The 53,172-nt window shown below is 27.8% G+C and carries 55 protein-coding genes, 5 tRNA genes, 1 other RNA gene, 1 pseudogene, 1 CRISPR repeat array and 1 riboswitch; of the genes and pseudogenes, 34 read left to right on the forward strand and 28 right to left on the reverse strand.

Annotated elements, in window-relative coordinates:
• Positions 1-124 precede the first annotated feature (124 nt).
• The gene (gene rpmB, locus ACTQYZ_RS07845) at positions 125-313 is read left to right on the forward strand and encodes a 50S ribosomal protein L28 (protein ID WP_138268876.1); all 189 of its coding nucleotides are present in this window, start codon (positions 125-127) and stop codon (positions 311-313) included.
• A gap of 51 nt (positions 314-364) precedes the next feature.
• Here the strand turns inward: rpmB and ACTQYZ_RS07850 are convergent, their stop codons facing one another.
• The gene (locus ACTQYZ_RS07850; protein ID WP_441022363.1) at positions 365-535 is read right to left on the reverse strand and encodes a hypothetical protein; all 171 of its coding nucleotides are present in this window, start codon (positions 533-535) and stop codon (positions 365-367) included.
• A gap of 97 nt (positions 536-632) precedes the next feature.
• The gene (locus ACTQYZ_RS07855; RefSeq protein WP_441416350.1) at positions 633-1,544 is read right to left on the reverse strand and encodes a ketopantoate reductase family protein; all 912 of its coding nucleotides are present in this window, start codon (positions 1,542-1,544) and stop codon (positions 633-635) included.
• A gap of 122 nt (positions 1,545-1,666) precedes the next feature.
• Between ACTQYZ_RS07855 and ACTQYZ_RS07860 the strand changes: the two genes are divergently transcribed.
• From ACTQYZ_RS07860 to mgtE (ACTQYZ_RS07895), 8 genes are all read left to right on the forward strand, one after another.
• Positions 1,667-2,704 (forward strand): DUF4430 domain-containing protein, encoded by a 1,038-nt coding sequence (locus tag ACTQYZ_RS07860; protein ID WP_441416351.1) that lies wholly within the window; start codon positions 1,667-1,669, stop codon positions 2,702-2,704.
• A 3-nt stretch (positions 2,705-2,707) separates the two neighbouring features.
• Positions 2,708-3,592, forward strand: coding sequence for an energy-coupling factor transporter transmembrane component T (locus ACTQYZ_RS07865; protein ID WP_441022357.1), 885 nt, complete (start codon positions 2,708-2,710; stop codon positions 3,590-3,592).
• Positions 3,574-5,151: an ABC transporter ATP-binding protein gene (locus ACTQYZ_RS07870; RefSeq protein WP_441416352.1), complete on the forward strand. Its 1,578-nt coding sequence runs from the start codon at positions 3,574-3,576 to the stop codon at positions 5,149-5,151. Before ACTQYZ_RS07865 ends, ACTQYZ_RS07870 begins: the two co-directional genes overlap by 19 nt.
• The gene (locus tag ACTQYZ_RS07875) at positions 5,132-5,839 is read left to right on the forward strand and encodes an ECF transporter S component (protein WP_441022353.1); all 708 of its coding nucleotides are present in this window, start codon (positions 5,132-5,134) and stop codon (positions 5,837-5,839) included. The genes ACTQYZ_RS07870 and ACTQYZ_RS07875 overlap by 20 nt, the downstream gene beginning before the upstream one ends.
• A gap of 12 nt (positions 5,840-5,851) precedes the next feature.
• A riboswitch (cobalamin riboswitch) is annotated at positions 5,852-6,010 on the forward strand.
• Between the two features lie 102 nt (positions 6,011-6,112).
• Positions 6,113-7,204: a hypothetical protein gene (locus ACTQYZ_RS07880; protein ID WP_441416353.1), complete on the forward strand. Its 1,092-nt coding sequence runs from the start codon at positions 6,113-6,115 to the stop codon at positions 7,202-7,204.
• 255 nt (positions 7,205-7,459) lie between these two features.
• Complete coding sequence (gene gdhA / locus ACTQYZ_RS07885; protein ID WP_441022349.1) at positions 7,460-8,803, forward strand: NADP-specific glutamate dehydrogenase; 1,344 nt, start codon at positions 7,460-7,462, stop codon at positions 8,801-8,803.
• A 366-nt stretch (positions 8,804-9,169) separates the two neighbouring features.
• A complete protein-coding gene (mgtE, locus tag ACTQYZ_RS07890; RefSeq protein ID WP_138268884.1) occupies positions 9,170-10,507 on the forward strand; it encodes a magnesium transporter in 1,338 nt (445 codons plus the stop codon).
• Between the two features lie 11 nt (positions 10,508-10,518).
• Positions 10,519-11,850, forward strand: a complete 1,332-nt coding sequence (gene mgtE, locus ACTQYZ_RS07895) for a magnesium transporter (RefSeq protein WP_441022346.1) — start codon at positions 10,519-10,521, stop codon at positions 11,848-11,850.
• An 18-nt stretch (positions 11,851-11,868) separates the two neighbouring features.
• On the opposite strand, the gene ACTQYZ_RS07900 is transcribed toward mgtE (ACTQYZ_RS07895), so the two are convergent.
• Positions 11,869-12,255, reverse strand: a complete 387-nt coding sequence (locus ACTQYZ_RS07900; protein ID WP_441022345.1) for a hypothetical protein — start codon at positions 12,253-12,255, stop codon at positions 11,869-11,871.
• Positions 12,256-12,417: 162 nt separating this feature from the next.
• Here ACTQYZ_RS07900 and ACTQYZ_RS07905 point away from each other — a divergent pair, with 162 nt between their 5' ends.
• Complete coding sequence (locus tag ACTQYZ_RS07905) at positions 12,418-13,698, forward strand: patatin-like phospholipase family protein (protein WP_441416354.1); 1,281 nt, start codon at positions 12,418-12,420, stop codon at positions 13,696-13,698.
• Positions 13,699-13,980: 282 nt separating this feature from the next.
• The gene (locus ACTQYZ_RS07910) at positions 13,981-15,639 is read left to right on the forward strand and encodes a glutamine--tRNA ligase/YqeY domain fusion protein (RefSeq protein ID WP_441416355.1); all 1,659 of its coding nucleotides are present in this window, start codon (positions 13,981-13,983) and stop codon (positions 15,637-15,639) included.
• 22 nt (positions 15,640-15,661) lie between these two features.
• Here the strand turns inward: ACTQYZ_RS07910 and ACTQYZ_RS07915 are convergent, their stop codons facing one another.
• Complete coding sequence (locus ACTQYZ_RS07915; protein ID WP_441022340.1) at positions 15,662-15,958, reverse strand: sigma factor-like helix-turn-helix DNA-binding protein; 297 nt, start codon at positions 15,956-15,958, stop codon at positions 15,662-15,664.
• A 224-nt stretch (positions 15,959-16,182) separates the two neighbouring features.
• Between ACTQYZ_RS07915 and ACTQYZ_RS07920 the strand changes: the two genes are divergently transcribed.
• The 3 genes from ACTQYZ_RS07920 (at position 16,183) to ACTQYZ_RS07930 (ending at position 18,089) form a co-directional block, all read left to right on the forward strand.
• A complete protein-coding gene (locus ACTQYZ_RS07920) occupies positions 16,183-16,776 on the forward strand; it encodes a LexA family protein (RefSeq protein WP_441022338.1) in 594 nt (197 codons plus the stop codon).
• A 101-nt stretch (positions 16,777-16,877) separates the two neighbouring features.
• The gene (locus ACTQYZ_RS07925) at positions 16,878-17,927 is read left to right on the forward strand and encodes a helix-turn-helix domain-containing protein (protein ID WP_441416356.1); all 1,050 of its coding nucleotides are present in this window, start codon (positions 16,878-16,880) and stop codon (positions 17,925-17,927) included.
• A gap of 15 nt (positions 17,928-17,942) precedes the next feature.
• Complete coding sequence (locus ACTQYZ_RS07930) at positions 17,943-18,089, forward strand: hypothetical protein (protein ID WP_441022332.1); 147 nt, start codon at positions 17,943-17,945, stop codon at positions 18,087-18,089.
• A 15-nt stretch (positions 18,090-18,104) separates the two neighbouring features.
• Positions 18,105-19,526: a CRISPR direct-repeat array (repeat unit 36 nt; unit sequence GTTTTACAATAACTCAATTTGTTCAGGTACTAAAAT).
• A 101-nt stretch (positions 19,527-19,627) separates the two neighbouring features.
• Here ACTQYZ_RS07930 and csn2-St read toward each other — a convergent pair.
• The 5 genes from csn2-St to ACTQYZ_RS07955 all read right to left on the reverse strand — a co-directional run bounded on the left by csn2-St (position 19,628) and on the right by ACTQYZ_RS07955 (position 25,989).
• The gene (gene csn2-St / locus ACTQYZ_RS07935; RefSeq protein WP_441416357.1) at positions 19,628-20,605 is read right to left on the reverse strand and encodes a CRISPR-associated protein Csn2-St; all 978 of its coding nucleotides are present in this window, start codon (positions 20,603-20,605) and stop codon (positions 19,628-19,630) included.
• Positions 20,602-20,910, reverse strand: a complete 309-nt coding sequence (gene cas2, locus ACTQYZ_RS07940; protein ID WP_441022328.1) for a CRISPR-associated endonuclease Cas2 — start codon at positions 20,908-20,910, stop codon at positions 20,602-20,604. Before cas2 ends, csn2-St begins: the two co-directional genes overlap by 4 nt.
• Positions 20,911-20,914: 4 nt before the next feature.
• Positions 20,915-21,826 carry a type II CRISPR-associated endonuclease Cas1 gene (gene cas1 / locus ACTQYZ_RS07945; protein WP_441416358.1) on the reverse strand — a complete coding sequence of 304 codons (912 nt, stop codon included), beginning with the start codon at positions 21,824-21,826 and terminating at the stop codon, positions 20,915-20,917.
• Between the two features lie 132 nt (positions 21,827-21,958).
• Complete coding sequence (gene cas9, locus ACTQYZ_RS07950; RefSeq protein WP_441416359.1) at positions 21,959-25,261, reverse strand: type II CRISPR RNA-guided endonuclease Cas9; 3,303 nt, start codon at positions 25,259-25,261, stop codon at positions 21,959-21,961.
• 158 nt (positions 25,262-25,419) lie between these two features.
• The gene (locus ACTQYZ_RS07955) at positions 25,420-25,989 is read right to left on the reverse strand and encodes a xanthine phosphoribosyltransferase (RefSeq protein WP_441022322.1); all 570 of its coding nucleotides are present in this window, start codon (positions 25,987-25,989) and stop codon (positions 25,420-25,422) included.
• 166 nt (positions 25,990-26,155) lie between these two features.
• Between ACTQYZ_RS07955 and ACTQYZ_RS07960 the strand changes: the two genes are divergently transcribed.
• The 4 genes from ACTQYZ_RS07960 to ACTQYZ_RS07975 all read left to right on the forward strand — a co-directional run bounded on the left by ACTQYZ_RS07960 (position 26,156) and on the right by ACTQYZ_RS07975 (position 29,492).
• Positions 26,156-26,530, forward strand: coding sequence for a GntR family transcriptional regulator (locus ACTQYZ_RS07960; protein WP_441022320.1), 375 nt, complete (start codon positions 26,156-26,158; stop codon positions 26,528-26,530).
• Positions 26,531-26,533: 3 nt separating this feature from the next.
• Entirely contained in the window at positions 26,534-27,397 is an 864-nt protein-coding gene (locus tag ACTQYZ_RS07965; protein WP_441416360.1) for an ABC transporter ATP-binding protein, read from the forward strand.
• Entirely contained in the window at positions 27,394-28,041 is a 648-nt protein-coding gene (locus ACTQYZ_RS07970) for an ABC-2 transporter permease (RefSeq protein ID WP_441416361.1), read from the forward strand. The genes ACTQYZ_RS07965 and ACTQYZ_RS07970 overlap by 4 nt, the downstream gene beginning before the upstream one ends.
• Before the next feature lie 296 nt (positions 28,042-28,337).
• The gene (locus ACTQYZ_RS07975) at positions 28,338-29,492 is read left to right on the forward strand and encodes a DUF3048 domain-containing protein (RefSeq protein WP_441416362.1); all 1,155 of its coding nucleotides are present in this window, start codon (positions 28,338-28,340) and stop codon (positions 29,490-29,492) included.
• A 56-nt stretch (positions 29,493-29,548) separates the two neighbouring features.
• On the opposite strand, the pseudogene catA reads toward ACTQYZ_RS07975, so the two are convergent.
• Both catA and mscL read right to left on the reverse strand, forming a co-directional pair.
• Positions 29,549-30,171 (reverse strand): annotated as a pseudogene (gene catA / locus ACTQYZ_RS07980) (type A chloramphenicol O-acetyltransferase).
• Between the two features lie 53 nt (positions 30,172-30,224).
• On the reverse strand, positions 30,225-30,635 hold the full coding sequence (mscL, locus tag ACTQYZ_RS07985) for a large conductance mechanosensitive channel protein MscL (protein WP_441022312.1): 411 nt from the start codon (positions 30,633-30,635) through the stop codon (positions 30,225-30,227).
• A gap of 355 nt (positions 30,636-30,990) precedes the next feature.
• Between mscL and rny the strand changes: the two genes are divergently transcribed.
• On the forward strand, positions 30,991-32,538 hold the full coding sequence (gene rny / locus ACTQYZ_RS07990) for a ribonuclease Y (RefSeq protein WP_138269335.1): 1,548 nt from the start codon (positions 30,991-30,993) through the stop codon (positions 32,536-32,538).
• Between the two features lie 15 nt (positions 32,539-32,553).
• The gene (locus tag ACTQYZ_RS07995; RefSeq protein ID WP_441022311.1) at positions 32,554-33,336 is read left to right on the forward strand and encodes a TIGR00282 family metallophosphoesterase; all 783 of its coding nucleotides are present in this window, start codon (positions 32,554-32,556) and stop codon (positions 33,334-33,336) included.
• A gap of 76 nt (positions 33,337-33,412) precedes the next feature.
• Here ACTQYZ_RS07995 and ACTQYZ_RS08000 read toward each other — a convergent pair whose 3' ends face one another.
• The 4 genes from ACTQYZ_RS08000 to ACTQYZ_RS08015 are packed head-to-tail and all read right to left on the reverse strand — an operon-like array spanning position 33,413 to position 36,413.
• A complete protein-coding gene (locus ACTQYZ_RS08000) occupies positions 33,413-34,348 on the reverse strand; it encodes a thiamine pyrophosphate-dependent enzyme (protein ID WP_441022309.1) in 936 nt (311 codons plus the stop codon).
• 10 nt (positions 34,349-34,358) lie between these two features.
• Positions 34,359-35,540: a pyruvate ferredoxin oxidoreductase gene (porA, locus tag ACTQYZ_RS08005; protein ID WP_441416363.1), complete on the reverse strand. Its 1,182-nt coding sequence runs from the start codon at positions 35,538-35,540 to the stop codon at positions 34,359-34,361.
• A complete protein-coding gene (locus tag ACTQYZ_RS08010; RefSeq protein ID WP_441416364.1) occupies positions 35,540-35,839 on the reverse strand; it encodes a 4Fe-4S binding protein in 300 nt (99 codons plus the stop codon). Before ACTQYZ_RS08010 ends, porA begins: the two co-directional genes overlap by 1 nt.
• Position 35,840: 1 nt before the next feature.
• A complete protein-coding gene (locus tag ACTQYZ_RS08015) occupies positions 35,841-36,413 on the reverse strand; it encodes a 2-oxoacid:acceptor oxidoreductase family protein (protein ID WP_441022303.1) in 573 nt (190 codons plus the stop codon).
• A gap of 324 nt (positions 36,414-36,737) precedes the next feature.
• Between ACTQYZ_RS08015 and ACTQYZ_RS08020 the strand changes: the two genes are divergently transcribed.
• On the forward strand, positions 36,738-36,998 hold the full coding sequence (locus tag ACTQYZ_RS08020; RefSeq protein ID WP_007049799.1) for a stage V sporulation protein S: 261 nt from the start codon (positions 36,738-36,740) through the stop codon (positions 36,996-36,998).
• Between the two features lie 69 nt (positions 36,999-37,067).
• Entirely contained in the window at positions 37,068-37,796 is a 729-nt protein-coding gene (locus ACTQYZ_RS08025) for a TraX family protein (protein ID WP_441022301.1), read from the forward strand.
• Between the two features lie 27 nt (positions 37,797-37,823).
• On the opposite strand, the gene ACTQYZ_RS08030 is transcribed toward ACTQYZ_RS08025, so the two are convergent.
• The 5 genes from ACTQYZ_RS08030 to ACTQYZ_RS08050 form a co-directional block, all read right to left on the reverse strand.
• Positions 37,824-38,297 (reverse strand): hypothetical protein, encoded by a 474-nt coding sequence (locus tag ACTQYZ_RS08030; protein ID WP_441022299.1) that lies wholly within the window; start codon positions 38,295-38,297, stop codon positions 37,824-37,826.
• 21 nt (positions 38,298-38,318) lie between these two features.
• Entirely contained in the window at positions 38,319-39,587 is a 1,269-nt protein-coding gene (locus ACTQYZ_RS08035; RefSeq protein WP_441416365.1) for an SLC13 family permease, read from the reverse strand.
• A 202-nt stretch (positions 39,588-39,789) separates the two neighbouring features.
• A tRNA-Tyr gene (locus tag ACTQYZ_RS08040) sits at positions 39,790-39,874 on the reverse strand.
• An 8-nt stretch (positions 39,875-39,882) separates the two neighbouring features.
• Positions 39,883-39,959: transfer RNA gene (locus ACTQYZ_RS08045), tRNA-Asp, on the reverse strand.
• 18 nt (positions 39,960-39,977) lie between these two features.
• Positions 39,978-40,052, reverse strand: a tRNA-Glu gene (locus ACTQYZ_RS08050).
• Between the two features lie 189 nt (positions 40,053-40,241).
• On the opposite strand from ACTQYZ_RS08050, the gene ACTQYZ_RS08055 reads away from it, so the two are divergent.
• The gene (locus ACTQYZ_RS08055; protein WP_441022295.1) at positions 40,242-40,652 is read left to right on the forward strand and encodes an acyl-CoA thioesterase; all 411 of its coding nucleotides are present in this window, start codon (positions 40,242-40,244) and stop codon (positions 40,650-40,652) included.
• A gap of 44 nt (positions 40,653-40,696) precedes the next feature.
• Here ACTQYZ_RS08055 and ACTQYZ_RS08060 read toward each other — a convergent pair whose 3' ends face one another.
• Positions 40,697-41,485 carry an HAD-IIA family hydrolase gene (locus tag ACTQYZ_RS08060; protein ID WP_441022293.1) on the reverse strand — a complete coding sequence of 263 codons (789 nt, stop codon included), beginning with the start codon at positions 41,483-41,485 and terminating at the stop codon, positions 40,697-40,699.
• A gap of 143 nt (positions 41,486-41,628) precedes the next feature.
• Between ACTQYZ_RS08060 and ACTQYZ_RS08065 the strand changes: the two genes are divergently transcribed.
• Positions 41,629-42,507, forward strand: a complete 879-nt coding sequence (locus tag ACTQYZ_RS08065; protein ID WP_441022291.1) for a metallophosphoesterase — start codon at positions 41,629-41,631, stop codon at positions 42,505-42,507.
• 26 nt (positions 42,508-42,533) lie between these two features.
• Here the strand turns inward: ACTQYZ_RS08065 and ACTQYZ_RS08070 are convergent, their stop codons facing one another.
• Positions 42,534-42,884 (reverse strand): helix-turn-helix domain-containing protein, encoded by a 351-nt coding sequence (locus ACTQYZ_RS08070; protein ID WP_441022289.1) that lies wholly within the window; start codon positions 42,882-42,884, stop codon positions 42,534-42,536.
• A 243-nt stretch (positions 42,885-43,127) separates the two neighbouring features.
• Between ACTQYZ_RS08070 and ACTQYZ_RS08075 the strand changes: the two genes are divergently transcribed.
• Entirely contained in the window at positions 43,128-43,343 is a 216-nt protein-coding gene (locus ACTQYZ_RS08075; protein ID WP_441416366.1) for a hypothetical protein, read from the forward strand.
• Positions 43,344-43,379: 36 nt separating this feature from the next.
• Here the strand turns inward: ACTQYZ_RS08075 and ACTQYZ_RS08080 are convergent, their stop codons facing one another.
• The 3 genes from ACTQYZ_RS08080 to ssrS all read right to left on the reverse strand — a co-directional run bounded on the left by ACTQYZ_RS08080 (position 43,380) and on the right by ssrS (position 44,736).
• Positions 43,380-43,892 (reverse strand): ferritin, encoded by a 513-nt coding sequence (locus tag ACTQYZ_RS08080; protein WP_138269321.1) that lies wholly within the window; start codon positions 43,890-43,892, stop codon positions 43,380-43,382.
• A gap of 69 nt (positions 43,893-43,961) precedes the next feature.
• Positions 43,962-44,549: a sugar O-acetyltransferase gene (locus tag ACTQYZ_RS08085; protein WP_441416367.1), complete on the reverse strand. Its 588-nt coding sequence runs from the start codon at positions 44,547-44,549 to the stop codon at positions 43,962-43,964.
• Positions 44,550-44,570: 21 nt separating this feature from the next.
• Positions 44,571-44,736, reverse strand: a non-coding RNA gene (ssrS, locus tag ACTQYZ_RS08090) — 6S RNA.
• Positions 44,737-44,956: 220 nt separating this feature from the next.
• On the opposite strand from ssrS, the gene ACTQYZ_RS08095 reads away from it, so the two are divergent.
• The 5 genes from ACTQYZ_RS08095 (at position 44,957) to ACTQYZ_RS08115 (ending at position 50,026) form a co-directional block, all read left to right on the forward strand.
• Positions 44,957-46,174 carry an argininosuccinate synthase gene (locus ACTQYZ_RS08095; protein WP_253229489.1) on the forward strand — a complete coding sequence of 406 codons (1,218 nt, stop codon included), beginning with the start codon at positions 44,957-44,959 and terminating at the stop codon, positions 46,172-46,174.
• A gap of 151 nt (positions 46,175-46,325) precedes the next feature.
• Positions 46,326-46,937 carry a hypothetical protein gene (locus ACTQYZ_RS08100; protein WP_441022283.1) on the forward strand — a complete coding sequence of 204 codons (612 nt, stop codon included), beginning with the start codon at positions 46,326-46,328 and terminating at the stop codon, positions 46,935-46,937.
• A gap of 94 nt (positions 46,938-47,031) precedes the next feature.
• Positions 47,032-48,402, forward strand: a complete 1,371-nt coding sequence (argH, locus tag ACTQYZ_RS08105; RefSeq protein WP_441416368.1) for an argininosuccinate lyase — start codon at positions 47,032-47,034, stop codon at positions 48,400-48,402.
• A 106-nt stretch (positions 48,403-48,508) separates the two neighbouring features.
• Complete coding sequence (locus tag ACTQYZ_RS08110; protein WP_441022279.1) at positions 48,509-48,862, forward strand: hypothetical protein; 354 nt, start codon at positions 48,509-48,511, stop codon at positions 48,860-48,862.
• Positions 48,863-48,904: 42 nt separating this feature from the next.
• The gene (locus ACTQYZ_RS08115; protein ID WP_441022277.1) at positions 48,905-50,026 is read left to right on the forward strand and encodes a glycerate kinase family protein; all 1,122 of its coding nucleotides are present in this window, start codon (positions 48,905-48,907) and stop codon (positions 50,024-50,026) included.
• Between the two features lie 72 nt (positions 50,027-50,098).
• On the opposite strand, the gene ACTQYZ_RS08120 is transcribed toward ACTQYZ_RS08115, so the two are convergent.
• Positions 50,099-50,174 (reverse strand) — tRNA-Thr (locus ACTQYZ_RS08120).
• 265 nt (positions 50,175-50,439) lie between these two features.
• Positions 50,440-50,515 (reverse strand) — tRNA-Thr (locus tag ACTQYZ_RS08125).
• A 245-nt stretch (positions 50,516-50,760) separates the two neighbouring features.
• On the opposite strand from ACTQYZ_RS08125, the gene ACTQYZ_RS08130 reads away from it, so the two are divergent.
• From ACTQYZ_RS08130 to ACTQYZ_RS08145, 4 genes are all read left to right on the forward strand, one after another.
• Positions 50,761-51,177, forward strand: a complete 417-nt coding sequence (locus tag ACTQYZ_RS08130) for a sigma factor-like helix-turn-helix DNA-binding protein (RefSeq protein WP_253229484.1) — start codon at positions 50,761-50,763, stop codon at positions 51,175-51,177.
• A 133-nt stretch (positions 51,178-51,310) separates the two neighbouring features.
• The gene (locus tag ACTQYZ_RS08135; protein WP_441022275.1) at positions 51,311-51,478 is read left to right on the forward strand and encodes a hypothetical protein; all 168 of its coding nucleotides are present in this window, start codon (positions 51,311-51,313) and stop codon (positions 51,476-51,478) included.
• A gap of 111 nt (positions 51,479-51,589) precedes the next feature.
• On the forward strand, positions 51,590-51,928 hold the full coding sequence (locus ACTQYZ_RS08140) for a hypothetical protein (protein ID WP_441416369.1): 339 nt from the start codon (positions 51,590-51,592) through the stop codon (positions 51,926-51,928).
• Between the two features lie 52 nt (positions 51,929-51,980).
• Positions 51,981-52,202 (forward strand): hypothetical protein, encoded by a 222-nt coding sequence (locus ACTQYZ_RS08145; RefSeq protein WP_441022271.1) that lies wholly within the window; start codon positions 51,981-51,983, stop codon positions 52,200-52,202.
• Between the two features lie 279 nt (positions 52,203-52,481).
• Here ACTQYZ_RS08145 and ACTQYZ_RS08150 read toward each other — a convergent pair whose 3' ends face one another.
• Entirely contained in the window at positions 52,482-52,940 is a 459-nt protein-coding gene (locus ACTQYZ_RS08150; RefSeq protein WP_441022270.1) for a hypothetical protein, read from the reverse strand.
• Positions 52,941-53,172: the final 232 nt, after the last annotated feature.

Genomic DNA, 53,172 nt, shown 5'->3' on the forward strand with positions numbered 1-53,172 from the left:
AAAAAATATATAAAAATGTATAAAAAATATACAAATAAGTTTGCATTTAGTTAAAATCTTTGATATAATACTATGTACTGTGAATAAGTAAGAAATTATGTTTTAGATATAGGAGGAAGAAGTTATGCCTAAAGAATGTTATGTATGCGGTAAAAAGATTACAAGCGGTAACCAAGTAAGTCACTCAAACATTCATACAAAAAGAACTTGGAAACCTAACTTAAAAAAAGTAAGAATCGTAGAAGATAATACAACAAAAAATGTACAAGTTTGTACAAGATGTTTACGTTCAGGTAAAGTAGAAAGAGCGTAAGTTTAATTTAATATACGATAAATAAAGATAGTTTTTAACTATCTTTTTTTATTACCTTCCTATATTATGAAAATTATCTTTGAACATATTGAAAAAACAATAAATTACACCTGCAATTATTAATGCATACCAAATCCATTTAGGGAAAACTAAAATAAGTAAAATAAATATGATACAGGCAAGAAGACAATCGATAACTAATCTGTCGTTGTGGCAATTCATTTTTACTCCTCCTTTGTTTATACTATATAGTATTAAAGGATTTAAAAATATGTGAATAATTAAATAAAAAAAGCCCTGGTGTAAGGGCTTATAATTTTTAATAGTTGTTTTCTATTTCTTTTATTTTGTCATATAGATAGTCGTTAAGAGGTGTTTCTATATTATGTTTTTTACCTAATTTTTTTATAGTTCCAGCAAAAAGCTCGACTTCTGTTTTTCTTTTTGCTTTTGTATCTTGACGAAGGGATGGTGCATTGTCTGGGCTTAATGTATCCATTAAAGCCATCCAATCATTTATTTCTTTATCTGTAAGTTCTATTCCTTCCGCTTTTGCGACTTTTTGAACTTCTTTCATAACATTTATAACCATTTTTCTTGGTTTGCCTTGTTTTTGAATTCCTCCGTATGTTGTTTCATATACTGCAACTACTTGGTTTACCGCATCGTTTAACATAAGTTTGCTCCAAAGGTTATGTAAAATGTTATCAGGTATTTTGTATGGAAGATTTGAATTTATAAACAGTTCCTTTACTTTTTTTACATCTTCTGTTATTATATTGTCCTTGTTTCCATAGCATATTGTTCCAACTTTTGAAAAAGAAACATTGTTATTTTCTTTTTGAGCGTCCATTCCGTGTACTTCGCAGTATAAAAGATGTTTTTCTCCGTAATGTTCTTTTATAATATTTTCACTTTCTATTCCATTCATTACAGATAAGAAAATGGTATCATCTTTAACAAAATTTTTAACGGATTTTATGGATTCATCCATTCCGGTAAATTTAACTGCGAATATTATAAGATCCGCTTTTTGCTCATTTTCTTTATCACATACAAAGTTAAAATTATATTTTTCTCCATTAATAATATAATCCATATTCTTATATTTTTTTACCCTGTCTTCATCAGCGATAAAATATACTTCATCTTTAAGATAATCTTGTAAATATGATGCATACATTAACCCTAAAGCACCTGCACCTATTATAAATACATTTTTTATTTGCATATAATTCACTCCTTATCTTTTATATTTTATCATAAAAGATGGATTTGTCTAAGATATATTAAAACTTTACAAGGTATAAAAACACAGGTATAATTAAATTAATTTAAAGTGACGGAGAAAATATGAAAAAAAGAAATTTTAAAAAGAATTTACCATACATTATACCCATATGTATTTTAGTATTATTTGTTGTATTTAAGCTTTTTACAATGGATATTTCCTTTGGAGAAATAAAATGTAATTTAAGTGATAATCCGAATATTGTAAGTTTATTAAAGGAAGCAAAAAGCAAAGAAAAAACGCTTCAAATAAATGGAGCAATAGGGGATACTTCTTACTGTTATGAATATGAAAGCAGTGATATTACAGGGTATGAAAACAGCGACTTAAATTTAAAAAGTTTTGATGAATACAATAATAATTTAAAAGAAACTTTGGGATGTGAAAATATTGTATCATTTGAATACAGTGAAAATATAAAATTAAACGGAACTCCTAAGTTAGTATTTTATAATTTAAAAGAAGGCAATTATTATTTATTTGAAATAAGAGAAGGTAATATTTATTATCTGAGCGATACATTTACAAATAAAAATGAAGTTTCTTTTGATGTGTCTAATACTTCTTACGTTTATGTTTTGGCAAGTGGAGTAGATGATGATATTATTTCAAAATCAAAAAATGATAAACTTGAAGTGAAAACTTCTTCAGACGAAGAAAAGACAAAACTTATTGCTGCAACACAGAAAAAAGGCGAAGAAGAAAAGAATCAAAATAAGAAAGCATATTACTTTAATTTGACCATTGAATGTAAGGAAGCAGTAGAAAATATTGATTCAATAAAAGAAGAAAAAAGAAAGTATATTCCATCAAACGGATATATATTTGGACCTAAAAAGGTTGTTTTTTATGAAGGAGAAAATCTCTATGAAGTTCTTTTTAGAGAGTTAAAAAAAGCAGGAATTCCTTTTGATGCAAGCGGGTATAGTGAGTATTCTACGGCATATGTAAAGGGAATAAATAATCTATATGAATTTGACCTTGGGGCATCTTCAGGTTGGGTTTATTATGTAAATGGTAAGCAGCCTAATTATGGTTGTTCTGATTATATTCTAAAAAGCGGTGATGAGGTCGTTTGGAAATATATTAAAGGAAGGTAAAATATGAATAACAGGGGGATGTTTGTAAGTTATAGCTCATATGTAAATATTCTATATTTTATAGGTGTAATGGTTATAAATATGTTTTTTATGCACCCTGTTATTTTAATTATTTCTTTTGTTTCTTCATTAACATATAGTCTTTATTTAAACGGAATGAAAAGTTTAAAATTTGATTTGTTTGTTTTATTTCCTCTTTTATTATTTATCATTCTTGTAAATCCTTTGATTAATCATCAAGGCACTACGATACTTTTTTATATAAATAATCAAATGATAACAAAAGAATCAATTTTATATGGAATATTTGCCGGAATGATGATAATAAATATGTTTTTGTATTTTTCATCTTTTAACGAAATTATGACAGGGGATAAAATAATGTCTGTCTTAAAGTTTGTTTCAAGAAAGTTATCTTTAATTTTTGTAATGACTTTAAGATTTGTTCCAAGATACAAAAACGAATTTAATAAAATTAAGGTGTCTCAACAGTGTTTAAATGAAGGACTTAATGATGGTAATTTCTTTGACAGAATAAGACATGGTTCAAATATGATGTCTTCTCTTGTTACCTTTGCCCTTGAGGATGGAATTGATACTGCGAATACGATGATTGCAAGGGGATATGGACTAAAAAATAAGAGTAATTATAAAAGGGAAAAAATTACAAATGATGATAAAGTATTTTTTATATTGATGATGATGCTTCTTCTAATCGTAATAATTGGAATTATTAGAGGACAGTTTTATATTAATTTTTTTCCTGATTTTATTTTTACGGAATTATCTATACATAATGCTTTATATTTTGTAAGTTATTTTATTTTTGCAATGATTCCTATAATAATTGAAATAAAGGAGGCTTTGGTTTGGAATTTATCAAAATAGATAATCTTAGTTTTTCTTATCCACATAAAAAGAATGTTTTAAAAAATATCTCTTTTAACATTGATAAGGGAGATTTTGTTTTGCTGTTTGGTAAATCAGGAAGTGGAAAGTCTACTTTATTAAAACATTTAAGCATAAGTCTTGCTCCTTACGGAGAGAAAAAAGGAAAAATATATTATAAGGGAATTGAAAGTGAGAATATTTCTTTAAAGGAAAGATGTGAAAAAATAGGGTATGTAATGCAGAATATTGATGCACAAATTATAACCGATAAAGTATGGCATGAACTGGCTTTTACACTTGAAAACTTAGGATATGATAATGCAAAAATGCACAGCAGAATGGCAGAGATAACAAGTTTCTTTTCTATGTCATCTTGGCTTGATAAAGATACATCGTCTCTTTCCGGAGGAGAAAAACAAAAACTAAATTTAGCTGTCAGTATGCTTACTTTTCCCGATGTTCTTCTTTTAGATGAACCTACTTCTCAACTTGATCCTGTAATGAGAGATGAGTTTATAAGGCTTTTGAAGAGAATAAATGAAGACTACGGTACGACAATTATTATAACGGAACACTCTTTTGAAGGTATTATTGAAAATGTTGATAAATGTGTACTTATTGATAATGGAAGAGTTGTATTTAACTCAGATAAGCTATCCTTAATTGATAAAATAATAGAAAGTAAAAAGCAATATTATGAATTTCTTCCGGCTGTTACAAAATTTGGACATGAGATTTTAAATAAAAATAATATTTTAACGGTAAATGAAGCAAAGAAGAATTTAATAAAATCAAATATTAATTTAAAAGAAAAGATTGGAAAAATAAAACATAGAAGCAAAGAAATCATAATTGAAGTTAAAAACGTTTCTTTTAAATATAGTAAACTTGAAAGAAATATTTTAAAAGATGTGTCTTTAAAAATATATAAAGGGGATTTTTTATCTATTATAGGTCCAAATGGTGTTGGTAAAAGTACATTTTTAAATTTGCTTATTGGTTCTTTGAAGCCAAATAAAGGGAAAATTATCAAAAATGGAAAAATAGCAATGCTTCCGCAAAATCCCGTAAGTCTTTTTATTAAATCAAAAGTAAAAGATGATTTATATGATATTGATGAAAATTATATGGAGCTTGTAGATGAGTTTGATGTTTCTTCATTAATCGAATCTCATCCTTATGACTTATCCGGAGGAGAAATTGAACTAATGGCTCTTATTAAGGTGCTTTTGGTTAATCCGGATATAATCATTTTAGATGAACCAACAAAGGGAATGGATATAATATATAAACAAAAGCTTGGTGAGTTTCTTAATAAGCTTAATGAAAAAGGTATTACGATAGTTATAATAAGCCATGATTTAGAGTTTATTGGAAAATATATTCCGTACTGCTCTATTATGTTTGATATGGATATTATGCCTTTTAAAGAAACCAGAGAGGTTTTTGGAGAAAGTTATTTTTATACTACAGATATAAATAGAATTACAAAGGATAATTTAAATAATATAATAAATTTACATGAGGTTTTTATAGATGAAAACAAAACAGTATAAATCTTTTATAATTTCTTTTGTTGTACTTTTTATATTGGTTCCTATAATTATTTTTATATCTCAAAGTAACAATTCAAATTACCTTTTATCAAGTTTTATGATAATTTTTGTTTCCTTTTTACCTTTTGTGTATATTTTTGAAAAAAAAAAGATAAGGGTGAGGGAAATTGTATTAATATCAAGCATGTCTGCAATTGCAGTACTTGGGAGGATTGTATTTTTCTTTGTTCCTCAAATAAAAGCCACTTCAGCAATTATAATTGTTTCAGCAGCTACTCTTGGAAGTGAAGCAGGATTTTTTATTGGCGTTGTTTCTGCCTTTGTTTCAAATTTCTTTTTTGGACAAGGAAGCTATACAATATGGCAGATGTTTGCTTTTGGTATGGTTGGTTTTTTAAGCGGAATAATTTTTAAGTCTGAAAGGATAAAAAACAATAGAATTTTAGTTTGTATAATAGGTTTTATTTTAATATTATTAGTTTATGGAGGTATTGTGAATTTTCATTCACTTGTTTTATATACTTCTAAAATTAACTTTGAAAGTTTTAAGGCGGTATACCTATTATCACTTCCTTTTGACTTTATTCATGCTTTATCAACAAGTGTGTTTTTATGGTTTATACAAAGACCTTTTTTTGAAAAAATTGACAGAATAAAAGAAAAATATGGTATCATATATCATAGATAGAATAAAGTTTTTTGTTTATATAACTTATTAAATGTTAAGGGAAGCAGGTTGGAATCCTGCACAGTCTGTGCTGCTGTATTAGTGTAGTAAATATCAATATGCCACTTAAAGGGAAGGCGGTATTTACGTTGAAACTTAAGTCAGAAGACCTATTTAATAAGACCTATAAACTCTACACAGGAAATAGAGTATGGTAAAAAATTATATGGTATTTTTTACTGCTCTAAGCCTGAAAAAAGGCTTATTTTTATTTAAAATTAGAGGAGGAAAAATATGAAACAATTAAGAAAAAGAATTATTTTTGCACTACTTTCTTTATTGATGGTTCTATCTTTTAGTATGCCTGCTTTTGCATCTAATGCACAAGAAACTTTAACAACTTCACAAAAAGCATTAAATGCCATAAATTCTGCAGCAACTTTTAGACTTTCAACTCTTGAAAATCCATCAACAGGAAACAATAACGAAGGAGATTGGTTTATCTTTGTACTTCAAAGAGGTGATGTAGAAATTGCAAACAAAGAAGAATATACAAATAAGTATATTTCTAATGTAAAAAGCAATATTTCATCTCTTCAATATCCGTCAGATTACGCAAGAGTGATAATAACTCTTACATCTCTTGGTGTTGATTGCAGCAAAGAATTTTCAGGGGTAAATTTAATTGAAAAAATGCTTGCAGATAAAGCAAGTTTTGAAGGTACATTTGCTTCAAATGCAATATATGCTCTTATTGCATTAAATTGTAATGATTATGATATTCCAAGCACATGCGATATTACACAAGATGATTTGGTATCTGCTTTACTTTCTTATAAAGATGAAAAAACAAATCTTTTCTATTTCAGTACAGATAAAACATATGGAACTGATTTAGATACAACATTTATGGCAAATCAAGCTTTAAGTTTATGTAATGTAAGTGATGATAATTTAAAAACACAAATTCAAAATGCAAAAACAGCTTGTATTGAAACAATAAAATCTTCACAAAGCGCAAGCGGAGCAATTAGCTCTTATGGAATGGATAATGCTTGTACAACAGCTCAAGCAATTGTTGCATTAACACAAATGGGAGAAGATGTTAACATTTATCAAAAAGACGGTAAAACATTAGTAGACGGCCTTCTTTCTATGCAAGATAGTAATACAAATGGTTTTATAGGATATACAGGTAAGGCTGATATTCAAACAACTGATCAAAGTTTATATGCTTTAGTTGCTTATTCAAGAAGTGAACAAGGCTTAAATACTTTATTTGATATGAACAGTACAGATACATTATCTTTCGATCCTGATTCATTCTCTGCTAAAGTAGATAAATTCTTTGATAATATAAAAGGATTTTTCCAAAGATTATTTTAATATTTAAATAAGAAAACAGAAGTTTAAAAGCTTCTGTTTTTCTTTGAAAATTCTAAAAAAAATAATTGAAAAAATTTTAATATAGATAAAATAATACTTGTATATATAAAAAAATTGTATTATAATATGTGAAAGTTTTGAAATTTCAGACATTTTAAAGCTAAAGGTGTTAAAACATAAAATATCTAATAATAATTAAATATTTTATGTCTTAATTTGCCTTAATATATAAAATATTTAATTTGGAGGAACAAAATGGATTATATTAATAAAGTTTTAGAACAAGTAAAATCTAAAAATCCAAACGAACCGGAATTTAATCAAGCTGTTATGGAGGTACTTGAAAGTTTAAGACCTGTTATTGAAGCTCATCCTGAATATGAAGATATGGGTATTCTTGAAAGAATGACAGAACCTGAAAGAGCAATAATGTTTAAAGTTCCTTGGGTTGATGATAATGGTAAAGTACAAGTAAATAGAGGTTTTAGAGTTCAATTTAATGGTGCTATCGGACCTTACAAAGGTGGTTTAAGATTCCATCCAAGTGTTAACTTAAGTGTAATTAAATTCTTAGGTTTTGAACAAGTATTCAAAAACTCACTTACAACACTTCCTATCGGTGGTGGTAAAGGTGGTTCTGATTTTGATCCTCAAGGAAAATCAGATGCTGAAATTATGAGATTTTGTCAAAGTTTCATGAGTGAATTATATCGTCATATCGGACCAGATGTTGACGTTCCTGCAGGGGATATTGGTGTAGGCGGAAGAGAAATTGGATACTTATACGGACAATATAGAAGAATCAGAGGCGCATTTGAAAACGGAGTACTTACAGGTAAAGGTATTCCTTACGGCGGAAGTTTAATCAGACCTGAAGCAACAGGTTATGGTGTAATGTACTATGCTGAAGAAGTATTAAAAGTTTTAAAAGATACATTTGAAGGAAAAACTTTAATCGTAAGTGGTTATGGTAATGTTGCTTGGGGTGTATGTAAAAAAGCTAAAGAATTAGGTGCAAAAGTTATTTCTATCTCAGGTAGAGATGGTTATATATATGATAAAGACGGAATCAACACAGATGAAAAAATTGATTTCTTACTTCAAATCAGAGAACGTAACGATGTTAAATTAAAAGATTACGCTGAAAAATTCGGTGCTGAATTTCATGCAAAAGAAAAACCATGGGGACTTAAAGGTGATATAGCTATCCCATGTGCAACTCAAAATGAAATCGGTATTGAAGAAGCTAAACAATTAAAAGCAAACGGAGTAAAACTTGTTGTTGAAGGTGCAAACATGCCAACTACTCCAGAAGCAATGGAATATTTTAAAGAAAATGACGTAATTTTAGGACCTGCAAAAGCAGCAAATGCCGGCGGTGTTGCAGTATCAGCTTTAGAAATGGCTCAAAACTCAATGAGATATTCATGGAGTGCAGAAAAAGTAGATGCAAAATTAAAATCTATTATGCAAAGCATTCATGAAAACAGTAAAAATGCAAGTGAAAAATATGGACTTGGCTATGATTTAGTAGCAGGTGCAAACATTGCAGGATTTGAAAAAGTTGTAGAAGCTATGATTGCTCAAGGTATCTATTAATTAAATTATTTAATTATAAATGATATATCATCTATTTAAACTTTAAAGGACCTTTAAAGGTCCTTTTTAATTATAAAATTATTTTATTATGTAATTTTAGTATAAATTTTTAATAAATTTTATATTAAATTATGTTTATATAAAGATATGTAAGGTAATATTTATTGACAAAAAATTTTTTAAATAATATAATGAAATAATTAAGAAAACGAAAAGGTGGTGAAGAAAATGGATGCAGGAAGTAGTATTGGCATTGAACCCGGGGGGTGTATAAAATCGGTATTAAATGTACTGCTTTTTTTGTGCGTTCATTTTCTACCAACATTATAAGCTCTCGTTTGATGTTTTGTATCCAATTTTTACAAAATGAACAAAGGAGAATTAATTTTAGCGTATTTAGAAAATCGTGATTTTAGAAGTATAAAAAATACGATAAAAGACATGAATTTTGCGGATATTGCTCTTCTTTTTGATGAAATATCTTTAGAGGATATACCGCTTATTTTTCGTGTTTTACCAAAAGATACGGCAAGTGATGTTTTTGTTGAACTTGATAATGAAAAAAAAGAATATTTAATAAGAAGTTTTACGGATGAAGAATTAAAAGAAGTTTTAGATTTAATGTTTGTTGACGATACTGTAGATATTATAGAAGAAATGCCGGCAAATGTTGCAAAAAGAATTTTAAAACATACTAAATCCGATACAAGAAAATTAGTTAATGAGATTTTAAAATATCCTGAAGATAGTGCCGGAAGCATTATGACAACTGAGTTTGTTTCTCTTAGAAAAGATATGGATGTTTATGAAGCTTTTTTAAAGATTAAGGCGACCGGTGTTGATAAGGAAACTATATATACTTGTTATGTAACAGATAATACAAAAAAGCTTATAGGTATTGTTTCCACTAAAGATTTACTTCTATCCGACATGGAAGAAAAAATAGAAGATATAATGGAAACAAATATAATATATGTAAATACCGTGGATGATAGAGAAGAAGTTGTAAAAGTATTCGATAAATATGACTTTTTGGCAGTTCCGGTAGTTGATAATGAAAGAAGACTTATAGGTATTGTAACAGTTGATGATGCTATTGATGTAATCGTACAGGAAGATACAGAAGACTTTCAAAAAATGGCTGCTATGGCTCCAAATGAAGATACTTATTTTAAAACTTCTGTCTTTACACATGCAAAAAAAAGATTTGGTTGGTTATTATTTTTGATGCTATCTGCAACTTTTACTCAAACTATAATAACCCATTATGAAGCCGCTTTTGCAACTATACCTCTTCTTGCTGCGTTTATTCCTATGATAAGTGATACAGGCGGAAATTGTGGTTCTCAAAGCGCTACAATGATAATAAGAGGTATGTCTTTAGATGAAATAAGACCAAGAGATATTTTAAAAGTAATATTAAAGGAAAGTGAAATATCTTTAATGGTCGGTATTGTCTTAAGTGTTGTAAACGGAATAAGAATAATTATTACATATCATAGTTTTGTTTTGGCATTGGTTCTTGGACTAACTTTAATGTGTACTGTATTTATGTCGAAACTTTTAGGCGGAATTCTGCCAATGATAGCAAAACAGGTGCATTTAGACCCTGCTGTTATGGCATCTCCGCTTATTACAACCATAGTTGATGCATGTTCTTTGATAATATATTTTAATATAGCAATGCATATACTAAAAATTTAAAGGAGAGTTATATGGAAGAGAAAATATTAGAATTACTTAAACAAAGAAATTTTTTTGAGTTAAAAAAATTATTAGAAACATTGAATCCAGCCGATATAGCTTCTCTTTTTGATGAAATATCAATGGAAGATGTATTGCTTGTTTTTAGATTATTACCAAAAGAAACAGCTGCGGATACTTTTGTTGAATTGGATAATGATAATCAAGAATATCTTATAAAAGCATTTAGTGATGAAGAACTTAAAGAAGTATTAAACTTATTATTTGTAGATGATACTGCGGATTTGGTTGAAGAAATGCCTGCAAATGTAGCAAAGAGAGTACTTAAACATACCGATATTGCTACAAGAAAAATGATTAATGAAATACTTAAATATCCCGAGGATAGTGCGGGAAGCATTATGACAACTGAGTTTGTATCTTTAAAAAAAGATATGACTGTTTTAGATGCTTTAAATAAAATAAAAGCAACAGGGGTAGATAAGGAAACGATATATACTTGTTATGTAACAGATAATACAAAAAAACTAATTGGTTTGGTTTCCACAAAAGATATTTTATTATCCGATATGGATAAATATATTGAAGATATAATGGAAACGAACATAATCTATACTCATACTCTTGCAGACCAAGAAGATGTAGTTAAAATGTTTGATAAGTATGACTTACTTGCAATTCCTGTTGTTGATAAAGAAGACAGGCTTATCGGTATTATCACGGTTGATGATGCTATCGACGTAATCAGAGAAGAAAATACCGAAGACTTTGAAAAAATGGCAGCTATGATGCCAAGTGAAGAAAGTTATTTTAAGACTTCTGCATTTAAACATGCAAAAAACAGGATAATGTGGCTTTTATTTTTGATGTTATCAGCAACAATGACTCAAGCTGTTATAACTCACTATGAGGCTGCTTTTGCAACTGTTCCTTTACTTGTAGCTTTTATTCCAATGATTACAGGAACAGGGGGAAACTGCGGTTCTCAAAGTTCTACAATGATAATCCGTGGGCTTGCTTTGGATGAAATAGAGCCTAAAGATATATTTAAAGCGATGTTAAAAGAAGGAGAAATAGGTCTTTTGGTAGGTGTTGCTCTTGCTGTAGTAAACGGAATAAGAATAATGATTTTTTATCATGATTCCGTATTGGCTTTAGTGCTTGGAATAACACTTGTTGCAACCATTATTATGGCAAAATTAATGGGGTGTGTTCTTCCTATATGTGCAAAGAAATTAAAACTTGACCCTGCAATTATGGCTTCACCATTAATTACGACTCTTGTTGATACTTGTTCTATTTTAATTTATTTTAATGTTGCACTTCAAATTATGAATTTATAAAATAACCGGATAATCCGGTTATTTTTTTAATGCCTTTTTATACATATATTTTAATTCTTTTGTGATATTATCTTTTTTCCCATAATATTTTTCTCTTTCTTTTAAAGCTATATATATGCTTAAGCTTTCGTGATATTTTTCGTTTAATTTTAATACTTGGTGCATAGATGTTATGTTTTCATTAAAATGACAATGATGGTTTTTTCTTTGTAAATCATAATAATTTCTTATATGGTTTGTAATGTTATATTTAAAGTGTTTAAAAATGTTTGTATTATATTTGTCTAGATTTTTTTTATTTGTTATTTCCCTTATTCCATTGTTTAGATAATTAAAAAAAATTTCTTTTTCTATTGATTTATTACAAAGAAGTTGTGCGTTTATCTTTATTTCTTTTATGTTCATTTTCTATCTCCTTTGAAATAAATATACCATGTTTTAAAGAAGAAAAATTAACGACTAATTGTAAGTTTTTTATTATTAAATTAAGATTAAATTAAAGTATATTTGTTAAAAATAAAAAATAATGTGATAAAATATAAAATAAAACTTTTATGGAGTGTAGACATGAAATTTGATAAAGATAAAGAATATGCTCTTGCTCTAAGCGGGGGAGGAGTTCGTGGCGCATACCAAATAGGAGTATGGCGTGCTTTGATTGAAGAAGGAATAAAAATAAAAGCTGTTTGCGGAACTAGTATTGGTGCTATAAACGGAGCGTTGATTGCTCAAGGTGATTTTGACATGGCTTTGAAACTATGGAGTGAACTTACTCCTGATATTGTTTATAATAAAGACAGCAATGTTATAGACAGAATAAGAGATATTTCAAAGCTTGAAACTCTTTTAAAGGATAATCTTGATGAAGAAAAGATAAGAAACAGTGATATAGATTTCGGTATTGTAACTTTTAATATAACAACAAAAGAACCTGTTATAATTTTCAAAGATGAAATGCCAAAAGAAAAAATGATAGATTATATTTTAGCAAGTGCAAATTATCCTGTTTTTTACCGTAAAGAAATTGATGAAGAAATTTATGTTGATGGAGGAATATATGATAATCTTCCTAGAAAACCTCTTGCGGATAAAGGATATAAAGATATTATAGAAGTTGATATAAATCCTCCTTTAAGCGGTATAACAAAGAAAAGCGTATGTGATGATGTAAATATTTATAATATTACCAGTAAGCATAGTCTTCATGGACAATTTATATTTAATCAAAAACAATTAAATGATAATTTAAGTAAAGGCTATCTTGATGTAAAACTATATAACGATGAGTTTTTATCTTCTCATTTTTATGTTAAGAAACCAACAAATAATTATGATATATCTTTAAAACCAAAGGATATCGCAAGACTTATTTTAGATGAAAGATTTATCGGCATATTTTTAGATAATAAAATATTAAGAAACTGTATAATATACATTAATGATTATTATAAGTCAAAGAACGGTTATGATGGAGGAGATTTATCTATTAGAGATGAAAGGTTCTTTATGTCTGCAATGGAAATAACAGCAGAGGTTTTAGACGTTGAATCAATAATGCTCTATTCATATGAAGAGTTTAGAGTCCATGTTGTAAGAGAAATATATAAATTGATTTCTAAAGAAGAAATAATAACTGATTTAATTAAAAATAGACCTTTTAATTCTAAAAATGATTTAAAAGATTATTTTGATAAAAAAACAATGTTAGCATTACTTATCTTTTTAAGCTATAAAAATCAAACTTTGGAAAAAATTATATATAAAATTTCTCCTAAAATATTGATATCATTTATTACATCTTTTATTGTTATGAATAGATTAAATTTTGATTTAGTTATAGAATATTAGTCAATTATCAACAAATAAACACTGCATAATTAAGGGAAAAACGTGAATTTTACCAAAAGTTATCCACATACAAACAAGTTATCCACAGTTTTCCACAATAAAACATATAATTTTAAAAGAAAATGTTTTAATAAGATTTTTATTACATTTTAAAAAATATGTGAAATATTTGTGTAATATGGCTTTATATTTGTCATTTTGTTTAAAGAAATAAAAAAAACTTCAAATTTTTGTTAAATTGTATTATAATTATTAAGATATTTTGTTTAAGGAGTAAGTAACGTGGGGGATGTAAAAACAAATTTTATAACCAATGAAATAGATAAAGATATAGAAAACGGAGTTTATGCAAAAGACGAAATTTATACGCGTTTTCCGCCTGAGCCTAATGGGTTTTTGCATATTGGTCATGCAAAAGCAATATGTATAAATTTCCTAACTGCAAAGAAATATAACGGTAAGACAAATCTTCGTTTTGATGATACAAATCCTGCAAAGGAAGATACTTTATATGTTAATGCAATAAAGGAAGATATAAGCTGGCTTGGTTTTGAGTGGGCAAAAGAACTTCATGCATCTAATTATTTTGATAAGATGTATGATTATGCCGTTGAACTTATTAAAAAAGGTCTTGCTTATGTTGATGATCAAAGTTATGAAGAAATGAAGAAGAACAGGGGAAACTTAAATACTCCCGGAGTTGATTCACCATATAGAAACAGAAGTATCGATGAAAACTTAAAACTTTTTGAGGAAATGAAAGAAGGAAAATATGAAACAGGTTCAAAAGTTTTAAGAGCAAAAATAGATATGGCAAGTCCAAATATGAACATGAGGGATCCTGCCTTATACAGAGTTGTTCATGAAGAACATCATAATACTAAAGGTAAGTGGTGTGTTTATCCTATGTATGACTTTGCCCATCCTATTGAAGATGCAATTGAAGGAATAACACATTCTTTATGTTCTCTTGAATTTGAAGACCATAGGCCGCTATATGACTGGGTACTTGATAATCTTGATGATTACAAAGAAAAAAGACCAAGACAGATTGAATTTGCAAGACTTAATTTAACAAATCAAGTTATGAGTAAAAGATATCTTAGACAGCTTGTTGATGAAGGATATGTTGATGGATGGGATGATCCAAGAATGCCTACGATTTCAGGTTTTAGAAGAAGAGGGGTAACACCTGAAGCTATAGTTAATTTCTGTGAGGAAATTGGTGTCAGCAAGTCTAATTCAACTGTAGACAGCGGAATGTTAGAGCATTTTATAAGAGATGATTTAAAACTTAAAGCTGACAGAGTAAATGCTGTTTTAAATCCTTTAAGACTTACAATTACAAATTATCCTGAAGGCGAAATTGAAATGCTTGAAATGGAAAATAATCAAGATATAGAAAATGGAGAAAAAAGAGAAGTTCCTTTTGGCAGAGAGCTTTATATTGAAAGAGAAGACTTTATGGAAAATCCTCCTAAAAAATATTTTAGATTATTCCCAGGTAATGAAGTAAGACTTAGAGGAGCATATTTTGTAAAATGCAATGAAGTTGTTAAAGACGAAAATGGAGAAGTTGTTGAAATAAAATGTACTTATGACCCTGAAACAAAATCAGGAAGTGGATTTACAGGAAGGAAAGTAAAAGGTACGATTCACTGGGTAGAAAGAAGTACAGCAATTAAAGCAAAAGCAAGATTATTAGAACCTTTATTCAATACTGAAGTTTCAAGTGATAATTTCCTTGATATGGTAAATAAAGATTCGCTAAATGAAAAAGAAATTTACGTGGAACCATTCCTTAAAAATGCGAAAGCAGGGGATAGATTCCAGTTTGTAAGAAACGGATATTTTAGTGTAGATCCTAAATTATCTAAAGATGAATTAGTATTTAATAGAATAGTATCTCTAAAATCAAGTTGGAGACCACCTAAAAAATAAAAAGAGCCTTTAGGCTCTTTTTTTATGCTGCACCGCTTCCGAAAAGTACCTGCTCCATTTTTCTTATTGCTGCGGTTTTTATTCTTGAAGTATATTCTCTGGTAAGTTGTATTTCCCTTGATATTTGAAGCATATTTTTATTATTTATAAAAAATTCGGTTATAATTTTTCTTTCAAGATTTGTTAAGCAGTCCATTGCTTTATTAATTTTTTCTACCTTATCTTCAACTTCTTTTTCTTCTCGAAGTTCTAAAATTTTATTGTAGATAATATATTCTTTTAAAAGATGTTCTGTTTTTTTATAATTTTCGCTCTTCATTGTTTATTACTCCTTAATTATAAATTCTTCTTTATTTTCAGTTTTTATTTTGTTTAATATGAATTATATTCATATTTTAATATTTGTAATGTTAAATGTCAATAGTTTTATGAATATTATTCAATATTAGTCAAAAATATCTTTACAATATGAATAAAATTCAATATAATATAAATATAATTTAAATATTAATAACAAAAATGACAATAAATGGAGAAATAAAAATGTTTGGTGAAAAACTTAGAGTATTAAGAAAAGAAAATAATATGACACAGGTTGATTTGGCAAAGGCACTTGATCTTGATAAATCTTCCATTGCAAAATATGAGAGTGCGGGGATAATACCTTCAGTTGATACTTTACAAAAAATCGCTTCTTTGTTTAAAGTTTCCATAGATTATCTATTAAATACACAGATATATGATATAAACAATATAGTGAATGTTGAGATAATAGGAACTGTTGTTGCAGGAAGAGATGGTATAGCAACGTATGAATTCCTTGGTGTTTCTCAGGCTATAAATATAAATGACAAAGAAGAATATAAATACTTAAAGGTAAGGGGGGATAGTATGTCTCCTCAAATAATGGAAGGCGATTTGGCACTTGTAAGGCTTCAATCAGATGTGGACAGCGGAGATCTTGCTGTTGTGATAATTGACGGTGAAGAAGGCGTAATAAAAAAGATACAAAAGACTGAAAATTCTATTTCTCTTATTTCTTTTAATCCAATGTATGAAACAAGAGTCTTTGTAGGAAAAGATATGGAAAAAATTATGATATTCGGTAAAGTCGTTAAAGTTGAGAGATGTTATTAACGTATGGTTAATAAAAATAAGATTTGATTAAAATTCATTCAATAGTATTTCTTTAATGTTTTATGTAAAATATGATTAAGAAAATATTTTAGAGGTATAAAATGAAAATAGGGAATATTATTAAAGAAAAAAGAATTGAGAAAGGGCTTACCCAGGAAAAAGTTGCAAAGTATTTAAATGTTAGTGCTCCTGCCGTAAACAAATGGGAGAAAGGATACACTTACCCTGATATACCCCTTATTCCATCTCTTGCCAGACTTTTACGTACAGATGCAAATACTCTGCTTTCTTTTAAGGACGATTTAAGTAAAAATGAAATAGCTTTAATCTTAAATGACATAACATCAAAAATGGAGAACGAGTCTTTTGTTGATGCTTATAATACTGCAATGGAAAGAATAAAAGAATATCCAAACAGTGAAGAGTTGATTTTTTATTCTGCTATGGTCTTATCAGGTGGTATAGAGCTTTATTATGCTTCAAATAAGGATTATTATAAAGAAGAGCTTGATAATCTTTTTAAAAGGGTAATATATGGGGATAATGATGAAATAAGAGAACAAGCCTTAAAAATAGTTTGTCCAAAATATATACAAAATAATGAGTTTAACAAAGCTGAAGAAATTATTTTGAAGTTAGATGATAAAAGTTTTGATAATAAAATGCTAAAAAATTCTTTTTACCTTAAAAAAGGAGAGTTTGATAAATCTTTAAAACTGCTTCAAGAAGAACTGTTTATAAAAATTACCGAAATACAATATTTATTACTTTATATGATAAATAATATGCTTGAAACAGATAATGTTGAAGATAGTGAATACGTAGTAGGGAAGATGGAAGAAGTTGCAGATGTTTTTAGTATGTGGGAATATAATAAATACATAGGTAAACGGCAGATTTTTGTACATGAACAAAATGTAGATAAAACTATTGAATTTATGGAAAAGCTTATATCTGCTACTAAATTTGAATTAAAACATGACAGTATTTTATTTTCAAAAATTAACTATAAAAATAATATGGATATATCCAAACAATTATTAAGAGGTCTTATTCAAGAAGTTAAAACCTCTGAAGAATTAAGTTATCTAAATAAAAGTGAAAAGTTTTGGAATTTTATAGAAAAGTATTATAATGATATAAAGAAATAAAAGGAGATAAATATCATGAAAGATGAAAGGCCTTGCAGCAACCAATATAAGGACGAATGCCCTTGTACATACCCTTGTGAGAACCACGGAAGATGTTGCGATTGTGTTGCTCATCACAGAGAATGCGGAGGAATTGTAGCTTGTTTAAAACAAAATAAATAACACACTTTGGGGTGTGTTATTTTTTTACTCAATTTGTTCAGGTACTAAAATTCCCAATCTATTACATGACGTACTCTTAAAGTTTTACAATAACTCAATTTGTTCAGGTACTAAAATTTAGTTTTCAATTTAATAGAAAAATCTTCGGTTTTACAATAACTCAATTTGTTCAGGTACTAAAATAACGAGGACATGGCAAGTATTAATTCCAAAGTTTTACAATAACTCAATTTGTTCAGGTACTAAAATATACTTTGTAAACTCATTGTGTACCTCCTTGTTTTACAATAACTCAATTTGTTCAGGTACTAAAATACTAACTTGTATTCCTGACCTTTTCTTCCGGTTTTACAATAACTCAATTTGTTCAGGTACTAAAATAAGGAAATGGTAAATGTAGATAGTATTAAAGTTTTACAATAACTCAATTTGTTCAGGTACTAAAATTCTCTTGGAATGGCTCATGTTTTTAAATTTGTTTTACAATAACTCAATTTGTTCAGGTACTAAAATTTTCCTGTTCCAAGTTTAGTTCTATGTCCAGTTTTACAATAACTCAATTTGTTCAGGTACTAAAATCTAAAACGGATTTAATACATTTGTATTTATGTTTTACAATAACTCAATTTGTTCAGGTACTAAAATGGTGTAGAAGCGGTAATGCCTGACTTAATTGTTTTACAATAACTCAATTTGTTCAGGTACTAAAATTCGTTATTAATTGCAACAACAACAGGTTTAGTTTTACAATAACTCAATTTGTTCAGGTACTAAAATAATAAAGTAGCTGAATTTAATCCAACTTCTGTTTTACAATAACTCAATTTGTTCAGGTACTAAAATTCGCACCTTGCAGGCAGACATACACCGAAAGTTTTACAATAACTCAATTTGTTCAGGTACTAAAATGATATATCTTTTTAGCAGATGGAGAATATTGTTTTACAATAACTCAATTTGTTCAGGTACTAAAATAAAGATAGTCTATTTTTTTGTTTTTTTTTAGTTTTACAATAACTCAATTTGTTCAGGTACTAAAATAACAATAACATTGCATAATTTGCTTTTTAAGTTTTACAATAACTCAATTTGTTCAGGTACTAAAATAAATGTCAACATCTCTTCAAGTGTTCCCTTGTTTTACAATAACTCAATTTGTTCAGGTACTAAAATAACCATCTGTCTGACTAATAGCTTTACAAAGTTTTACAATAACTCAATTTGTTCAGGTACTAAAATATAGCTTGGAAAAATTCAAACCTGTTTTCTGTTTTACAATAACTCAATTTGTTCAGGTACTAAAATCAAAACATTGTAATATTATTTATCAAGGTGGTTTTACAATAACTCAATTTGTTCAGGTACTAAAATTCATATAGTAGATATTGCAAATCGCAATATGTTTTACAATAACTCAATTTGTTCAGGTACTAAAATGTCAAATTGCAGAATTTATAAAAATTTTCATGAATTTATAAATTCCAGCATTCATAAAAGCACCCTCCTTTTACAATAACTCATATATATTATACCATAACTTATGATAAAAGGAAATTGTTTTCTAGGGTATTTAATGTTTCTAAATGCTTTGAATGAATAAATAGATTATCATTAAATATTTTTAATATAACATCACTTTTTATATTATAAATTTCTTCTTTTCCTATTTTATTTATTATCAATTTTAAGATGGTTATTAATTCTTTATCCTCCCATTTTTTAAAATAAGGATAATTACTTTCAATAAAAGATTTTATCGTTTCCATATTTGAAAGGGAATATATTATATCGTTTATAATATTTATACCGTCAATATATTCTTTATCCAAACATACATAATTTTCAATGCATATGGGGATTATAAACCATAAATCAAAATTATATGTAAGTTCTTTTATTTGTTTATAAAATTTTTCATATTCATCTTTTGATATCATATGTTCAATATTTTCAATAATTATCATTTGTTTTGAAGGACTAATTTGTTGTGTTTCTTTTATTAATATTAAAAAGTCTTTTAACAAATCTATATTTTTTATTCCTTCCAAATCTCTTTCATGTATATCTTTTATTGTTGAATGCTGTATTAAATTAAATAAATCTTCTCTTTTATATGTAAAGTTAATGTTTTTAAATTCGTTTTGGTTTATTTTTATATATATTTCTTCAAGGGCATTATCTATAATGTTTAACTGTCTTTGAAAATTTATATTTTGCATTTTATCATTTATATATTTATTAATTAGTCCGGTTTTAGTTATTTTTAGAATATTTATTAAGTCTTCTTTACCTTTTATTCTTATTATATCGAAGTAATTCCTTCCTAATTTTTCATCTTCTATTTTAATATTTTCTTCCATATTTTTTTCATATTCCATATATTTACCATTTGAAAAGTATTTATATATGGAATTTATTATAAAATCCTTAATATAAAAGTTTACTCCGCATAGCTGGGTTATTTGCATTAAATTTATAATATATTCTTTTTCTTTATTACATATTTGAACTTTCAAACTACTATCATCCTCTCACTTCCTATTACCTTTTCCGTTTCGTTTTTGCTTCCTATTAATATTTTCATGTCTTCATACTGTTTTTCGGTTATTGCTACAAGCCTGATATTGCCTTTTTTAGGTATTATTTTTTCTATTCTCTTTTCCATTCTTATTTTATAATCTCTGTCAGGACATGTTCTCATGTATACAGAATACTGCAGCATTATAAAACCTTCTTTTATTAATTCTTTTCTAAATAATCTATAATCTTTTCTTTCTCTTGATGTTTGAGTTGGTAAATCAAACATACATAAAAGTTTCATTACTTTATACCTCATTTTCTTTTCCAATATAATCTTCAACATTTGGAAAGATTATTTCTTCCTTTCTTCCTTCAAAATATCCGGCTATATTGTATACATATTCTTCAAGCATGTTGCATATATACATTTTTTTGTTGTTATATAAAACTTTATGATTTAAAAAGTTTATTAGTTCTCTCCTATGGTTAGGGGTGAAATATTTTTCTTCTTTTAAAAGATTATATGCAAAAAAATCTATAAATGGTCTAATAGGCTCTATTATGTCGTCAACGAAATTAAATCTGTTATATTCGTTTTTATGATGTATTCCAAGTTGAGTATTAAGTCCGTATCCAACGCATACTCTTGCTAAAAAGGACCTTATTATGGTATATCCATAGTTAAGTCCCGAATTTAATAAGATATCATCATTTCTTCTTGAAAATGAACATTCCATAAGTTCATTAAAATATATTTTTGCGCTGTGAGCTTCTCTGTTGTTTTCATCGTTATGCTGCATTTGTTTTATGAATTCATTCATTTTATTTTGAATATCTTCGCTTTTATCTAATAGCTTTAAAACTCTTATTTGATTTTTTATTTTTTCTTTAACTATCTTTTCCCAAAGAAGAGCATAAAAATTTTCATCTTTTTCAGTTTGATATTTTATTGTTTTTGATATTCTGCTGTGATTGTCAAAGGATGAATAAAATCCTATGGGCAGATGTTCTTGGTCGCATATTATTATTCCAACATTATTTTTTGCAAGAGCACATAACATCCTTGATGTTAGGTTTGTTTTTAAATTATCTAATACTATCATTGATAAGTCTCTTATAGGAACCCATATGACTTTTCCTTCTTTTGTTATTACGAGATTATCTAAGTTTAATTTTATATTTACTTCGTTTTCTATTAAAAGCACTCTAAATGCCATTGTTTTCTCCTTACAAATATAATAAAAAAGGACGTCCGAAGACGTCCTTGAGTTCGGCATAAAGCCTTATTTTAGTAGATCTGAATAAATTGAGTTATTGTAAAAATCTACAATAACATTATATATTCATTTTTAATAAATGTCAATATCCAAAGTGAAATCTTCGTCTTTTGCATAATATCTATTTCCAAGAATATCCACTCTTATTTTTTTTATCATCTTTGTTTTGCTTAATCCAATTTGTTTTTGTTTTTCGAAGTTTGGTGCAAAAATAGGTTTTGTTTCTATATAGTTTTTTGCTTTTGGTTTTGTTCTTGAAAGGAATCTTTCTATAAATATTTCTCCATCTTTTTCGTATTCTATAAAATCATTTTTATATAGCGAAAATTTATATTTCCAGCCAAGAGCTTTTAAATCCTCCATGCTTTGGTTTTCTTTTATAATTTTTTCGTTTCTTAAAGCAGTGTTATATTTTTCTTTATCTATAAAATATTTACCATCTTTACTTCTACAATCGGCATATTTTACTCCGATTAAATAATACTCTTTCTTTTCTTCGTTATAATAAACATCTGTTCTGTATGGATTTAAGCTTTCAAGGATAACTTTTTTGCTTCCTTTTTTATGACCGTATTTATGGGAAACATCAATACAAGAACCAACTTCTCCATCAAGATATTTTAAAATTTGTATTCTTACTCCGTTTCCTTTTTTTGAATATTTTCTTATATAATCTCCCGTTTCTTTTTCATATTCAACAAAAGGATTCTTACAGTCTTTATATTCGTTAAATATTTTTAATAAAATATCAAAAGTTTTTTTGTCATTTCTGTACATTAAGAAATCACTTTCTTTTCCTTTTTGTATTTTCGTTTTAAATGTTTTAAATCCATCATCTGTAAGGATATTGATTTTGTTTATTTTATATGTTTTTTCATCGTAGTTTCTTGTTCCTCTTATTGTTTGATTACATAAACCTCTATTTGCTTTTTTATCCACTTTATGCCAGAATTTAACTTCTTTTTCTGCTTTTAAGATGTTATTTCTTATTATATTCCATTTCTTTTCATACATTATATCGTCTAATTTTTCATCTTTTATTCCGGCAATCCATTGCATTTTATCTTTTATTTCATTATGCTCAAAGTCAATAAAATTTTCTTGGAATTTATGGTATGCATTATATCCCATTTTTGAATAACAAATAAGCATTGCATCCACTGCATGATGAGAATAACTCTCATCTCTGTCTTTTTTAAGTTTTAACTTATCTCTCATTTGATGAGTGAAGCTTCCTCTTATTACACTTATTTTTGTATCTTTGTTTTTTGATTTGAAATAGTTTTGTAAAGAATTTAGAACTACTCTTGAAGCATATCTTGTATCATTGATATTTCTTTGTATAAATCCTTTTAAAACTTCGATTTTCGTAATATCTTCTGTAAATAAAAGATTTTTAAGTTTATTCTTATTTATAAGATTTCTATCCTTTAAGTCAAGAGCATAACTCATGAATTCATCAAAATTCCATTTTCTGTCTATATCTTTTAGATACATATAAGGTGTAGTGTTTCCTTTTAGTTGGTTCTCTCTTCTGTATACCAATACTTTATTGCTTCTGCTGTCGTCAAATGATATTGATTTTGGAATTATATGGTCAATTTCAAATTTAGAATAATCATATATTAAGTCTTCTATATTTATGTATTCGCCGCTGTACATACATCTTCCGTCTTGTTCATTCCAAAGCTTTAATTTTAATGCAAGGTTTTTATGGTTATGAAAATGTTTGTCTTGAAGATCAATATTATACTCTTTAAATAATCTTTCTTTAATCTTTTTCATTTCATTTTCATTTGCTTTTTGCATTTTTTCAATATTTTTCTTTTCTTCCTCAGTGTTTCTATCTCTTGGCATTTCGATTACTATTTCATCGGGATATCCATATTTTTTTATTACGGCATTTATAGCATCAATTGTTATTGATATAGATTTTTTTACTACAGGATTATATATTTCTTTTGTTATTTCTTCCTTAGGTATTTTGTTATTTTCTTTAAATTTTTCACTATTTTTTTTGAAAAATCCCATTTCAGTAAGAAGTTCCATTTGATTTTTAGGTTCTTCATACATTTGTGGAATTAATTCTTTCATGATTTTTAAAGATAAAGATTGCCATTTTGAGAAAAGAGAAGAGTTTTTCTTTCTAAAAGCAATTAATATTTCTATTAATTCGTCACTAAAATTTAAATTAGAATTTTTTATTGCATTTAAAATTCCTTCTTTTTCGGTGTTTATTGTAAGAATTTCTGCAACTTTATCCAATGTTTCAATAGAAAAATCATTAATATCTATATCATGCTCTTCAAGTGTTCTTCTTAATTTATTATATTGTTCAAATTTATGAAAATCAGGTTTACCGTTTTTATCTTCTCTTGAACCAAACATGGTTTTAATATCTTCATTAGTAGCATTAGCTATTATTTTTAGCATATTCACTGTTTTTGATGTTTTAACAGTATTAATAATTTCTATTTTTTCTTCTTTTGTTAATTTTCTATTTCCTATTGTAATATTGTTTAGGTCATTTAATATGTTAAATTCTTGTGCTGTATAAGATGCCCCTGCGGCTCTTCTTTCATTTTCATATACACTACATTTTCCAATTAGTTTTTCAAATATATTTTCTTCTGTAATATAGTTTCCATTTTCATCTTTTTTTGTTGTGTATCTTCCGTAATCCGTTCTTGATTTCTCATTTCCAGGACCTACATAATATTCTCTTTTTCTGTCAAATATTGCTAAATAATCATCAATAAATTCTTTTGTAATAAAATTATGAAATTCACTTTGTTTATTTAGGAATTCTTCATTTTCTTTTCTATAAGATGATTTTGTAAAGATATTGCTAAATGTAATTGTTTCATCATTTTCTTTTACAATTGTTTCTCCTCTATATTTACCAAGAGTATTTAATCTTTCTAATTGAATTTGACAAGGGAATTTGTTTTTTAGCTCATTTTGATTTATTTCAATACCCTTTTGATAATCAGATTTACTTTTACTTGTTTCATCTATAGCATCATCTAGATAAGTAATACCCCTGTGTTTTAAAGAATTTAAAAGAACGTAATAAATTTCATTTTGTGTTAGTTTTTCGTTTAATCCTTTATTTTTTAAAATAAGTTGATTGTTTATTTTTTCTTTTGGAATTTCAAGATTATATTTTTCCCATAATCCTTTAAAATCACTTATTCTATTTTGTCTTCTTCGTATAAGTCTTTTTGTTTGTCTAAAACCTCTTCTTTCAACATTCTTGCTTGCATCGGCTTCTGTAAAAATATCAGATACAGCTTCAAGTACATTATAATCATCATCAATAACTGCAACGCCCACAGATGATGTGCCGATATCTAAGCCCAATTTAATACCCATTTACATACCTCCCGTTTATTTTCCTTGTTTCTAGTATAGCATATATTTTATTTTATCGTAGAATATGACAATATTTTTTTATGCTATTTGGTAAGATAGAGAAATATTTCCCACCTAATAAAAATTTTTATAATAAAAAAACACGTTATTACGTGTTTTTATCTAAATACTATCTCACCGTTATCCATAGAATCGATTATTGCAAGAGATTCAAGGTTGATTCCTTTTTCTCTGATAATTTTTCCACCTTCCTGCATTCCTTTTTCAATTACTATGCCTGCACCTTCTATTGTTGCTCCTGCTTCTTTTACAATTTGAATAAGTCCAAGAAGTGCGCATCCGTTTGCAAGAAAATCGTCTATTATAAGTACGTGGTCATCTTTATCTAAAAATTTCTTTGAAAGTATAACATCATAGATCTTATTGTGTGTAAATGATTTTACTTTTGAATGATATACTTCTCCGTCTATATTAATACTTTGGGTTTTTTTTGCAAATACCACATCTACTCCAAAATACTGTGCGGTTATACAGGCAATACCTATTCCTGATGCTTCTATTGTAAGTATTTTTGTTATTTTTTTGTCTTTAAATCTTCTTTTAAATTCTTTACCTATTTCATTTATTAGATTTATGTCCATTTGGTGATTTAAGAAACTGTCTACTTTTAGTACGTTTCCTTCTTTAACTGTTGCGTCTTTTAATATTTTGTTTTTTAATAGTTCCATTTTTTCGCCTCTCAGGATTTTTATGATTAAAATAATACATTATGTTTGTATATTTTTCAAGAATGTTATTAATAAAATAAAATTGTACTTATTATATATTGACAATATATATATTATTATATATAATGTACTCATAATATAAGTACAATTTAAAGGAGATGATTTTGTGGAAATTATTTTAAGTAATAATAGTAATAAACCAATATATGAACAAATAACATCTCAGATAAAAGCGATGATTATTAAAGGAGAGTTAAAACCGGGAGATTCTCTTCCTTCTATGAGAAAACTTGCAAAAGAACTTCATATAAGCGTAATAACATCTCAAAGAGTATATGAGGATTTGCAAAGAGATGGATTTATAGAATCAGGCGTTGGGAGAGGTACGTTTGTTTCAGCTCAAAATAATGATTTTATCAGAGAAGAAAATTTAAGAAAAGTTGAAAGCATGATTGAAGAAGTTGTAGATATATCAAAGGAAAATGATATTAAGAAAGAACAGCTTTTAAAACTTATTGATATGTTTTATGAGGAGGGTTAAGTTATGGAATATGTACTTGAGGTAAACAATCTTACAAAAGAATATAAGGATTTTAAACTTGATGATATTTCTTTAAAAATACCTAAAGGGAGCGTTGTTGGTTTAATAGGGGAAAACGGTGCAGGGAAGTCTACTTTTATAAATGCGATTTTAAATATTAATGAACCTGAAAAAGGTGAAGTGAAAATATTTAATAAAAATATTAATGAACATGAAAAATATATAAAAGAAGATATTGCGGTAATTTTTGATAAAAGTCATTATAGCGAATATATGAATGCTAAATTAATAGGTAAGATGCTTTCAAAGATATATAAAAATTGGGATAATGAAAAATATTATTCTTTACTTGAAAATTTTGGTCTGCCTGTTAATAAGAAAATAAAGAAATTCTCAAAAGGAATGAAAATGAAACTTGAATTTGCATTGGCACTTTCTCATAGTCCTAAATTTTTAATTCTTGATGAATCTACAAGTGGGCTCGATCCTGTATTTAGAGATGAAATTTTGGAGTTACTTAGAAGTTATACGGAAAATGAAGAAAACAGTATATTAATTTCTTCTCATATTACAAGTGATCTTGATAAAATATCAGATTATATAGCATTTATACATGAAGGGAGATTACAGTTTGTTAAAGAGTATGAAGATATACATGATAATTACGGTGTTCTTTCATGCAAAAAAGATTTCTTTGATAGTTTAAGCCCTGATGATATTGTTTTTTATAGAAAAGAAGCCTTTTCGTATAAAGTTTTGGTTAAAAACAGAATGGAGCTTATGAATATTTATAAAGATTTGATTATAGAAAATGCAAGTGTTGAAGATGTTATGTTATTTTACATTAAAGGAGAAAAGGTACAATGAAAGGAATAATATTTAAAGATTTTTATTTGGGATTTGGAATAAAAAAGAATTTAATTAGTTTTATATTTGCTTTTTTATTTATTGTTGCACTTATGATTTTTATGAGAACAAACTTTGGTTTTTTACTTTTTTGTGGTATAACACTTCCTATGCTTGGCTCCTCTTTGTTTCAAGTAACTGTTGAAGAAGATGAAAAAACTGATTTTGATAAAATACAGCTTACTTATCCAATGACCAAAAAAGAAATAATATTTTCAAAGTATTTGACCGGATTTATAATGCTTGGTTTATGTTTTATTTTAAATTTAATTGTATGTTATGTATATGTAGATATTTATAAAAGCATTTCATTATCTTCTGCTTTAAGTGTATTCTTATTTTCCATTGGAGTAGGGCTTATATTTAATGCTATAAGCTTCTTTATATTTGTACTTCTTGGAAATAAGAAAGGTGTTGTTTTATATATACTTCTTATTATGATGATTGCGGGATTTTATGGTGCAACTTCTTGGAGAGTTGATTATATATCTTATATAATGAATAATGTTCATATGATTCTTTCAATAGGATTAATAGCAGGTATTGTATTAATGATAATAAGTTATTTTGCTTCTTTGAAAATATATAAAAGGAGACATTCATAAAAAACTGCTCATTTAGGGCAGTTTTTTATATTTTTAATATTTAACTTATATATTTATTTTGGGGTTTAAATTATGTATTACAAAAGAGATAATATTTCTTAATTATTTTATTTAATACTATTTTATCTATTTTTTGTTAATGCTTTTTTATCTAATTTTTTTAAGTTTATACATAAGTTTTTTATTTAATGTAAATTATATAAATAAGAATTATATAGTAAGTATATAAAATATGTAAAAGTTTGCATAACAAGAAGTTTTATGATAAAATTTTTTATATATAGGGGGTGGATATTATGAATAAGAAACTCATTGCAATTATAACATGCATATTTTTAGTTCTTGGAACATTTTATGGATGTGGAAAAGAAGAGACTGCCGAAGTTAAGGTAGATGTTAATCCACTTACAGGACTTGAAGGCATATCAAAAGAAGCAGTTGGAAAACGACCAATTGCAGTAATGGTAAATAATCATAAGGAAGCTTTGCCGCAATATGGAATAGGGGACGCAGATATCATTTTTGAAATTCCTGTAGAAGGAAATATAACAAGACTTATGGCAATTTATGGTGATTATACTAAAGTACCAAGTGTTTGCCCTATAAGAAGCTGTAGATATTATTTCCCTATATTTGCAGATAGTTTTGACAGCATATATATTCACTGGGGTGGAAATGACTATGCTACAAATACCTTAAATAGTTTAGGTATAGATAGATTTGACGGTATGACCTATGGAACTGATTTATTTGATAGAGATCAAGACAGATTAAATAGCGGCTATGCTTTAGAACATACGGGATATTTAAAAGGAGAAAATATTCCTGAAGTTATTAAAAAAGAAAATATTAGAATAGATTTAAAGGAAGAAAAAAATAAACCTATATTTGCTTTTGAACCAATTGTGGAAGAAGAAGCTGTAGAGGAAGAACCTGGTTTCTTTGAAAAGTTATTTGGTGGAAAAGAAAAGGAAGAAACTAAAGAAGTTATTGAAACAACTAAACTTACTGCTTGCAACAAGGCTACATTAAATTTCTCTAATGAATATTATTCTACTTTTACATTTGACAGTGAAAGTAAAACTTATAAAAAACAACATAGTGGTAAAGAGCAAGTTGACGGAAAGACGAATGAACAGTTGGCTTTTACAAATGTATTTGTATTGGAAACCGATATAGGAATGCTTGGGATAGGGGAGTTAAAAGAAGTTGATTGGAAAGGTGGAAGCGGATATTATCTTTCAAACGGAAGAGTTCAGGAGATTAAATGGTCAAAAGATAGTGAAGAGGGTGATTTGAAAATTACTACTCTTGAAGGAAATGAGCTTCCAGTATATGAAGGGAAAAGTTATATAGGTGTTATACAAAAAGATAAAACTGATTTTGAATTAAATAAAGAAGATATACAAACAAGAGAAATATATTCACCTGAGCCTCAAGCTGCACAATAAAAAAGAGCGTTTAGCTCTTTTTTATTGTAATTATTTAAATAAATTTATATATGTTTTTATTTGTTTATTAAATCCTGTAATTCATTTAAAAATTGACATATATGAAATCCGTCACATACTGCATGGTGAACTTGTATAGATAATGGCATTAAGAACTTTTCATCTTCTTTATAATATCTTCCTAATGTGAAAATAGGTGATAAATAGGTATATCCTTTTTGAAGGTTTAAATTAAAACTTTCAAAAGTTGTCTAATGTATCATTGATACATTAAAGATATTACTTGGAATATTAGGTTTTGCATTTAATTTTTTTTGTTTCCGTATTGTTTTAAATCATTTTCATATTCATCATAAAAATCATCAATGTTTGATGTATACTTTGTCCAAATATTTGAAAAAGTTTTTGTATCTTTATGAAATATTGTATAGCAAGGTATCATTTCGTCATAAATGCCAAGCTCACCATTTTCATTAAAAGCTGTTTTAAATTCATCATGTTTATTTACAATATCTGTTATATAGTAAAGCATTGTTGGATATAAGTTTATATTTTTTGATTTTATTTTTGTAATATCTAATTTTATAGTCATACTATATGTACAAGGTATATTAGAAAAATAATGTTCAAAATATTCTTTCCTATTCCAATTATTTATATTTATTTTTTTAAATTGCATTTTAACTCCTTGATTGTAATTTTAATAAACTTTTTATTTTAAGTTAATTAAATTTATTCTGTTAAATCAGAAGTACAATGTGCGCATTTTGTGGCATCTGCTGGTATTTCACTTAAGCAATAAGGGCATTTTTTTGTTTTAGGTGATTCATCTTCTTTTTGTTTTCTTCCGATTGATGCTAATTTGTTTAACATTTTCACCATAACAAAGATAATAAATGCCATTATTAAAAAGTTTATTACGGCAGTTATAAAAGAACCATATCTAATTTGAACATCAAGTACTGTTATAACCATGTCTGAAAAATCAGTTCTGGCAAATAAGCCAATAATAGGGGAGATTATATCTTTAACAAGAGAGTTTATTATTGATTGAAAAGCACCCCCGATTATAACACCGACTGCTAAATCCATTACATTCCCTCTTAAAGCAAACTCTTTAAATTCATTAAGGAATTGTTTCATAAAAATTACCTCCTTTTTGTGCTAAATATTATACCGCATTTTGTGTTTTATTAAAACATAAAATCATAATAATATTTTAATAGTAAAAAATTGTAAAAAATATTATGAATTTTATAAAAACCTTTTTATTTTTTTGTTGACTTAATAGTGAAAAAACATTAAAATTAGTAGGTAGTATGTTTAAATTACGATAATAAACTAAACTTTTTTAGTATTTATATATATTTAAAATTTTATATTTTTATATATTTTTAACTCTAATACCAGAAACATAGTATTGTTTTGTTTGGTTAATTTTCGTTACATACTTAAAATTAAATATTTTTATTAATTAATTTAAAATAAGGAGGAGAAAATGGAATTATCACTTCCAGTAGTGCTAATTATAGCGGCTGTTATTGGGATAATTTGCTTTTTCATCGGTGGATATTATAAGCAGACATCTGGCGAAGGCAAACTTAGAAATGCCGAACAAACTGCTAATAAGATGGTCGAAGATGCTTTAAAAGAAGGCGAAAGAATAAAAAAAGAAAAGCTTATTGAAGCAAAAGACGAAGTGCTTAATTTAAAAACTGAATTTGACAAAGAAGCAAGAGCCAGAAGAGAAGAACTTCAACTTGTTGAAAAAAGAGTTCTTCAAAGAGAAGAAATGGCAGATAAAAGAAGCGATGCTTTAGATCATAAAGAAGCTTCTTTGATAAAGAAAAATGAAGAGCTTCTAAAAAAAGAAGATAAACTTGAAAAAACTCATCAAGAACAAATTAAAGAGCTTGAAAAGATTTCAAAACTAACATTTGAAGAAGCTAGACAACTACTTCTTTCTGATGTTGAAAAGCAAATTTCCAGAGAGACTGCATTACTTATTAAAAATAAGGAATTGGAAGCAAAGGAACAAGCTGATAAAAAAGCTATGGAAATTGTATCTTATGCAATTCAAAGATGTGCTGCCGATCATGTTGCAGAAACTACTGTTTCTGTAGTAAACTTACCTAACGATGAAATGAAAGGTAGAATAATCGGTAGAGAAGGAAGAAACATAAGAACAATTGAAACTTTAACGGGTATTGATTTAATTATTGATGATACTCCTGAAGCTGTTATTCTTTCAGGATTTGATCCTGTAAGAAGAGAAATTGCAAGAATTTCTCTTGAAAGACTTATTGTTGATGGAAGAATTCATCCTGCAAGAATTGAAGAAACAATTAAAAAAGCAGAAAAAGAAATTGATACAAAAATTAGAGAAATGGGTGAACAAGCGTTATTTGATACAAACGTTATGAAACTTCATCCTGATTTAACAAAACTTATAGGTAGACTTCATTATCGTACAAGTTACGGACAAAATGTATTAAAACATTCTATTGAAGTTGCAAACTTAGCGGGAATTATGGCAGATGAACTTGGTGCAAATGCAAAACTTGCAAGAAGAGCAGGTATGCTTCATGATATAGGTAAAGCAATTGACCATGAAGTTGAAGGAAGCCATGTTTCTATAGGTGTTGATTTATTAAAGAAATATAAAGAAAACAAAGAAGTTATTCATGCTGTTGAAGCTCACCACGGTGATGTTGAACCTGCAACTGTTGAAGCTGTATTGGTTCAAGCTGCTGATGCTATTTCTGCCGCTAGACCGGGAGCAAGAAGAGAAACACTTGAAAGCTATACAAAACGTCTTGAAAAATTAGAACAAATTGCAAATTCTTTTGAAGGCGTTGATAAATCTTATGCAATCCAAGCCGGAAGAGAAATCAGAGTTATGGTTAAACCAGAACAGGTAGATGATTTACAAATGGTTCATGTTGCAAAAGAAATAGCAAATATGGTTGAAAATGATCTTGAATATCCAGGTCATATCAAAGTAAGCATAATAAGAGAAACAAGAGCAACAGAATATGCAAAATAGTTAAAGAGGTAAAAATTGAAGATTTTAGTATTTGGTGATATATTCGCTAAATATGGAAGAAAGCTCATCGTTGATGAGCTTTCTGATATTAAAGCAGAATATAAAGCGGATTTTGTAATTGCAAACGGAGAAAATTCGGCTAACGGAAAAGGAATAACAAGAAAAGTATACAACGAACTTAGAAGTTGCGGTATTGATGTTATAACATCTGGAAATCACATTTGGGATAATAAAGATGTATATAATTTTATTCAAGAAGAAGATAGAATGATAAGACCTGCAAATTATCCTTATCCTTGTCCTGGAAGAGGATATGAAGTGTATAGAGTTGGAAAAGTAAGGGTAGGGGTTGTAAATTTATCTGGAACTACTTACTTAAATCCTCTTGATAATCCTTTTGATGTTGCAGATAAAATATATGAAGAAATAAAAAATATATGCGATATTATTATGTTAGATTTTCATGCAGAAGCAACAAGCGAAAAAATTGCAATGGGATATTTTGTTGATGGAAGATTTTCCGGTGTATATGGAACTCATACTCATGTTCAAACTGCAGACAACATGGTTTTGGAAAATGGAACAGGTTATATAACAGATGTTGGAATGTGCGGAAGTGTTGACGGGGTTATAGGCGTAGATAGAGAATTTATTGTAAAGAAATTTAGAGCACAAAGACCAACGGGTAAATATGCTCTTGCAATGGGAAGAAGACAGATAAATGGAGCTGTTTTTACTTTTGATGATGAGACTTTTAAATGCACAAATGTAGAAAGAATTTATAGGATATATGATTAAAACGGCAGTTTTGTCGTTTTTTTTTATAAAAAATACAGACTGTATTATACAGTCTGTATTTTTATATTATGGCTACCTATTTACATTTTTTCAAAAGATTTTCCCAGCGTTTATCTACTTCTTTTTGGAATTGTTCAATTAAATCTTCGTTTCCTTTTTTGAATAGATGTTTAAATCTTCCTTGTGGTCTTAAAAAATCTTCAATAGGAAGTTTTTTCTTTGGTTCATAGTTAAGTTTCCATTCTCCGTCTATTACTTCAAATAGTGGCCAGTAACATGTTTCTACTGCTAAGTTGCATATTTCAATAATATCAGAAGTATTATATCTCCAACCTCTTGGACAAGGAGACATTACATTTAGGAATGTTGCACCTTTTGTATATATTGCTTTTTCAGCTTTTAAATGTAAATCTCTAAAGTTTTGTACAAATGTTGTTTGCGCAACATATGGAGCATTATGTGCAACCATTATTTCAGTAAGGTCTTTTCTGTTTTGAAGTTTTCCGTTACTTTTTTTACCAACAGGTGTTGTTGTTGTATCGGCGTACATTGGAGTAGCTGAAGAACGTTGGATACCAGTGTTCATATAAGCACCGTTATCATAGCAAACGTAAGTAAAGTCATGGTTACGTTCAACTGCTCCTGATAGAGATTGAAGTCCTATATCGTATGTACCTCCGTCTCCACCGAATACAATAAATTTAAAATTTGGATCTTTTTTAAGTTTTCCTTTTCTTTTTAATGCCTTATATGCACCTTCAACACCGCTTATAGTTGCAGCTGCGTTTTCAAATGCATTATGTATATAACTGTCTTCCCAAGATGTATAAGGATATATAAATGTTGATACTTCCATACAACTGGTGGCATTGCCTATTACAGCTTTATCTTCAGGTTTTAACCCTCTTAGTACGTTTCTTACTGTGATTGTTCCTCCGCATCCTGCACACATTCTGTGTCCCGGTGCTAAACGTTCAGGTCTGCTCATTATTTCTTTAAAATTATAACTCATACTGCCACCTCTATTCTCTTACACCCATAAATCTGTAAGTATCGTATTTTTCATTAGATTTATGTATATTTTCAAGTTCGTTAAATACATTTTCCATATCGTCTACAGTAACGTCTCTTCCTCCAAGACCATAAATATAGTTTACTGCTTTGCAATTATTATTTGCTTTATAAAGAGAAGACATAACTTCGCTTCCAAGAGGACCTCCTTGAGAACTAAAGCTTTCAGCTCTATCCATTATTGCAACGGCTTTTACGTTTTTAAGAGCCTGTGCAATTTCTTCTGCAGGGAAAGGTCTGAATACTCTTACTTTTAAAAGTCCCACTTTTTTGTCTTCTTTTCTCATTTTATCTATTGTATCTTTTGTTGTTCCTGCTGCAGAACCAATGATTACTACTGCATAATCAGCATCATCTAATTTGTATTCTTCAAAAAGTCCGTATTTCCTTCCTGAAATTTTTTCAAACTTTTCTGCAATGTCAAGTATAACTTGTTTTGCATTTTTCATTGCATTAGCTTGTGCAACTTTTGCTTCCATATAATAATCAGTTACTGAATAAGCTCCGATTGCAAAAGATTTTTTAGGATTTAAAAGATATTTTTCAGGTTCGTATTCGCCTACAAAATCTTTAACATCTTTATCATCTAAAAGCTCTATATTTTCAACTGCATGAGATGTTATAAATCCGTCTTGACAAATCATTATAGGGAGTAATACATCTTTATTTTCTGCAATAGGATAAGCTTGAATTATATTATCATATGCTTCTTGATTGTTTTCAGAATATATTTGAATCCAGCCTGAATCTCTTGCTCCCATACTGTCTGAGTGGTCACAGTTTATGTTTATAGGTCCTGATAGGGCTCTGTTTACAAGTGTAAGTAAAATAGGAAGTCTGTCTGATGCTGCAACGTATAGTTCTTCCCACATAAAAGCAAGTCCGCAAGATGATGTTGCTGTAACACTTCTTGCTCCTGCTGCCTCGGCACCTACTGCTGCACTCATTGAAGAATGTTCACTTTCAACTGTGATAAATTCTGTATTTACTTTTCCGTTAGATACAAAAGATGCGAAATATTGTGGTATTTCTGTAGATGGAGTAATTGGAAATGCAGGGAATACATCCGGATTAATTTGTTTTAGAGCGTATGCTGCCGCTTCGTTTCCTGATAATCTGTCTTTCTTTGTCATTATTTTACTCCTTCCATTTTTATTGCACCAAATGGGCAAATTTTTACGCATATTCCACAACCTTTACAGTGGTTTACATCAACTGCAACTCTGTGATTATTGCAAATTGGTATTGCACTGTCGGGACAAGCTTGTGCACATAAAAGACATTGTCTACATTCTTCCTCGATTACTTTAGGTTTTACACTTGTCCATTCTCCTGTATTAAATAATTTAGAAGTACCGCCTTCATCTATTGTCATTGCTGTTGTAAGTTCGTGCCATGCGGGTTTTTTACTTAATTTTTTTATATCAGCCATATTATCTTACCTCCCTTAATGCCATTTTAAGAGCTTTCATGTTTCCGCTTACAACTTCATGTTTGTTTGCGAATTTATGTTCAAAAGATGCTTTCATTTCTTTTAAAAATAAATCTTCATCCATTATTTTCGATACTTTAACTATTGCTGCAAGCATTGGAGAGTTTGGAAAGTATTTTCCAAGACAAGCCATTGAAACTTTTTTTGCGTCTATTGTATAGATATCGCCTTTATAATCATTTAGAAGGTGTTTTATTTCTTCTTTATCTTTTGTTGTATTTATTACTATAGCACCGTCTTCTTTAAGTCCTTTTGTTACATCAACGCTGTCAAGTAAACTTTCGTCTACAACTACCACGAATTGTGGTGTATATATATTTGAATGCACTCTTACAGGAGTATCGCTTATACGGTTATATGCAGTTATTGGTGCTCCCATACGTTCTGGTCCGTATTCAGGGAAACCTTGTACATATTTTCCTGTTTGGAAGGCAACATCGGCAAGTAACAAAGCTGCAGTTTTTGCTCCTTGACCGCCTCTTCCGTGCCATCTTATTTCTACACAGTTATTCATATTTTATCTCCTTTATATATAGTAAATTAAAGTATACCCGCATATTATATCAGAATTTTCTGAAAATTACAAACAATAATTTCCAAAATAATAAAAATATTTAGAAAATTATTGAAATTTATTATTCTTTTTATATTAATTTCTTCGACAAAAAGCACAAAAGTTCTATAAATAGTTATGATATTATGATTTTAGATTTTCATAGTAATATTTAAAGAAAGTCATTATAAAATTCATTAATTATGGGAATAATACAAGTTTTATTACATATTAATTAATGAAGAAATTAACTTATTAATAACTTATATTTTAGGAGGAAACATTATGGAAGTATTGAAAGTATCATCCGGTTCAAACCCTAATTCTGTTGCGGGGGCGCTTGCGGGTGTAATTAGAGAAAGTGATCAGGCAGAGGTTCAGGCAATTGGAGCAGGAGCGTTAAATCAAGCGATAAAAGCCATAGCCATTGCCAGAGGATATGTTGCTCCGGGAGGGCATGATCTTGTTTGTATTCCCGCATTTACGGAAGTTGAAATAAATGGCAGTGACAGAACAGGAATTAAATTAATAGTTAAAAGCAGATAAGGCACTACATTGTAGTGCTTTTTTTATTGATATTTTTGTTTTTATGGTATTATTTATTAAGGTGGTAAAATGATAAAAACATGTTTAAATTCAAATCAGATTAAAATTATTGCTTTAATATTAATGCTTATAGACCATATTGGAGGAGTTTTAATAGAAAATGGTATATTAAATTTTAGTGAATTTTGGGGAAGAGATGCATTGTTTTGGTTTAATCTTGATTATGCTTTGAGATTTATTGGAAGAATATCTTTTCCTTTATTTTGCTATTTTATTGTAGAAGGTTTTTTGCATAAAAAAAATATAAAAAATTATTTATGTAGGATATTAATATTTGCTTTTATTTCTGAAATTCCTTTTGATTTAGCATTTCATAATTTATTTTTTTATTTGGGATATCAAAATGTTTTGTTTGAATTTGCTCTTGCTGTTTTGATGCTTTGGGCTTTAAGTAAAAATAACGGAGAAATTGTTAAGCAGGGGGTAATAATATTTATTTTTGGTATTTTAAGTTATTATCTTCGTTTGGATTATGATTATATAGGTATTCTACTAATAGCTATATTTTATTTGTTTAGAAATGATAAATCAATGATGTTTTTATTATCCGGTGTTTTACTTATGTATAGTTCGAGAAGATTTTTTTGCATAAGTGTATTTTCTCTTTTAATTATTAATATGTATAATGGATTAAAGGGAAAATTAAATATAAAATATCTTTTTTATTTGTTTTATCCTATTCATTTAACTTTGCTTGTTTTTATTCGAATTTATATTTTGGGTATTTTTATAAATTAAAAAAAAAGACAGTATATACTGTCTTTTTTATTTTAGTTTTACTTTTATTTTTTCATATGCTTCTTCTGTATTATGCATTTGAATAACTTCCATTATTTCTTTTATTCCCACCTCAATATTATCAAGCATTTCTCTGTCAATATTGTAATTTAAAAACAGATTTTCTAAATATTGAGAGATAAAAACACTGCTTTGTGCAATCTCAATAAATTTATCAAAGTTATTACTATTTGCTGCGTTTCTAAATTTTGCTATGTCTTTTTCGATAAATTTTACTATTTCATCAACACTTGCGTATTTTTCTTCCCATAGTGGATATGGCTTAAGTCTTTGTAGATAAAATTTGTCTTCTCTTGTAATTGTGAAGATATAAGAAACCATACATTTTTCATTTATATCAAATTCGACCAAATGCATTTGACTATTGAACTTGCTTATTTTTGCACCAAGTTGTTTTAGACTAAAGTCTATTATATCTCCGCTTACTGAATTCCTATTCATGCTAAATCTCCTTTCTTCTTATTAGAATCGTATTAATAAATATATAGATGATATTATTATTGATATAGTCATTAACGGAAAACCTATTTTCATGTAATGTTTAAAAGTTATAGGATAACCGTTTTTGTTGCTTATGCTTGATAGAACTACATTTGCAGATGCACCGATTAATGTTCCGTTACCTCCAAGACAAGCACCTAAAGATAATGCCCACCATAATGGTGTTACGTCAATATTTCCTGTTTGTTGCATTGTAAGAATTAGTGGTATTAAAGTTGCAACGAAAGGAATATTATCAAGGAATGAAGAAATAATTGCGGATGCCCAAAGTATTATAATCATTGTAAGTACCATATTCCCACTTGTAGCAGACACCAATAAGTTAGCTAATTTATCGATTACTCCTGTTTCTTCAAGACCTCCTACTACTATAAATAGTCCTATAAAGAAAAGTATTGTTGACCATTCTACTCCAAGAATTATTTCTTCTGCATCTTGTTTTCCTATAAGTAACATAATTATAGCAGCAAGAAGTGCTATAACGCAAGATTCCATTTGTAGCTGAGAATGGAAAATAAATCCGATTACAACAAGAACAATAAGAACAATACTTTTTATCATTAAAGATTTATCTTTTATTGCTTTGTTTTCATCCATTTCCATTACTTTACTTATATTTTCTTCATCAACAATAAGTTGTTTTTTATAAATTAAAAGAAAATATATTATTGCTGTAATAATAATGAATATTACAGGTAGTCCTGTATTTAATATAAAATCTGTAAATCCTAAATTTGCAGCGCTTCCAATCATTATGTTTGGCGGGTCCCCAATTAGTGTTGCAGTACCACCTATATTTGAAGCCATAATTTGAGTAATAAGGAATGGTATGGGATTAATATTTAATATTCTTGTTATTGCTATTGTCATTGGACCAATTAATAAAACTGTAGTAACATTATCAAGGAATGCTGACAAAATAGCAGTTATTAAAATGAATATAATCATTATATTAACCGGTTTTCCTTTTGCAATTTTAGCCGACTTGATTGCTATGTATTCAAATATACCTGAATTTTTTACTACAGCTACAAAAAGCATCATGCCAACCAATACGCCGACCGTATTTATATCTACATATGATATGCTTGTTTCTATTGTTAAAATATGTGTAACAATAAGAAGTATTGCACCTGTAATTGCTGCAACGGTTCGGTGAATTCTTTCTGTCATAATTGCCGTCATTGTAATTAAAAAGATTACTATTGAAATAATTTGCTCTGTTGTCATTTTTTACCTGCCTATAAATTATTTTTATATTCAATAAACTTGTATATTATATATTAAAAGTTTTTTTATAGCAATGATTTATTTTCATATTATATATAATAAAAAATGTTGTAGTTAATAAAAATAATTTGTATATTTATATATTTGGATATAAAAAAAGTGTACAAACAAATTGTACACTTATAATAATCAATTATGAGGATGGTGGGGGAGAATGGATTCGAACCATTGTAGGCTGAGCCAACGGATTTACAGTCCGCCCCCTTTAGCCACTCGGGCACTCCCCCAGGTAAAATGGCGACTCGGAAGGGACTCGAACCCTCGACCTCTAGCGTGACAGGCTAGCATTCTAACCAGCTGAACTACCGAGCCGTAAAATTAAAAAGACTTTGGTGACCCCTAGGAGAATCGAACTCCTGTTTTCGCCGTGAAAGGGCGACGTCTTAACCGCTTGACCAAGGGGCCTTATTAACAGTCCTTTTATATTATACATGAAAAGTTGTTAAATGCAAGCTTTTTTTTTCAATTTTTATGAAATTTTTTCATGTTTTTTATTTAGGTGGATTTATTGCCATAAAATTAAAAAATAATCCTTTATTTAATGTTTTATGAAAGAATATAAATGTAATTTATTTTATAAACAAAGAGGTAAAAATGAAAGATTACGAACATAAAGCTGAATATTATGAAACAGATCAAATGGGTATTATTCATCATTCAAATTATATAAGATGGTATGAGAGTGCAAGGATATATTTTATGGATAATCTTGGAATAAGCTATAAAAAAATGGAAGAAAAGGGGATAATTTCTCCTGTTCTTAGTGTAAGCAGTGAATATAAGAATATGGTTTATTTTGATGATGTAGTTTTGGTAAATGTTAAAATAAAGAAATACAACGGTATTAGACTTGAACTTGAATATACTCTTACAAATAAAGAAACCGGAGAGATTGTTAATACTGGAAGCAGCAAACATTGTTTTTTAATGAATAATAAAATTATAAATTTAAAAAAAGTTTCTGAGGAATTTCATGAAATGTTTTTAAATGCAGTAGAAAAATAAAAACCGTTTGATATCATAATACAAAATGATATCAAACGGTTTTTTTATTTTATATATGGAATCATATCGTATGCTTTATCAAATATTAAGTCTGGGGTAGTATCAAACTTAGGTATATCTTCTTCTTTTGTTTCTCCACTTAGAACAAGGATTCCTTTTGCTCCATTATTTACTCCAGTTGCAACGTCAGTATAAATTCTATCTCCTATAAATGCAATTTCTTCTCTTTTATATCCAGTACTTTCAACTATCATATCTACAGTTTCTTTAAATGGTTTTCCAAGATATTTAGGTTTTTTCTCTGTAGATTTTGTTATAAGTTCGCACATAGCACCGCAGTCAGGCATAAAACCGTTTATTGTAGGACAGTTTATGTCAAGATGTGTTGCAAGGAATAAAGCTCCGTTTCTTATATAATGGCATGCTTTATCTAGTTTCTCATAAGTTAAAGTAGTATCGAAAGTCATGACAACTATGTCAGGATCTTCTTCAACAAGATTGATTCCTGCATCTTTAAAACTCTTTGTTACTTTAGGTGTAGCAACTAAGTATACTTTTTTATCTTTATATTTTGTATTTAGATATTTTATTGTTACGTTTCCTGATGTCATTACATCTTTATCGGTAACATTAAATCCCATATTGTTAAGTCTTTCTACATAAGTTTCTCCTGTTCTTGAAGAATTGTTTGTGAAAAATAAAACACCTTTATTGTTCTTTCTTAAATGTTCAATAAAGTCAAGAGAACCTTCTATAAGAGTTGAACTTAAGTAGATTGTTCCGTCCATATCCATAACGAAAAGTTTTATATCTTTTAAATCTTCTTTTTTCATATGCACCTCTATAAAAATTATGTACGAAAATTATGTATGCTAATTATATCATATAAATTTATTTATTAAAAACACTATTTTTCTTTTGGTTAAAAAACATATTGTGTTATAATAAACAATACACTATATATGGAGGTTTTATTTTGAGAAAATTTAAAATAGTTACTCTATTGATTGTTCTTATACTTTTTGTATATTTATATTTTGAAAATACCTCTTTATTTATAGTTCAAAAGAATGAAATTGTTTCAAATAAGATAGACAGTAATTTTGATGGATATAAAATTCTTCAGCTTTCTGACTTGCATTCAAGGGAATTTGGGGAAAATAATATAAAACTTATAAATAAAATTTATAAAATCGATCCTGATATTATAGTTTGTACGGGAGATATGATGAATTCCACAGAGGATGATGGTCATGTTTTTATAAATTTGGTAAAAAAAATATCAAAAGATTATCCTGTTTATTATATAGATGGAAATCATGAACAGCTTGTTGAATATAATAATATTGGTGTTTATGATGAATTTATATCTTCACTGAAAGATCTTGATGTTAAAGTTTTAAAAAATACAAAGGTGAAAATACAAAAAGGTTCATCGTATTTAAATATGTACGGGCTTAATATAGATTTAGTATACTATTCTACAAAGTCAGCGTTAAAAGAATCAAATATAGAATATACTGAAGATAATTTTTCAAAGACTATAAATAAAGAAACATTTGAAAATAATAAATATAATATTTTATTAACTCATAATCCTATTTACTTTGAAGTATATGAAAAAAGCGGTGTCGATTTGATTTTATCCGGACATGTTCATGGGGGGATAATAAGGATACCTTTTAAAGGTGGACTTTTATCTCCTGATCAAGAATGGTTTCCAAAATACTACCATGGATTGTATACAATTAATGATACAAATATGATTGTAAGTGCCGGACTTGGAAATGATACGGTTAATTTTAGAATATTTAACCCTTTTGAAATGAATTTAATAACTTTAAGAAGTGAATAAAAAAGACTTAATATATTAAGTCTTTTTTATTTTGTATTGTTTAATTCTTTTAATTGATATTTGGCAAATTTTAAATTTTCTATTAAAAATTTTTGTTCTGCAAATGAGCAGTTTTTAAAAATTTCTTCATATTCTTTTATCATTTCGTTTTGAGCTGTTTTTATTATACTTCCTTTTAAAATTTCATCTACGGTTATTTCAAGTGTATTTGCAATGTCAACTATAGTTTGAAGAGATGCTTTGCTTTGACCTTGTTCTATTTTACTTATGTGAGTAACGGATTTATTTATTAACTTAGATAATTCTTTTTGTGTAATATGTTTATTTTTTCTATAACTTTTTATTGTTTGTCCAATATTTGTATAATTTAGTTTCATTTTAAAATCCTTTATGTAATTATTAGTGATATTTAACATATATAATTAAATTAATACTTTTGGTTGTTATGATAGTATTATACAAAATTTATATTATAAATACAACGTTATACAATTAATTAGCCATTATTTTAAAATATACTATTTTTAATAAAATTAACCTTTATAGTTGTATTTTTCGACAAATTTTGATGTTTAGAAAATATATAATAATGTCAAGAAAAAAGGAAAGAGGTAAAAGAAATGAAAAAGATGAAATTATTTGTTATGTTTTATATGGTAAAAATGTTTGAAAGAATAGGGGATAATATGTATTTAAATATAAGGGTTGAACTAAAAAAGAATGAAAATCAAGTTGTCAATGACAGATTAGTAAATATGTATAAAAGATATTTTAAATTTAGAGCTAAACAGCTTAAAATAAAGAAAAGATATTTAGACTTGACATTAAATATATAATTGCATATAAAAAAAGCACCTTTTGGTGCTTTTTTATTATTCAGCAGTTGTTGGAGCTGAATATGTTCTACCTAGAAATTCTTGGTCAAGAGAGTATAAACCTTTTGCATCATGACCAAATAATTCAAATTTTCTTATATTATCTTCAGCGCTTTTTTCTTCTTCCATTTGTTCTGATACAAACCAATCTAAGAACTTCATTGTTCTGTAATCTTTGATTTCGTATGCAGCATCATATATATTATTTATTAAACCTGTTACGATTTTTTCATGTTGTAATGTTTTTACAAGTGGATCCATTGGTTTTTCATATGTGTATTCAGGTTTTTCAATAGCTTCACTTGTGATTTTATGTCCGTTATCTTTTAAATATTCTCTGATCATCATTGCATGATCTCTTTCTTCTTGAGCTTGGATATAAAACCAGTTTTCAAATCCATCTAAACCGTAATCAGCATAGAAATTTGCCATATCTAAATAGATATAAGCAGAGTATAATTCTTTATTTATTTGATCGTTTAATAATTCAGCAACTTTTTTATCTAACATTGTTCTTATCTCCTTTTTTGATTGTATCTAAATTATAATAGTTCTAATTTAAAATGTCAAGTATTTTATTTAAAAAATAATATTTTCTATAATATCATCTTTTGTTATGTTTCTGATTACCTTGCAAGGAACTCCTCCTGCTATAGCTCCTTTTGGTATATCTTTATTTACTACACTTCCGGCAGCAATTACACTTCCTTGTCCTATAGTTACACCTGCACAAATTGTAGAATTTGCACCTATCCATACATCATCTTCTATTGTTATAGGTTTAGATGTTCCGACTCCTTTTGCTCTTTGGGTTTTATCTATTGCATGACCTGAACATGCAATACATACACCCGGAGCAATAAATGCATTTTTACCAATATTTACAGGAGAGGTATCAAGTATTACACAGTTATAGTTTATTACAGCAAGCCCATGCATATGTATATTGAATCCATAATCACAGTGAAAAGAAGGCTCTATAAAAACAAGAGGGTTATATGTTCCAAGTAAATTTTTTAGAATTTCTTTTCTTTTGTCTTCTTCTATTGGAGAAGTATTATTATATTCAAAACATAACATTTTAGATTTTTGTTGAATTTTTGCAAGTTCATTTGAATGGTTTGAATTATAACCTTGTTTATTTTTTAATATTTCCATTAAATCCATATTTTGTACCCCTTAAAATAAAAAAGACCCTAAAATTGCCAAGATTTTGATCCTATCAAAAATGATAGGTGGGTTATCTGCTTACCGCTTCTGCCGTCCACTTATAGAGGCTTGACATCTACTTAAAGACCCGATATCCCTGTGTAAAAGTGTAGGTTCAAAATAATAGCATAATTTTAAGGTCATATATATTATATGATTAAATTATAAAAATATCAACCTAAAAGATATTTTGTGTATATCAAAATTTGGAAACAGAGTAAATATTTTATGCAAAATTTTTAATAAAAATGTATAAAAATAAAAAAATATAAAAAAATTCCCTTTTATTGTTGACTAATTATACATTTTTATGTATAATTAGTCAGTATTTTAAATTAGTGATTTATTTTGGAGGTATATATATAATGAAAGATAAAATAGTATTAGCTTATTCAGGTGGACTAGATACTTCAACAATAGTTCCTTGGCTTAAAAATAATTATGATTGTGAAGTTCACGCGGTATGTGTTGATGTTGGACAAGTAGATCCAAATGAAAAAGAAGATTTAGCAAAAAGAGCTATTGAATATGGTGCAGATAGTATTGATATAATTGACGCAACTGAAGAACTTGTAAATGATTATATTTTCCCAATGTTAAAATCAGGCGGAGTTTATGAAAACAAATATTTACTTGGTACATCTATTGCAAGACCATTAATTTCTAAGATTTTGGTTGATAAAGCAAGAGAACTTGGTGCAAATTGTATTTGTCATGGTGCTACAGGTAAAGGAAACGATCAAGTTCGTTTTGAACTTACAATTATGGCTTTAGCTCCTGATATTAAAATTATTGCTCCTTGGAGACTTTGGAGTATAAAATCAAGACAAGATGCTCTTGATTACTGTATTAAACATGATATTAAACTTAATATGTCAGCAGAAGAAAGTTATTCAAGAGATATGAATATCTGGCATTTATCTCATGAAGGATTGGAACTTGAAGATCCTGCAAACATGCCTGATTACAGAAACCTTCTTCAAAAAACAACATATGTAGAAGATGCTCCGGATGAAGCAGAAGAAATTGAAATTGAATTTGAAAAAGGTATTCCTGTTAAATTAAACGGAGAAAAAATGGATGGTGTAAGCCTTCTTGCAAAATTAAACGAACTTGGCGGAAAACATGGTATTGGTGTTGTAGATATGGTTGAAAACAGGGTTGTAGGTATGAAGTCAAGAGGTATATATGAAACTCCGGGCGGAACAATTTTATACTATGCTCACAATGAACTTGAACAACTTGCTTTAGATAGAGAAACTCAAGCATATAAGAGAACAGTAGCAGTTAAATATGCTGATCTTGTATATTCAGGAATGTGGTTCTCTCCACTTAGAGAAGCATTAGATGCTTTTGTTGATAAAACACAAGAAACTGTTACAGGTAAAGTTTCTCTAAGATTATATAAAGGTAATATGATTACAAAAGGTATTGAAAGTCCATATTCATTATACAATGAAGAAATTGCTTCATTTGAAACAGGTGAATTATATGACCATAATGATGCAGCAGGATTTATTAAACTTTATGGACTTCCATTAAAAATCAGAGCTTTTATGAAAAAGAAAAACGAAGATAAATAGTTTATTTTACATTTAGTTTTTATCTTTCATCCTATAGACCTCTCTCTTAAATAAGAGAGAGGTTTTTTGTAGTCAAAGTTAATTTTTATATTTAAAATTATTAAAAAAAATATTATCATGTATATATAAAATTATTTGAGGTTATTTTTTAATGAAAATTAGAGATTATAATTACAGAGATATTGACGGAAAATTTGTAGCGGTAAATAATGCCGATAAATTTCTTTTAAAAATGGGGATTCATGATATTGAAGAAAGTTTTATCGGATATGTTTATACAGATGATAAAAGAGGAATAATGCTTAGAATTTTGGGAGATATGGTTGATAAGTCCAATAGAAAATATATAGAAGAAAAGATAAAACTTGCAAATTATGATTTGATTGAAGATTTAGATATAGATATTTTAAATGAAATAGAACATATACATATAAAGGAAGAGGAAGCAAAAAATCATTTAAAATTTGATGAAAATAACAAAACTGTTTATAAAGTAAGAAACAGAAAAGAAATAGATAATCTTAGAAGCAGAATTTTTCCAGATGATATAAATATAGTTATACCTTATAAAGAAGGTTATGTTGAAAAAATTTGGGCAAGATCTTTTGATTATATACAAAAAGAAAATATTTATATTTTATCTTTATTGAAAGACTCTGTTTATGATGAGAATTTAAAGAAAGATTCTCTCGTTGCTTGTAAATATTTTAATAACGGGAAAAGTGAAGCTTTGATTTTCTTGGGAGTTACAGAAATTTTGTAAAATCATGTATAATATTGATATTGTCATATATTAAATAATATGTTATTGTAATAAATAGTGAAAAATTGAAAAGTTATGTTTAGGAGTAATTGTTATGAAAATGTGGTCAGGAAGATTTGCTGAGCAAAATGCAAAAGAAGTTGATATTTTTAATAACTCTCTTCATTTTGATAAAGTGCTATATAAATATGATATTAAAGGAAGTATGGCTCATGTAAAAATGCTTAGCAAACAAGGTATAATTACAAAAGAAGATGAAATTAAGCTTGTTGAAGCTTTAGAAAATTTAATGAAAGATATAGATGAAGGTAAAGTTACTTTTAATGAAGAATATGAAGATATTCACATGGCTGTTGAAAGTATCTTAACTGATAGAATAGGGGATAGTGCAAAGAGAATTCACACTTGCAGAAGTCGTAACGATCAAGTGGCTCTTGATATGAAGATGTATGTTAAAGCTGAAATAATGGAAGTTATGGGGCTTGTGAAAAATCTTATTTTTACATTACTTGAAATTGCAAAAGATAATACAAAAACAATAATGCCCGGATATACACATATGCAAAGAGCTCAAACAGTTACATTTGCGCATCATCTTTGTGCTTATGTAGAAATGTTTAGAAGAGATATGGATAGACTTAAAGATACATACAAAAGAACAAACGTTATGCCTCTTGGGGCAGGTGCACTTGCTTGTTCTACATTTGATATCGATAGGGATTATGTTGCAAGTTTACTTGATTTTGACAGTATTACTTTAAATTCTCTTGATACTGTATCTGACAGGGATTATGTAATTGAGCTTTTAGATGATTTGGCTATAATAATGATGCATTTATCACGTTTTAGTGAAGAGATTATTTACTGGGCAAGTGATGAATTTAAGTTTATTACTGTTTCAGATAAATATTCTACAGGTTCATCAATGATGCCTCAAAAGAAAAATCCTGATGTTGCAGAGCTTATAAGAGGTAAAACAGGCAGGGTGTATGGTAATTTAATGGCGATGTTAACAGTTATGAAAGGTCTTCCTCTTGCTTATAACAAAGATATGCAAGAAGATAAAGAATCAACTTTTGACAGTGTGGATACAGTAAAACAATGTTTAAGCATATTTACTGGAATGATTGATACAATAACTGTAAATAAAGATGTATTAAAAGATGCTTGTGTAAACAGCTTTATGAATGCAACAGATGTTGCGGAATATTTAGTTAAAAAAGGATGTCCATTTAGAGATGCGCATTTTGTGGTTGGTAATTTAGTTGGAAAATGTGTAAGAGAAAATAAATTCCTTCAAGATTTAACCTTAGATGAATTTAGGGAACAAAATGAACTTTTTGAAGATGATATTTACGAAGTACTTCATGTTACAACGGGAATAAACAAAAAGAATATGACAGCATCTCCGAAAGAAGATATAGTTAAAAAATACATAGAAAAAATACTTGATGAAATAAAATAAAAGACAACGTGATGTTGTCTTTTTTATTTCTAATATTATGGAAAAGTTTTTAATTTTGATTTATAATTATATAAAATTATATAATATTTGTATTTGAGGTAATAAAATGATTTGCCCAAAATGTGGTTATGATAATAACAGGAGAAATGATTGTTGCAGTGAGTGTGGATTTTCTTTAAAAGAAAGAAAGGTAATAAATAAAAACGACAATAATATTACATATGCAGAATTATTAACTAAACGGTATATCAGATATAAGACAATTCAAAATATTTCAGGTATGGTATTTTTAATTTCATTTATGACTATGTTTTTTGCTATTGATTCTGATTATGATATTATAGAGTTTATAGGAACTATAGGTATGTTATTGATATTACCGACTTTGTTTTTATATATTATTTTTGGTATAGTAAGATATATACAAAAGAGGAAAATTACAAAAGAACTTGACAATTAAAAAAAGATTATTATATAAAATTTTTTATATGGAGAATTAATTATGAAAATATTGGTTGCAATGGATTCCTTTAAGGAAAGTCTATCTTCTCTTGAAGCAGGGAATGCTGTAAAAGAGGGGATACTTAGTGTTGATGAAAATATAGATGTTGTTGTTAAGTCTTTTGCTGATGGAGGCGAAGGAAGTATAGAGTCTGTTATGGAGGATATTAACGGAGAAAGGATTGATTTAAAAGTCCATAATCCTTTGGGGGAAATAATTGATAGCTACTATGAGATTATGGATGATACTGCTTTTATTGAAATGGCAAAATGTTCAGGGCTTGATTTGATACCTGAAAGCGAAAGAGACCCTATGATTACTTCGTCTTTCGGGGTTGGGGAAATGATTAGAGATGCAATTTCAAGAGGTATTAGAAATTTTGTAGTATTTATTGGTGGAAGTGCTACAAATGACGGCGGATGCGGTATGTTAAAAGCCTTAGGATATAGATTTTATGATGAATTTAATAATTTAATTCCTGCCGGAGGCGGTAAGCTAAATAGGCTTCATTATATTGATGAAAGCAGAGCTATGGAAGAATTAAAAGAATGTAAATTCGTTGTGGCTTCTGATGTTAAAAATCCACTTTGTGGAGAAGAGGGTGCAAGTATGGTTTATTCTATTCAAAAAGGTGCTGATGAAAAAATGGCATTTGATTTAGATTACAGCCTTAAAAGACTTGCAAAGGAAACATATGATAAATGGGGAATAGATTACAGCAATAAAGAAGGTGCTGGTGCTGCCGGAGGAATCGGGTTTGCTTTTATGGCATTTCTTGGGGGTAAAATTATTTCCGGAGTAGATGCTGTTTTAGATTATTCAAAGATAAAAGAAGAAATCAAAGATTGTGATTATGTTATAACGGGGGAAGGAAAATTTGATAGACAGTCTTTTATGGGTAAGGCTGCAGTTAGTCTTTGCATAATGGCAAAGGAATATAATGTGAAAACAATACTGCTTGCAGGTAGTGTCGAAAGTGAAGATAAGCTTGACAGCGAGTTTATTGATGGATATTTTTCAATAATTCATAAACCAATGGAACTAGACGAGCTAATCGAAAAAGATACAGCCTATAAAAACTTAAAAAATACAGCAAGACAAATATTTAAGGTGATTGTTTAAAAAGCGGGTTCATACCTGCTTTTTTTGTATAAAAAAAAAACTCTGAATACTCAGAGTTAAAAGGCATAAAAATGGAGCTGATGATAGGACTTGAACCTACAACCTGCTGATTACAAATCAGCTGCTCTACCGATTGAGCCACATCAGCACCGCTCATATAATATACTAAATTATTTATGTTTTGTCAACTATTTTATTCTTAAACTTCAATATATTTTTATAATTAATTAAAATTTTTAGATACAATTTTTAATATTATTTTACTATATGTAAGTTTTTTAATATTTTTTTTAAATACTATTAAAGTTATTAATTGGTATTAAATATTTGCAATAGAGACAAAAAGATAACAATTATTATATAAAAAGTAAATAAAAAAAACTCTGAATACTCAGAGTTAAGAGGCATAAAAATGGAGCTGATGATAGGACTTGAACCTACAACCTGCTGATTACAAATCAGCTGCTCTACCGATTGAGCCACATCAGCACTGCCTATATAATATACTAAATTATTTTGCTTTTGTCAACTGTTTTTTTTATTTTATTTATTTTTATGTTTTATTTTAAATATAGTTTAAAAATCTTGTAAAAAAGTTGGGACAAAATTTTGGGGAAAACGTGGTATAATGATATCGTAAAAAATTATAAATAGCAGCTGTTATATATTAATCATTCAAATAAAAGAGTCAAAGTTAATTTGCTTTGGCTCTTTTTTGTTGGGAAGGAGAAGGGATGAAAAATAAAACTTTACTAGTTAATAAAAAGCGTATTGATGTAAGCGACGAAGTTTATAAAGCTTACTACAAAGAAAGAGAACATGAACGATATCTTTATAAAAAAGCGAAAGACAAAGAGTATTCATATGAAAATATGAAGGAAAATGGGATACAGTTTGAATATAATCAGGGTATGTATATTCAGTGTGAAGACGAAATAATAAAAAAATTAGAAATTAAAAAATTGAATTTAATACTTAAAGATTTAAGCAAAGATGAAAGAAGACTTGTTTATCTGTATTATTTTGAAAATAAGACAGAAAAGGAAATAAGTCTTCTTTTTAATTTGTCTCAAAAGGCAATAAATAAACGAAAAAATAATATTATAAAAAAACTTAGAAATTTTTATCAAACAAGGTACTTAAATATATAAAAATTTCCTTAAAGATATGAAAGAGAAATATTTGACAATTAAATAATCGTATATTTCAAAGTAGATTTTATATGTTGCAAATTTTAAAATCAAACGATTGCTTGTATTGTCAAAATAGAAAAGGAGGATAGTTATGGTTGAGATTAAATGTATTTCAGGCGATCCATTTTATATGGAGTCAAAGCTTGAAGAGGCTATGAATGAAGGATTTGAAATAATAGATATTACAACAAATTTGTATCATAGCAGTAGCGGAGAAAGAAAAGAGACTACGGCTTATCTAAAAAAAGTAATTAATTAGTTTAAAAGTATGAATAAATAAAAAATAAAGGCAGTTATATATAGAAATAGTTTTTAATGTTATTTATTTCATACTTTTTATATAAAACTTTTTCTTAGATATTTTAAGGAAATGAATTACGCTGAATGTCAGCGAAAACAACAGAAAGGAGATGATTTGTTTATGTTTGAAGAAACGATTGTGACAGTAAAAGAAAATCCTATTCAAAGAAAAGTTCTTATGATTCCAAAATTCAGGTTTGATGAAGTAAATGAAAAATATAAGCAAAATAAAAAAGACATTTTACTTTTGAAAGAAGAATTAAAGAAAAAAGAGAATGAGAAAAATCTTTTACTAAATGATATAAAAAATATTAAACAATCCTATGAAAAAGCTCTGATTAACTTACAGGTAAAGGAGACATTTGTGGAAGGTGGAATATTAAATAGGAGCTGCACCGGCAGCAAATGAAGTAACTTGCTTATCAGATGATTCACAAAAATTCATCACTGGTATTAAAGGTATGGCTGCTATGGAATTTGTTGCAAATTATGATGCAGATATTTTTGAACAATTAGTTGGCGCAGAAGGTGAAGAATTAACATATAAAATTAACTTTGATGAAACAGAATATTCTTTCACAGGTAAACATAACGCATTAATCGTAGGTGCTGGTTTAAATGTTGCAGTAGATATGAAAGTTGTTGTTTTACCAAGCTCAAAAATTTCAAAAAGCATTGCGTAGATAATAAATATAGAGGAGGAAACTCCTCTATAAAATATGAAATAAAGAAAAAAATGAAATTGAAAAAATCAATTTTAGTTCATGGATAAATGGTATTTGTATATCTCATGCTATTGCAAGTGTTTTAGGAGATAATAACAAATATCCAGGTAAGCCTTTTGAGTTATTTAATGAAAACAAAGAAGAAGAAGTTAAAAATAATGAAGAGATTTTCAGTGCTTATGTTACTATGTTTAATAATGAATTTGAAAAGAAAGCTAAATAATATAGCTTTCTTTTTTAGTTATTATATCTTTTGATGTATTTTATTTGATTTTTGTTTAGCTTAATATTTAGGTATTCAAAAATAGAGGCACAATCTAATAGTTTGATATTTGTATTTATATTTTCAAAAGAGTTTTTTAGTGTAAAGCTATATTTTTTATTATTGTCATTAAATACAATATCAATAAATTTTAAAGACTTGATAAAATCTTCATTATTATTTATTTTAATTTTGTCTTTAGATAATATTATATAAATATTTTCTATATTTTGATATGTAATAAAACATGTAATGTTAGTATTATATTCAGCAGATAAAATAAGACCCATATCTGTTGCAATAATATAGTATCCTGTACAGGTGCATTTTGAACCGGTCTTAAATTCATAGATTAATTTAAGTAATCTTTGAGATTTGAATTTAGTAATTAAACTTATTATTTCATATGATGAATTAACTTCTTTTGTTTTCATTTGAATTACCTCTTGAAAGAAAGATTCTTATAATAAAATTATAATTAACCGAAATTAAAAATAAAGTATTATATGCGTTTTGTTTAAATACTCGACAAAAAAAAGGCAATTTTTTGTCAATAATAATTATTTAATCTGTCTCTTATACACATCTCCGAGCCCACGAGACGCGTTCTATGATCTCGGTTGCCGGCGTGGGGGTGGATACGGGGGGGGGGGGGGGGGGGGGGGG

The organism is Anaerofustis sp. LCP19S3_F7 (assembly GCF_052119445.1).
GTDB classification, from domain to species: Bacteria; Bacillota; Clostridia; order Eubacteriales; family Anaerofustaceae; genus Anaerofustis; species Anaerofustis butyriciformans.

What these genes read in the sequence shown, in the direction of transcription:
- ACTQYZ_RS07975 (WP_441416362.1), top strand. Translation starts at nt 28,338, where the DNA reads ATGAATAAGAAACTCATTGCAATTATAACATGCATATTTTTAGTTCTT.
- ACTQYZ_RS07920 (WP_441022338.1), top strand. Translation starts at nt 16,183, where the DNA reads ATGTTTGGTGAAAAACTTAGAGTATTAAGAAAAGAAAATAATATGACA.
- ACTQYZ_RS08025 (WP_441022301.1), top strand. Translation starts at nt 37,068, where the DNA reads ATGATAAAAACATGTTTAAATTCAAATCAGATTAAAATTATTGCTTTA.
- ACTQYZ_RS08110 (WP_441022279.1), top strand. Translation starts at nt 48,509, where the DNA reads ATGATTTGCCCAAAATGTGGTTATGATAATAACAGGAGAAATGATTGT.
- ACTQYZ_RS08015 (WP_441022303.1), bottom strand. Translation starts at nt 36,413, where the DNA reads ATGAATAACTGTGTAGAAATAAGATGGCACGGAAGAGGCGGTCAAGGA.
- ACTQYZ_RS07955 (WP_441022322.1), bottom strand. Translation starts at nt 25,989, where the DNA reads ATGGAACTATTAAAAAACAAAATATTAAAAGACGCAACAGTTAAAGAA.
- ACTQYZ_RS08140 (WP_441416369.1), top strand. Translation starts at nt 51,590, where the DNA reads ATGAATTACGCTGAATGTCAGCGAAAACAACAGAAAGGAGATGATTTG.
- ACTQYZ_RS08060 (WP_441022293.1), bottom strand. Translation starts at nt 41,485, where the DNA reads ATGAAAAAAGAAGATTTAAAAGATATAAAACTTTTCGTTATGGATATG.
- ACTQYZ_RS08115 (WP_441022277.1), top strand. Translation starts at nt 48,905, where the DNA reads ATGAAAATATTGGTTGCAATGGATTCCTTTAAGGAAAGTCTATCTTCT.
- ACTQYZ_RS07965 (WP_441416360.1), top strand. Translation starts at nt 26,534, where the DNA reads ATGGAATATGTACTTGAGGTAAACAATCTTACAAAAGAATATAAGGAT.
- ACTQYZ_RS08030 (WP_441022299.1), bottom strand. Translation starts at nt 38,297, where the DNA reads ATGAATAGGAATTCAGTAAGCGGAGATATAATAGACTTTAGTCTAAAA.
- ACTQYZ_RS08130 (WP_253229484.1), top strand. Translation starts at nt 50,761, where the DNA reads ATGAAAAATAAAACTTTACTAGTTAATAAAAAGCGTATTGATGTAAGC.
- ACTQYZ_RS07905 (WP_441416354.1), top strand. Translation starts at nt 12,418, where the DNA reads ATGAAATTTGATAAAGATAAAGAATATGCTCTTGCTCTAAGCGGGGGA.
- ACTQYZ_RS07970 (WP_441416361.1), top strand. Translation starts at nt 27,394, where the DNA reads ATGAAAGGAATAATATTTAAAGATTTTTATTTGGGATTTGGAATAAAA.
- ACTQYZ_RS08010 (WP_441416364.1), bottom strand. Translation starts at nt 35,839, where the DNA reads ATGGCTGATATAAAAAAATTAAGTAAAAAACCCGCATGGCACGAACTT.
- mscL (WP_441022312.1), bottom strand. Translation starts at nt 30,635, where the DNA reads ATGAAACAATTCCTTAATGAATTTAAAGAGTTTGCTTTAAGAGGGAAT.
- ACTQYZ_RS08020 (WP_007049799.1), top strand. Translation starts at nt 36,738, where the DNA reads ATGGAAGTATTGAAAGTATCATCCGGTTCAAACCCTAATTCTGTTGCG.
- ACTQYZ_RS08085 (WP_441416367.1), bottom strand. Translation starts at nt 44,549, where the DNA reads ATGGATTTAATGGAAATATTAAAAAATAAACAAGGTTATAATTCAAAC.
- cas9 (WP_441416359.1), bottom strand. Translation starts at nt 25,261, where the DNA reads ATGGGTATTAAATTGGGCTTAGATATCGGCACATCATCTGTGGGCGTT.
- ACTQYZ_RS07850 (WP_441022363.1), bottom strand. Translation starts at nt 535, where the DNA reads ATGAATTGCCACAACGACAGATTAGTTATCGATTGTCTTCTTGCCTGT.
- ACTQYZ_RS08150 (WP_441022270.1), bottom strand. Translation starts at nt 52,940, where the DNA reads ATGAAAACAAAAGAAGTTAATTCATCATATGAAATAATAAGTTTAATT.
- ACTQYZ_RS08100 (WP_441022283.1), top strand. Translation starts at nt 46,326, where the DNA reads ATGAAAATTAGAGATTATAATTACAGAGATATTGACGGAAAATTTGTA.
- ACTQYZ_RS07925 (WP_441416356.1), top strand. Translation starts at nt 16,878, where the DNA reads ATGAAAATAGGGAATATTATTAAAGAAAAAAGAATTGAGAAAGGGCTT.
- ACTQYZ_RS08075 (WP_441416366.1), top strand. Translation starts at nt 43,128, where the DNA reads ATGAAAAAGATGAAATTATTTGTTATGTTTTATATGGTAAAAATGTTT.
- cas1 (WP_441416358.1), bottom strand. Translation starts at nt 21,826, where the DNA reads ATGGCATTTAGAGTGCTTTTAATAGAAAACGAAGTAAATATAAAATTA.
- ACTQYZ_RS08145 (WP_441022271.1), top strand. Translation starts at nt 51,981, where the DNA reads ATGGCTGCTATGGAATTTGTTGCAAATTATGATGCAGATATTTTTGAA.
- rpmB (WP_138268876.1), top strand. Translation starts at nt 125, where the DNA reads ATGCCTAAAGAATGTTATGTATGCGGTAAAAAGATTACAAGCGGTAAC.
- ACTQYZ_RS08000 (WP_441022309.1), bottom strand. Translation starts at nt 34,348, where the DNA reads ATGAGTTATAATTTTAAAGAAATAATGAGCAGACCTGAACGTTTAGCA.
- ACTQYZ_RS07930 (WP_441022332.1), top strand. Translation starts at nt 17,943, where the DNA reads ATGAAAGATGAAAGGCCTTGCAGCAACCAATATAAGGACGAATGCCCT.
- ACTQYZ_RS08055 (WP_441022295.1), top strand. Translation starts at nt 40,242, where the DNA reads ATGAAAGATTACGAACATAAAGCTGAATATTATGAAACAGATCAAATG.
- ACTQYZ_RS07915 (WP_441022340.1), bottom strand. Translation starts at nt 15,958, where the DNA reads ATGAAGAGCGAAAATTATAAAAAAACAGAACATCTTTTAAAAGAATAT.
- porA (WP_441416363.1), bottom strand. Translation starts at nt 35,540, where the DNA reads ATGACAAAGAAAGACAGATTATCAGGAAACGAAGCGGCAGCATACGCT.
- rny (WP_138269335.1), top strand. Translation starts at nt 30,991, where the DNA reads ATGGAATTATCACTTCCAGTAGTGCTAATTATAGCGGCTGTTATTGGG.
- ACTQYZ_RS08135 (WP_441022275.1), top strand. Translation starts at nt 51,311, where the DNA reads ATGGTTGAGATTAAATGTATTTCAGGCGATCCATTTTATATGGAGTCA.
- ACTQYZ_RS07875 (WP_441022353.1), top strand. Translation starts at nt 5,132, where the DNA reads ATGAAAACAAAACAGTATAAATCTTTTATAATTTCTTTTGTTGTACTT.
- ACTQYZ_RS07860 (WP_441416351.1), top strand. Translation starts at nt 1,667, where the DNA reads ATGAAAAAAAGAAATTTTAAAAAGAATTTACCATACATTATACCCATA.
- ACTQYZ_RS08095 (WP_253229489.1), top strand. Translation starts at nt 44,957, where the DNA reads ATGAAAGATAAAATAGTATTAGCTTATTCAGGTGGACTAGATACTTCA.
- ACTQYZ_RS07855 (WP_441416350.1), bottom strand. Translation starts at nt 1,544, where the DNA reads ATGCAAATAAAAAATGTATTTATAATAGGTGCAGGTGCTTTAGGGTTA.
- ACTQYZ_RS07900 (WP_441022345.1), bottom strand. Translation starts at nt 12,255, where the DNA reads ATGAACATAAAAGAAATAAAGATAAACGCACAACTTCTTTGTAATAAA.
- ACTQYZ_RS08035 (WP_441416365.1), bottom strand. Translation starts at nt 39,587, where the DNA reads ATGACAACAGAGCAAATTATTTCAATAGTAATCTTTTTAATTACAATG.
- argH (WP_441416368.1), top strand. Translation starts at nt 47,032, where the DNA reads ATGAAAATGTGGTCAGGAAGATTTGCTGAGCAAAATGCAAAAGAAGTT.
- gdhA (WP_441022349.1), top strand. Translation starts at nt 7,460, where the DNA reads ATGGATTATATTAATAAAGTTTTAGAACAAGTAAAATCTAAAAATCCA.
- ACTQYZ_RS07880 (WP_441416353.1), top strand. Translation starts at nt 6,113, where the DNA reads ATGAAACAATTAAGAAAAAGAATTATTTTTGCACTACTTTCTTTATTG.
- mgtE (WP_441022346.1), top strand. Translation starts at nt 10,519, where the DNA reads ATGGAAGAGAAAATATTAGAATTACTTAAACAAAGAAATTTTTTTGAG.
- cas2 (WP_441022328.1), bottom strand. Translation starts at nt 20,910, where the DNA reads ATGAAACTTTTATGTATGTTTGATTTACCAACTCAAACATCAAGAGAA.
- mgtE (WP_138268884.1), top strand. Translation starts at nt 9,170, where the DNA reads ATGAACAAAGGAGAATTAATTTTAGCGTATTTAGAAAATCGTGATTTT.
- ACTQYZ_RS08080 (WP_138269321.1), bottom strand. Translation starts at nt 43,892, where the DNA reads ATGTTAGATAAAAAAGTTGCTGAATTATTAAACGATCAAATAAATAAA.
- ACTQYZ_RS07865 (WP_441022357.1), top strand. Translation starts at nt 2,708, where the DNA reads ATGAATAACAGGGGGATGTTTGTAAGTTATAGCTCATATGTAAATATT.
- ACTQYZ_RS08070 (WP_441022289.1), bottom strand. Translation starts at nt 42,884, where the DNA reads ATGAAACTAAATTATACAAATATTGGACAAACAATAAAAAGTTATAGA.